Annotated in this window: 34 protein-coding genes (1 of these 34 cut by a window edge); 12 read left to right on the forward strand and 22 right to left on the reverse strand. The window is 49.1% G+C overall.

The genetic code is table 11. The annotated features are described in order from the left end of the window. The 4 genes in view from NZ875_04545 to bgaS are tightly spaced (at most 30 nt apart) and all read left to right on the forward strand, a layout consistent with a single transcriptional unit that may run on beyond the window. On the forward strand, positions 1-66 hold the 3' end of the coding sequence (locus NZ875_04545; protein ID MCS7175008.1) for a DMT family transporter. It extends 765 nt beyond the left edge of the window; the window shows 66 of its 831 coding nt (coding positions 766-831); its start codon lies beyond the left edge, outside the window; the stop codon is at positions 64-66. Between the two features lie 30 nt (positions 67-96). Then, a complete protein-coding gene (locus NZ875_04550) occupies positions 97-2,040 on the forward strand; it encodes a transporter substrate-binding domain-containing protein (protein MCS7175009.1) in 1,944 nt (647 codons plus the stop codon). 22 nt (positions 2,041-2,062) lie between these two features. Beyond that, entirely contained in the window at positions 2,063-3,334 is a 1,272-nt protein-coding gene (locus tag NZ875_04555; GenBank protein ID MCS7175010.1) for an MFS transporter, read from the forward strand. Between the two features lie 12 nt (positions 3,335-3,346). Next, positions 3,347-4,825: a beta-galactosidase BgaS gene (gene bgaS, locus NZ875_04560; protein MCS7175011.1), complete on the forward strand. Its 1,479-nt coding sequence runs from the start codon at positions 3,347-3,349 to the stop codon at positions 4,823-4,825. Here the strand turns inward: bgaS and NZ875_04565 are convergent. From NZ875_04565 to NZ875_04615, 11 genes are all read right to left on the reverse strand, one after another. Continuing rightward, complete coding sequence (locus tag NZ875_04565; GenBank protein MCS7175012.1) at positions 4,776-6,677, reverse strand: heavy metal translocating P-type ATPase; 1,902 nt, start codon at positions 6,675-6,677, stop codon at positions 4,776-4,778. The genes bgaS and NZ875_04565 overlap by 50 nt on opposite strands. Before the next feature lie 6 nt (positions 6,678-6,683). Beyond that, entirely contained in the window at positions 6,684-7,031 is a 348-nt protein-coding gene (locus tag NZ875_04570; GenBank protein ID MCS7175013.1) for a metalloregulator ArsR/SmtB family transcription factor, read from the reverse strand. A gap of 88 nt (positions 7,032-7,119) precedes the next feature. Then, on the reverse strand, positions 7,120-9,570 hold the full coding sequence (locus tag NZ875_04575; protein ID MCS7175014.1) for a hypothetical protein: 2,451 nt from the start codon (positions 9,568-9,570) through the stop codon (positions 7,120-7,122). A 6-nt stretch (positions 9,571-9,576) separates the two neighbouring features. Further along, complete coding sequence (locus tag NZ875_04580) at positions 9,577-10,818, reverse strand: CehA/McbA family metallohydrolase (protein ID MCS7175015.1); 1,242 nt, start codon at positions 10,816-10,818, stop codon at positions 9,577-9,579. Between the two features lie 136 nt (positions 10,819-10,954). Then, entirely contained in the window at positions 10,955-12,973 is a 2,019-nt protein-coding gene (locus tag NZ875_04585; protein ID MCS7175016.1) for an alpha-glucuronidase, read from the reverse strand. A 32-nt stretch (positions 12,974-13,005) separates the two neighbouring features. Further along, positions 13,006-15,033, reverse strand: a complete 2,028-nt coding sequence (locus tag NZ875_04590; protein MCS7175017.1) for a beta-galactosidase — start codon at positions 15,031-15,033, stop codon at positions 13,006-13,008. A gap of 74 nt (positions 15,034-15,107) precedes the next feature. Continuing rightward, positions 15,108-17,069 carry an ABC transporter substrate-binding protein gene (locus NZ875_04595; protein MCS7175018.1) on the reverse strand — a complete coding sequence of 654 codons (1,962 nt, stop codon included), beginning with the start codon at positions 17,067-17,069 and terminating at the stop codon, positions 15,108-15,110. 16 nt (positions 17,070-17,085) lie between these two features. Continuing rightward, positions 17,086-18,111 carry a dipeptide ABC transporter ATP-binding protein gene (locus NZ875_04600; protein MCS7175019.1) on the reverse strand — a complete coding sequence of 342 codons (1,026 nt, stop codon included), beginning with the start codon at positions 18,109-18,111 and terminating at the stop codon, positions 17,086-17,088. Between the two features lies 1 nt (position 18,112). After that, a complete protein-coding gene (locus tag NZ875_04605) occupies positions 18,113-19,102 on the reverse strand; it encodes an ABC transporter ATP-binding protein (protein ID MCS7175020.1) in 990 nt (329 codons plus the stop codon). Positions 19,103-19,112: 10 nt separating this feature from the next. Then, a complete protein-coding gene (locus tag NZ875_04610; GenBank protein MCS7175021.1) occupies positions 19,113-20,222 on the reverse strand; it encodes an ABC transporter permease in 1,110 nt (369 codons plus the stop codon). Between the two features lie 10 nt (positions 20,223-20,232). Continuing rightward, complete coding sequence (locus tag NZ875_04615; protein ID MCS7175022.1) at positions 20,233-21,216, reverse strand: ABC transporter permease; 984 nt, start codon at positions 21,214-21,216, stop codon at positions 20,233-20,235. 267 nt (positions 21,217-21,483) lie between these two features. On the opposite strand from NZ875_04615, the gene NZ875_04620 reads away from it, so the two are divergent. After that, complete coding sequence (locus NZ875_04620) at positions 21,484-23,481, forward strand: endo-1,4-beta-xylanase (protein MCS7175023.1); 1,998 nt, start codon at positions 21,484-21,486, stop codon at positions 23,479-23,481. 7 nt (positions 23,482-23,488) lie between these two features. On the opposite strand, the gene NZ875_04625 is transcribed toward NZ875_04620, so the two are convergent. From NZ875_04625 to NZ875_04670, 10 genes are read right to left on the reverse strand one after another with little or no spacing between them, the layout of a single operon-like run. Continuing rightward, positions 23,489-23,908, reverse strand: a complete 420-nt coding sequence (locus NZ875_04625) for a hypothetical protein (GenBank protein ID MCS7175024.1) — start codon at positions 23,906-23,908, stop codon at positions 23,489-23,491. 1 nt (position 23,909) lies between these two features. Next, positions 23,910-25,391: a xylulokinase gene (gene xylB / locus NZ875_04630; GenBank protein ID MCS7175025.1), complete on the reverse strand. Its 1,482-nt coding sequence runs from the start codon at positions 25,389-25,391 to the stop codon at positions 23,910-23,912. A gap of 10 nt (positions 25,392-25,401) precedes the next feature. Further along, positions 25,402-26,538 (reverse strand): ROK family transcriptional regulator, encoded by a 1,137-nt coding sequence (locus NZ875_04635; GenBank protein MCS7175026.1) that lies wholly within the window; start codon positions 26,536-26,538, stop codon positions 25,402-25,404. A gap of 3 nt (positions 26,539-26,541) precedes the next feature. Then, on the reverse strand, positions 26,542-27,522 hold the full coding sequence (locus NZ875_04640) for an acetylxylan esterase (protein ID MCS7175027.1): 981 nt from the start codon (positions 27,520-27,522) through the stop codon (positions 26,542-26,544). Continuing rightward, on the reverse strand, positions 27,523-29,835 hold the full coding sequence (locus NZ875_04645; protein MCS7175028.1) for a glycoside hydrolase family 3 C-terminal domain-containing protein: 2,313 nt from the start codon (positions 29,833-29,835) through the stop codon (positions 27,523-27,525). It abuts the gene before it with no gap. A gap of 15 nt (positions 29,836-29,850) precedes the next feature. Continuing rightward, positions 29,851-30,810 carry an ABC transporter ATP-binding protein gene (locus tag NZ875_04650; protein MCS7175029.1) on the reverse strand — a complete coding sequence of 320 codons (960 nt, stop codon included), beginning with the start codon at positions 30,808-30,810 and terminating at the stop codon, positions 29,851-29,853. Further along, positions 30,811-31,797 (reverse strand): ABC transporter ATP-binding protein, encoded by a 987-nt coding sequence (locus NZ875_04655; protein MCS7175030.1) that lies wholly within the window; start codon positions 31,795-31,797, stop codon positions 30,811-30,813. It abuts the gene before it with no gap. 10 nt (positions 31,798-31,807) lie between these two features. Further along, the gene (locus NZ875_04660; GenBank protein ID MCS7175031.1) at positions 31,808-32,662 is read right to left on the reverse strand and encodes an ABC transporter permease; all 855 of its coding nucleotides are present in this window, start codon (positions 32,660-32,662) and stop codon (positions 31,808-31,810) included. Between the two features lie 13 nt (positions 32,663-32,675). Further along, the gene (locus NZ875_04665) at positions 32,676-33,683 is read right to left on the reverse strand and encodes an ABC transporter permease (GenBank protein ID MCS7175032.1); all 1,008 of its coding nucleotides are present in this window, start codon (positions 33,681-33,683) and stop codon (positions 32,676-32,678) included. Between the two features lie 53 nt (positions 33,684-33,736). Then, on the reverse strand, positions 33,737-35,614 hold the full coding sequence (locus NZ875_04670; protein MCS7175033.1) for an ABC transporter substrate-binding protein: 1,878 nt from the start codon (positions 35,612-35,614) through the stop codon (positions 33,737-33,739). 218 nt (positions 35,615-35,832) lie between these two features. On the opposite strand from NZ875_04670, the gene rgy reads away from it, so the two are divergent. Genes rgy through NZ875_04690 form a run of 4 tightly spaced genes read left to right on the forward strand, consistent with a single transcriptional unit; the run spans position 35,833 to position 43,071 of the window. Beyond that, positions 35,833-39,168 (forward strand): reverse gyrase, encoded by a 3,336-nt coding sequence (rgy, locus tag NZ875_04675; GenBank protein MCS7175034.1) that lies wholly within the window; start codon positions 35,833-35,835, stop codon positions 39,166-39,168. A gap of 54 nt (positions 39,169-39,222) precedes the next feature. Beyond that, a complete protein-coding gene (locus NZ875_04680) occupies positions 39,223-40,152 on the forward strand; it encodes an anion permease (GenBank protein MCS7175035.1) in 930 nt (309 codons plus the stop codon). Positions 40,153-40,205: 53 nt separating this feature from the next. After that, positions 40,206-41,168 (forward strand): TAXI family TRAP transporter solute-binding subunit, encoded by a 963-nt coding sequence (locus NZ875_04685; protein ID MCS7175036.1) that lies wholly within the window; start codon positions 40,206-40,208, stop codon positions 41,166-41,168. A gap of 49 nt (positions 41,169-41,217) precedes the next feature. Continuing rightward, the gene (locus tag NZ875_04690) at positions 41,218-43,071 is read left to right on the forward strand and encodes a TRAP transporter permease (GenBank protein MCS7175037.1); all 1,854 of its coding nucleotides are present in this window, start codon (positions 41,218-41,220) and stop codon (positions 43,069-43,071) included. 47 nt (positions 43,072-43,118) lie between these two features. Here NZ875_04690 and NZ875_04695 read toward each other — a convergent pair whose 3' ends face one another. Next, positions 43,119-43,919 (reverse strand): sugar phosphate isomerase/epimerase, encoded by an 801-nt coding sequence (locus NZ875_04695; GenBank protein MCS7175038.1) that lies wholly within the window; start codon positions 43,917-43,919, stop codon positions 43,119-43,121. A gap of 77 nt (positions 43,920-43,996) precedes the next feature. Between NZ875_04695 and NZ875_04700 the strand changes: the two genes are divergently transcribed. From NZ875_04700 to NZ875_04710, 3 genes are all read left to right on the forward strand, one after another. Further along, positions 43,997-45,259 (forward strand): exopolysaccharide biosynthesis polyprenyl glycosylphosphotransferase, encoded by a 1,263-nt coding sequence (locus NZ875_04700; GenBank protein ID MCS7175039.1) that lies wholly within the window; start codon positions 43,997-43,999, stop codon positions 45,257-45,259. 44 nt (positions 45,260-45,303) lie between these two features. Next, a complete protein-coding gene (locus NZ875_04705; GenBank protein ID MCS7175040.1) occupies positions 45,304-46,281 on the forward strand; it encodes a mannose-1-phosphate guanylyltransferase in 978 nt (325 codons plus the stop codon). 24 nt (positions 46,282-46,305) lie between these two features. Further along, positions 46,306-46,496: hypothetical protein (locus tag NZ875_04710; protein ID MCS7175041.1), on the forward strand; the 191-nt coding region annotated here is incomplete at its 3' end.

Consider the following 46,496-nt stretch of genomic DNA (forward strand, 5'->3'; position numbering starts at 1 on the left):
GAAACCATCAGCGCACAGAAAGTCCTTGGCACGATCATCGTGGTGCTGTCACTCTTTTTGAGATGATAATTTGGTATCATTGAATTGGGTTGAAGAATGAAACTGTTGCTCATCATCGCTTTGATGATCTGTTCTTTCTCTTTCTCGATCACCGTCAGGGTGGGAATCTATGACAATCCACCCCAAGTGTTTCTGTCGAATGGACGTCCAGCTGGCTTGTACATAGAACTGCTCGAGAAGATCGCCAAAGAGAACGGCTGGAAACTGAATTATGTTTTTTCTACTTTTTCCGAGCAACTAGAAAATCTGAAGAACGCAAAGATAGACGTTTTGGTCTCCATAGCCTACACGCCTGAACGTGCTCAGATCTACGATTACAACAACGAAACTCTTCTGCTCAACTGGGGTGTACTCTGCGTCGATGAAAAGTTTCCTTACAGGGACATAACCGATCTAGCCGGTAAAACGATAGCCATCTCCAGAAGTGATGTTTACGGTCAGGCTTTCATCAAAGAACTACGACGCTACTCCGTGGTGGTCGAACTGCTCGAAGTTTCAGACTATCCAGACGTTTTACGAGCCATCAGAGAGAAACGTGCAGTCGGAGGGATCGTCAGCAGGATATACGCTGCACAGAACTATGAAAAGTTCAACGTGAAGATCACGGGAACGATTTTTTCACCGGTCGAACTGAGATTCGCTTTTCCAAAAGGTTCACCTTTGAACGAAACGTTGATACCTGCCATCGACGAATCTTTAAAGGCTCTCAAATCGGATGTAAAGTCTTACTCGGCTCTGCTCGCACGCTATCTTGGAATGGAAAAACAAGTTGTTCCAAGATGGTTGGCCACCGCTTTTTTGATCTTCGGTATTTCCGCAGTTGGTTTTGCATCCTGGACGATGAGCCTTAGAACGTTGGTGAGATTGCGCACAAAGCAATTGACGAAAGCTAACGAGGAATTACAGCAACTTCATGAAGAAACTTTGGCGCAAAATCAAGAAATTTCTGCGTTGAACGAACAACTCCAAAGTACCTTCACTCAACTTGAAGACGCCGTGAAGAGGTTCACGGACATGATCTGGTTACTCTCCAACGTTTCTGCCGATGCAACGCGTGAAGAGTTCTATGAAAAGTTCCTCTCGGCTACTCAAAAGCTCTGTCCGAACGGCCGTGTGGTGTTGTTGCAAGGTGATGTTTGTCTTTCAGTGAAAGATGATTCTATCGAGAAGGTTTCACTGAGTAGATCCGTCAACGTTCCTGAGGGAATCAGCCAAGTTCCTGAAGAATTCAGCCGAATCGCTGAGAAGCATTTTGGCAGAGCATTTTGTATCAACATCGACGATGAAACGAAATTGGTTTTTCTGTACGCAGATAAGCTTCAAATGGAACCTGACCTCGCGAGAGGTCTAGCTTCCATTCTGAGTCTCTATACGAGATTGAAAAAACACGAAGAAATGCTCGTTTCTTTGAGTGAAGGAATCGCTCAAGCTTTCCTGACAGCGCTGGAATTCCACGAACAGTACACCGCAAAACATTCCGAAACTGTGAAAAATTACGCTTCCAAAATGGCGAGGAAGTTGAACTTGGACGAGAACGAAACGAGATTGATCACCTGTGCCGCGATGATCCACGATCTGGGTAAGTTGGCGATACCAAAGACCATTTTGAACAAACCGGATAGGCTCTCAGCGGAAGAGTTCGAGCTGGTGAAACAACATCCCGTCGTTGCCGCAGAGATCGTGAAACACATCAAAGGTCTTGAAGATCTAGCCACCATCATACGCCACCATCACGAAAGGTGGGACGGAACAGGTTATCCCGATGGCCTTGCTGGAGAAGACATACCTTTAGGTTCAAGGATCATATGTATAGTCGACGCGTTCGAAGCCATGACCTCGGATAGACCATACAGAAAAGCGATGAAGATCGAAGAAGCTATTTCTGAACTTTTGAGGAACGCTGGAAAGCAGTTCGATCCGCAGCTGGTCAAGATCTTTTTAGAAATACTCTCAGAGGAGAGGGGGGTTGTCTTTGATTAAGAAGAACCAAACTCTCTCGTCCATGCTTTTCATCGTGCTGCTCATAGTTCTTCTCAACGCGGATCAGATGGTGATGTCTCCGAACATTGGTGCGATCGAAAAAGATTTCAACGTGGACGACGCACAGATAGGTCTGGTCGGAGCTGTCTTCACGGTGGTTGGAGCTGTCGTGAGCTTGGCTTGGGGTTATTTCGCAGATAAATACAGCAGGAAGCGTCTGCTCATCTATTCGATACTCGTCGGTGAGATTCCATGTTTCATGACGGCTTTTTCAACCAGCTTTTCCCAGCTTTTCTTCTGGAGGGTTTTGACCGGAATCGGTGTTGGTGCTTCATTCCCGATCGTATTTTCGCTCATCGGCGACATGTTCGATGAAGTGAACAGGGCGAAGGTCGCCGCGCTCATGGGTGCGGCGATCAGTGTGGGAAACATCCTTGGCATGATCGTCGGCGGTTTCGTCGGTCCGAGCTTCGGTTGGCGTTTGCCGTTCGTTTTGGTGTCCCTACCGAACGTGGTGTTGGCTTTCATCGCCCTGTTCGTGATCAAAGAACCTCCCAGGGGTGCCTTCGAAAAAGGCATAGGGGAGCTCGTCAGGGCTGGCTACGCTTATCCTAAAGCGCCGAGGCTCGAAGACTACGCGAAACTCGTGAGCGTGAAGACGAACCTGTTGTTGTTCCTTCAAGGTATAGCGGGCACGATCCCTTGGGGTGCGATACCGTACTTTCTGGTCGAGTTCTTCAGGAGGGAACGTGGTCTTTCGGTCGAAACTGCCACGATCATCTTCCTCGTTTTCGGTGTTGGAAACATCCTCGGCACGATCGTTGGTGGCTGGCTCGGTGCGCTTTTGTACAAAAGGTCTAAGCCTCTGGTGCCGATATTCTGCAGTCTCACAACGGCTTTGGGTGTTTGGCTCACCGTGTTGACGTTCGACTATTCGAACGTGGCCAACTCTGGACTCTACGTGTTGATGGTTCTGGGCTTGCTCGCCTCGCTCACCGACAGTCTCACCGGACCGAACGTGAAGATGATGCTTTTGAACGTGAACGAACCTCAGGACCGTGGAAGGATCTTTTCGATCTTCAATTTGACCGATTCTCTAGGAACAGGCATCGGCAGATGGATCGGAGGATTGTTTTCTGTGAGTCTCGGTTCACTCGCAGCGGCGATGAAGGTTTCTGCGTATTTTTGGTTGATCTGCTCACTGTTCCTTTTCTTACTCACCTTCAAGTTCTCCAGGGATGTCGATTCGCTCGAGTCTCGCATGATCGCTCTCGCTCAAAAGTTGAACAAGTGAGGGGGTGTTTGGATGTTTCCTAAAGATTTTCTTTTCGGTGCTTCCATGTCTGGTTTTCAAGTCGAGATGGGCTACGGTAAGAGCGATGTGGATCCCAACACGGATTGGTTCGTCTGGGTTCGAGAGCCGGAGAATTTGATCAACGGTGTGGTGAGTGGACACCTTCCAGAGTACGGAGCAGGTTATTGGTACAACTTTCCGACCATCCACAAGCTCGCGGCAGATTTCGGCATGAACGTGCTTCGAACGAACGTTGAGTGGTCTAGGATCTTTCCAAAACCCACCTTCGATGTGCCAGTGAAGGTGGTACAGGACGAGAGTGGCATCAAGTCGGTACAGATCGACGAGAAGACATTAAGATCTCTCGATGAACTTTCGAACAAGGAAGCTGTGGAGCACTATCGAGAGATCTTTTCCGACATGAGAAAAAGGGGTTTAAAGGTGTTTCTGAACTTAACACATTTCACGTTGCCCATTTGGTTGCACGATCCGATCGCTGTTCATAAGAGGCAGGAAACGGAAAAGCTCGGCTGGGCAACTGAGAGGAGTATCGTTGAGTTTGCAAAATTCGCAGCTTACGTGGTTTGGAAGTTCGACGATCTGATAGACATGTACAGCACCATGAACGAACCGAACATCGTCAGCCAGATGGGTTACGTGATGAGCGTGTCTGGATTTCCCCCAGCGCGTTTTGAGCCAGAGATGTTCTTCAAAAGTTTGCTCAACCAAATAGTCGCACACGCGAGAGCTTACGATGTCATGAAGGCGTTGACTAAAAAACCGATCGGTTTGATCTATTCCGCTTCGGTGTACGAATCGATCGATAAAGACGAAGAACTCGAACAGAGCGCGACGAATTTCATGAATTACATGTTTTTGGATGCCTTGACGAGCGGGATGTTGCTGTTTCAAACCAGAGAAGATCTGGCTGGAAGGCTCGATTTTCTCGGAATCAACTATTACACGCGCACCGTCATTCAAAAGATCGCTCCGATGCAGTTGGGTGTCGCGACTATAGATTGGATGATCTGTCCGGGCTATGGACATTCGTGCCAACCTGGCGGTTTTTCCAAAGACGGCAGACCTGTGAGCGATTTCGGTTGGGAAACTTATCCTGAAGGTTTGCTCAAACTCTTACGTGCCATGAACGATAGGTACGGTCTCACCATGTACGTGACCGAGAACGGCGTGGCGGACGGTCGAGATTGGCTCAGACCTTATCACCTGGTTGGGCACATGTACGCTGTGGAGAGAGCGATCGAAGAGGGAGTGAAGGTGAAAGGTTATCTGCATTGGAGCATCATCGATAACTTCGAATGGGCGAAGGGTTACCACATGCGTTTCGGTTTGGCCGAGACGGACTATCAAGCCAAGAGTTATTCGCCACGACCGTCGATGTACATCTTCAGAGAGATCGTGAAAGATTCTTCCACGGAGAAGTTCAAATATTATTTGCGCTCGCCTTACGAGATCTGGAGGACGAAAACTTAACACCCTGAGCGAACAATCGGAACGAATTGAGCGCACACAACACCATCACACCGGTGTCTGCGAAGACGCCTTGCCACATGGTTGACTTACCCATCATCGCTAAAACGATGAAGAACACTTTCACACCGATCGCCAGAACGATGTTCTGAAGCACGATTTTCCTTGTATTTCTACCGATGGAAATCAGTTGCCAAACTTGTGCAGGTTCACCGCTCATCACGACGGCGTCGGCCACTTCGAGCGCCGCATCGTTTCCCAACGAGTTCATCGCGACACCAACGTCCGCTCTCGACAGAGCGGGTGTGTCGTTCACACCATCCCCAACGAACATCGTCGTTCCTTCCTCCAAGATCTTCTCTTCCAACAGCGTGAGCTTGTCCTCAGGCTTCAGTTCAGCAAAGTAGGAAACTCCTCCGAGTTTCATCGAAGTCTCTTGAACCGCACTCTTCGAATCACCACTCATGATGTAAACTTTCAAGCCCGCCCTTTTCAGCCTTTCGACGGTCTCCAAGGCGCTGTCTTTCAATTTCTCTTTGAAAGTGAGTGTACCAGCGTACAGTCTGTCGACAGAAACGTGTACCGCCTTAGTGTCGAGCTTGCACACACTCTCTGGATGCTCTATGTTTTCTTCGTGCAGGAATCTGTCGTTGCCCAGATGGACCAACCTGTCCTTTACGAACACCTTCACTCCCAAACCAACGAATTCCTTCGGCTCTCTCAACAGTGTATGGTTAGTCTTGAAGGAGTCCGAGATGGTCCTGGCCAACGGATGGTTCGAACTGAGTCCTGCGTGCGCTGCGAAGAAAAGAACCTCGTCTTTCGAAAAACCGTTGTGAGGCTCGATGGAAGCGAGTTCCAGCTTTGGCTGAGTCAAGGTGGCGGTTTTATCGAACACCACATTTTTAACGTTCGCAACCGCATCGAGATATTCTGCACCTTTAACGAATATGCCGTTCTTCGAAGCCTTCCCGAGCCCAGCGACGTAAGTGAGAGGTACACTGAGCACCAGGGCGCACGGACAGGAAATGACCAACAAGATCAGTGCCCTGTAGAGTGAGGCCGAAAAGCTCAGTTTGAAAACTGTGGGCAAGATGAAGAGCAAGAGGGCGGCCGTCAAAACGACGATCGGTGTGTAGTACTTCGCGAACAATGTGATGAACCTTTCGGCTTTCGCCTTCCTAGCTTTGGCATTTTCGATCAACTGAGCCAATCTCGCCATCGAAGATTCTTCAAAGCTTTTCGATATTCGAACCTTCACATTTCCGTTGATCACGATCGAACCTGCGTAAACTTCGTCCATCACCGTCACAGTCTTTGGAAAAGATTCTCCAGTCAGGTGCGATAGGTCCACCTCCGCTACGCCTTCCACGACGATCCCATCGCTCGGGACCTTCTCACCGACCCTAACGAAAACCACATCTTCAACCTTCAATTCGTTCACGTGAACCTTTTTGAGCTCGTTGCCTTCGATCTTCCAAGCGTAACGTGGTGATTCGAAGAGCAACTTCTTCATTTCCTTGCCGGACCTATCCACCACGTAACGTTCGAGTAGCTCTCCGAATCTGTAAAGGACCATCACGACGGCGGCTTCTGGAAATTCTCTGAGAAAGAGTGCACCAACGGTTGCGATGCTCATCAAACTGTACTCGTTGAAGAATCTCAACTTGGCGAAATTTTTGAAAGTCTTTTTCAGCACTTCAAAACCTGAAAGAGCGTAAGCGATCAAAGCCAGTTCGAAAATCTTGGTCAGCAGAGAGATGAAAATCACACTCGAAGAAACGATCAGCAGAACGAGCTGTCTTGTGTACTTCCCGCTCGACTTTTGAGCTTTGCACCTTTCACAGTCTTTCAAGCGACATCACTCCTTGGCATGCTCGAGTGCGGAAGAGATCAGATCGAGTACGTGTTTGTCTTTGAGCTTGTGTACGACCTGCTTTCCTACCCTGATCGAATCGACGAGATTGGAAAGCTTCAACACCCTCAGCTGGTGAGACACGGCTGACGGTGAGAGCGATAGGATCTGAGATAGATCGCACGTGCACAGATCGGATTTCGAAAGCGCTATGAGTATCTTCAACCTCGTTTCGTTTGCGCACGCACGTAAAAGTTGAACCATCCTCTCAACAACTTGCTTAGACTCAAGCTGTGAACTGACCTTCGCCACAAGATCACCGTGCTCGTGCTTCTCACCACACACGTTCTCCACAGGATCACCCCAATATTTGAACAACTGCTCAATTGTTCAATAGTATTATAACACGTACCGTCCGACACATCAAGACACCGTAGATTTTTCAAAAGATCAGCCAACTTCGAACGCTCTTCACTTTGGTCTTCTCGCCGATGGGATCTTCCTTCATATCGACTTCGACGAATTCTCGGTCCGTGCGAACTTCGGCGGTCGATCTGTCTGGACAGAAAACTCGCAGAATGACACCTTTCTCCTCTGCAGGTTTGAAGGCAGAGACGAAACCGTTCTTGATCTCAACGTTCAGTTTGGGTAGTTTTTCGAATATCCCTTGAACCGCGACAGGTGGAACCTGATACGCCCGAACCGATTCGTAGATTTTGTTCAGTTCGTACTCGTCGTGCAGGATGATCGAAAAGCTCGCCCTATGTTCACCCAACCCTTGAGCCTCTGGAGTTTCAAAACCAGGTCCTGCATGACCAGGTCGAGTGACGAGATCGTTTCGAGAAAGCCAACCGACACTCCTGAGTATCGTCACGTGCAGGCCAGATTCATCCACAAAGATTTCTCTCAATCCTTTGGTGGTTATCGTGAATCTGTACTCAGGTACGCTGACGAACCAGTACATCGGAAATTGGTTGTCAGGCAGCTCCGACCAGCTGGAGTAATCTCCTTCGAGTCGTTCGATCTTTCTTTCCACCGGTCCGTAATAACCGTCCGTGACGATCTCAGTTACATTTCGAAGCGGGAAAACGACGCTGAGTCTGTGATCTTTAGCGACGTTTTTGAAGAACATATCCACATCGACGCGTTTTTCATCTTTATAAAAGGTGTAGATGCACCTGAAAGGTATCTCAACCAACCGTTTCGATCTGGTCTTTCTATCCTCAGAGATCCTTTCTGGAACGTTCAAAGAAAAACTCACTTCGATTCGTTTCAAAAAAGTCGAGTCGATGAGCGTTTTCACTTCAGCTCTGCATCCTTTCGAATCGTACTTTTCCCTGCACGCGTGACTGTAGTTGTACTCGTCCCCCACATCTTCAACGTCTTCGACGTAGCACAGATTCTCTAACACTTCACCGTTCCAGTTCAATCTCAAAGCACCGTTCTTCTGCACATCGAAAACAGGTTGAAAACTTCCAGTTTTTTTCGTCTTTCCTCTGACGAACTTCAACCTCTTGAAAGACATCCCAGCCACGTTCGTTTTCATCAAACATCTGTACCGCTGACCCTCTTCACTGAACGCACTGTTCGTAGAGCGGTGAGAATAAAAATCGATCAAAAAGCCAAGATCCTGCACAAATTCGCGATCCAGAGGAATGAGAATGAAATCCACCTCTTCACCGTTCTCATCGATCAACTTCCAATCACCGTCAGGCAAACGGACGTTCAGTTCCACCAAGCCTTCATATTTTCTCTCCAGCGGATTGAAAACGGTCACACCCAATTCATCAACGATCTTGCCACACACGTTCAGCAGAGCTCGAGCCATGAGTGATTTTCCATGGTTCAAAGCCCTTCTCAATCTGTCTTGAACGTTTCTATGCACTTCATCGATGCTGCAACCACACAAGCTATCGTGTGGATGACACTGCAAGATCAACTTCCAACCGTACCAGAGGCTTTCTTGCGAAAGTGATTCTCCGTATAAACGCGCCATCGCCATGAGTGGCTCAACGTAGTACAGATACATCCGCTCCGCTTCGTACTGCATTATCTTTTCCCAAATCCTAGCGGAAAGTACGTCCTTCAAAATGGGTGCATGTTTTGAACTTCTCAGTTCCCCAACACACTCTTCTTTCGGTTTCTTCAACTGCGAAACGTAATCTTCCAACGAAGAATGAACGAACTCGAACCCTTTCCCATTCAGTTGCTGAAGTATTTTCCCAACGTCGGGTCTCGGTATTTCGTGGTCCGTACCGTTCATGAGTAGAGGAGGGTTCTCTGGATCCATCTGGCTCAACTTCTCGGCCTCCAGCGACAAGTGGGATTTGAACCTTTCTTCTTCCCAATCCCAGTGCGCGGCGTTGGAATAACTGTGCGCCAGATACACCGTGTTCACCTCTTCGCCGGACAACGAGCGCCACACGAAACTGGTGCCTTTCACGTTCTCAACGCCACGCCACACCACGGCCCAATCCAAACCCAGTCCCTTCAGGATCGTCGGTGTGTAAGCGTTGTGGCCGAACATGTCGGGTAGATAGGCAACTTTAGATAGAGGTAAATCGAATTTTTTGGCCAACTTTCGGCTGTACAGAAAGTTTCTGATCCACGATTCACCGCTTATCAAAAATTCGTCGGGAAGCACGTACCAAGGTCCGATCGCGATCTTTCCATTCCTGATGAGCTCGAAGAGCTTTTCGTTGATCCCATCGTTTTCAACGAAATCTTCTATCACCACAGTTTGGCCGTCCAGATGGAAATGCTTGAAAGAATCCTCAGATTCGAAGATGGATACGAGTTGGTTCAAAAGGATCGATAACCTCTGTCTATAGACCTCGAAGCTGGTGTACCATTCTCTGTCCCAGTGCGTGTGGGTCACGACGAACGCTTTCATCCCCGCTCACCTCTTGTAAAGAAAAATGGGATTGGTCAAAAACAGGGGTCTAGCTCTGTCATCGAACGCGAGTAAGATCAAAAAGTCTTCTTTTTCATCCAGTTGGAGTTTCTTTTCAAATCCCCCACTCACATCGAAGCTCTGTGCATCTTTTTTCGTCACAACTACAAGGTTCACCCTCGATAAACCATCGATCCTGAGCGATACGGTCCCATCGTGGAAAACAGTTTCTCCCACTTTCTTGTCGAGGACCGAAACGTCTAGCTCACCCATCGAGGACAAATAAACTCTGCCGAACTTCATAGACCACAGCACTTCAGACATCTCCAACCCTCTGGCCACAACGTACGTCGCCATCCAGTTCGATTCGTCCGGTCTGTGTAAGTCCCTGCCCGCCACAGCCACGGCTTTTCCACCATTTCTGATGCTCCTTATCCAACCACCTATCGATTCGTAGTTCAACTCCAACCTGGTCAGATCCGCATTCCACACCTCGACGAAATCCGCACCGAAAGGATCAAAATTGTGAGTCCATCTGCATCCCACGCAAGCTGGCTCTCCCATGGCGAACGGATGGGCCACACCGATCAGCGCACCTTGACAGTGTGCTTCACGAACTATCTCGTGGAAGCTCTTTTCTTCACCATTCTCGTCCTTCCAATCGACGAAACTTTTTCCACCAAGCACCAGCGCGTGACCTTTGAACGTGTTCAGTTCTTGTCCGGGGAAACCCACGGCACCGTCGAGCCTTTCAAGATCTCTCCAACCGGAGACGTTGCTGTGATCGGTCAAGAAGAAAAAATCAAAGCCTTTCTTCTTCAAAAAGATTGAAAGCTCATTCACACTCAAAGCTCCGTCGCTGTGACGAGAATGTGTGTGAATCTCACCTTTGAACGTCTTGAACGTTTCTTCACCTTCACAAATTATCTGAAGTCTGTAGCGTACGTTGCTGAACAAATAATGATTCTCAAAAAACACAGTCCAAGTTCCCGGCAGAGGTTTCGTTCTCACGGCAGATTCAGTCGCATCGAGGCCGACGACGAAACTTTCTGTATTTCTGTCGTACCTTCCCATGAACCTACCCAGCGAATCGTAGAAGAGGAGGTTCACATGGTTCTGCACTGGACCGAGCGAAGTGGGAGAGTATTCGAAACTGACGGTGAGCTTGCTCGCACCATGTGGCACTTCGAAGTGCAATTTTTTAACCGTTTTGCATTCATCGATCTTTATCTCACCTTCGAAAATCATTCTTCATCTCTCCTGCGTATGCGAACGCCGTTCCCATCGAAAACGTGCAGTTTGCTTCTTTTGAATTTCACGAATATTCTATCACCGCTTTTGAAAGGTGCATTCCTGTGAAAAGAATCGGTGCGGAACGATCGATTCAAGGATGAATCTTTCGGCCTTTTTCGTCGGGCACGTTCGTTTTTCTGAAGAAGTACGTGTTGATCACGTCCCTCCATTCTTTGGCGTGCTCAAGTTGCATCAACAATCTTTCGTGCACCCTTTTGTACTTTTCAGAATCTATTCTGTCTTTGATCTCTTCCCACTTTCTCAGAAACTCTTCGACCTCTTCGACGCCTTCGAAGTGAAGATCGTACATGCTCTGCAACAGAGTTTTCCCCGATCTCATTCTATGATCGTAGCGCACCCTGTGGAAGAACAGTAGCAGATCTTCAGGACAGCTATCGATGCTGTCGAAAATTTCTCTCCAGGGTGAATGGTATTGAAGCGTGAAACCTGTCCCTCTGGAAGATCTGTCCACACCTATGGCTTGGCAGTTGGCTCTATGGTAAGTTCCCCATTTGGAGTATTCGTAGCCTTCGGGGTTGGGACCGTAATGATGGCCAGGATTCACCATCCATCCGAGGCCGAAGGGGGTGGTGTACTTCTCATAAGCCCTGTGAGATTTCATGAGCATGTATTTGATGTTTTCCTTGACTTTCTCATCTTTTCCAAAGGTGAGAGTGATCCAATCTTCGACTATGCGTTCCACACTCTCGTCTGGATTGTGAGCGAGCCTTCCAAAGGTGTACAAATTCGCCTGTGCGAGATCGTGCCCAGTCCAGTTGGGATCGTCCCCAACGTTCGAAACACCCGCGATACCACAGTTCTTTCTTTCGAAAACGGTTCCATCGATGATCCTTTTGACGAAAGAACCTGGACCTTTGGCGAAGGTGTCGAAATCCAGAATTTCTTTCCAAAACGTTCCAAGGTAACACAGATGTATCTGCTGACCGGTGTATTCCTGAGTTATCTGAAGTTCGAGGATCTGGTTCGTCTTTTCGAGGGCTCCGAACAGTGGCGATACGGGCTCTCTCACCTGAAAGTCCATCGGTCCAAACTTGGTCTGCAAGATCACGTTCTCTCTGAACTGCCCATCGAGTGGTTTGAAATTTTCGTAAGCTGCTTTCGCTCTGTCTGTGCTGTAGTCTCGCCAATCTTGAAGACAGTTGTAAACGAAAGTGCGCCAGATGACGAAACCATCGAAAGGTTCCAAAGCTTGAGCCAGCATGTTTGCACCTTCAGCGTGCGTCCTTCCGAAGTAGTGAGGGCCTGGGTTGAACTCAGAATCTGCCTTGACGAGGAAACCTCCAAAGTCTGGAATGAATTGGTACAGCTTTTTCACCTGTCGTTTCCACCAGTTCTTCACACCTTCATCCAGTGGGTCTGCGGTGTTCAAACGGCCTATGTGGATGGGAGAAGCGAAGTTCACACTCAAGTATATCTTTATAGCGTACTTTCTGAAAATTTCAGCCAGTCTAGCCAGTTCCTTCAAATAGGCATCGTGATCGATGAGTAGCACGGCACGGTCTTTCACGTTGACGTTGTTCAGAACCACACCGTTGATCCCGATCGAGGCGAGGAGTCTTGCATAATCTTCGGTCCTTCGATTGATAATTATCCTGTTGGCTTTGAAGAATATCGATCTACCGGCGTATCCCCTCTCGACAGATCCATCCAGGTTGTCCCAGTGATTCAGCATTCTGAACTTCACAGCTGGTGCTTGAGTTATGTTCATCCCTTCGAACTTTTCACCTAGCCTTACACACTCGATGAGTTTGAACGCGCCGTAGATCAAGCCAGACCTATCTTTCGCTGTGAGGATCAAAAGGTCTTTATCTTGGAACTTTCTGTGCACCAAGGCGAAAGAACCTGCCTTGTCCAGCTTTGGTGTGTCGATGAACTTGCAAATTCGATCAACTTCACCGATGACGATGAGTTTTTTCCTGTTGATCGATTCTTTTTCGATGAGCACGTTCATGCCCAAACAATCCTTGGCGAACCGTTCGATCTCGCTGGAAACCGCCCGTTCATCGGTGAAGAGGCTGACCTTCCTGAACCATTCTCTGTAGTAAGAGATTTCTTCATCGTTCAGTTTTTCATAGTTCAACCAACACATTTCGTAGTTTTTCGGCACGTTCAAACCCCCATTCAGTCAGATTCTTCCAACACCAAAACATCTTCCGGTCCGATGGATATTTCGCCTCGAAAGATCTTCCCACTCAAAAGATCTCTCCAACTTCCACCACCAATGTCCACTCTCTTGCCGACTTTGTCGAAATTGAGTATGAACAAAAGCTTTCCTCCGGTGTTTTTCTCTTTCTGCACGATTTCGATGCCATCGATGGGTTCTCTGCAAAATCTTTCAAGGTCGTGTTTTGAGACCAAATAGGCCACAAAATCGTTCGCCAGCTGTTGCGATGCGCACGCTCCAACGTAGTACGCGACACCTTTGGCGTACTTGTTTGAAGTGATGCAGGCTCGATTCGTGTACAGACCATCGACGTACCAACCCAACGTTTCTGCCTTTTCGACCTTCACGAGCGCTTCCAAAAGTTTGACGCTGTATTTTTTGTTCAAAAATTCTACCGTCCTTTCTTCGTTTGGAGGAAACGCATCGAACTCTTCTATTCGAACACCAAAAACTTCGTTCAAACCAGCCAGATACCCACCGAGCCACACCAAATTGTCCTCGTCGCTGATCCCACTCATCGTCGTGGCGACGAAAACTCCACCGGATCTTACGTAACTTTCTATCTTCTCAGCCGTCTTTTTATCCACCATGAAGAGCGCTGGGCCGAAGATAACTTTGTATTTATTGAAATCTTCTTCAACGCTCACAACGTCCACTCCCACACCCCACCTCAACAGCGCTCTGTAGTACTTCTCGAGCTCCTGTAGATAGGTGAAATCGATGTTTGGACCTGGACTGTCTTCCAAAGCCCACCAGCTGTTCCAATCGAACAGTACAGCGACTCGCGACAGAACTCGTGTGTTCAAGACTCTATCTTGCAACTTCTTCAACTCTTCCCCCACGCGTTTCACCGCGCCGAACACTCGCGTTTCGTTGCTATCTGCGTGGGTTATCACCGCTCCGTGGAAGCGTTCGCACCCACCGCGCGATTGCCTTATCTGGAAATAGAGTGCAGCTTCCGCACCGTGCGCCAAGGACTGAAACGTGTGCAACCTGAGAGCCTCTTCGGATTTTTGATGGTTGTACCATTTCCATATCGCCTGTGAAGGGGATTGTTCCATCAGAACGAAGGCTCTTCCACCGGCCAAACCCCTCACGAGCGCGTGCCTCATGGAAACCTTGGCGTGGTCTTCACCGTAATCTGGATAGCTGTCCCAAGAGACTATGTCCATACGCTTGGCCCATTCGAAATAATCGAGGGGCTTGAAAGTCGCCATGATGTTCGTCGTTACAGGCACGTTCGGTGTGTGCTTCTTGATGGCCAGATATTCAAGTTGAAAACATTCAAGGAGGCTTTCGTTCATGAACCTTCTGTAATCTTGGTACGCGGCAGGATTCGTCGATTGAAACCTGTCTTTTCTGAACATGAGAAAGTTGCGCGTCGTTGGGATCGGTATTTCCTGCCAATCGTACACTCTCTGACCCCAAAAATCTGCATACCAAGCTTGGTTGAACTCTTCCAAGGTCTTGTATCTGCTTTTCAACCATTCTCTGAACTTTTCCGCGCACGTTTCACAGTAACAATAGTTCGAATATTCGTTGTTCACGTGCCAGAGCACCAAGGGCTTGTAATCTTTGTATCTCTCGGCGAGTTTTTCAGCTATCTTCACCGAGAATTCTCTGTATTTTTCACTGTTTGGGCAAAAGTTTGCCCTGCCACCGGGCGTTTTTCTGTGCCCGTTCATATCGACGGCCAAAATGTCTGGATACTTTCGCACCATCCACAACGGCGGTGCGGCGGTCGGTGTCGCTAAACACACGTAAAAACCTTCTTTCTCAAAGATCTCGAGTGTTCTGTCCAAATAGGTGAAATCGTAACGATCTTCTTCCGGTTGGATCAAAGACCAGCAGAACACGCCGACCGTGACGATGTCCATTCTGGCTTGCTTCATCCATTCCAGATCTTTCTTGAACGTCTCTTCGTCCCACTGCTCTGGATAGTATTCCCCACCGTACCAAACGACCTTCTGTCTCGGATCGATCATGCTACCATTCCTCCAGAAAGATTTTTAAAAAGGGCCTACCCGAAGGTAGGCCCCAAACGTGCCGAGCTCGTGATTCACTTCTGTTTGAAGAAGAACTGCATGGGCATGGCGTTGAGAGGACTTCTCAGAACATCGTCGGTGACGATCTTGGCTGGGACGTTCTTGAAGTTGTTCTTCACCACGGCTGGTGATAGGTCTTCACCGACAGTTCCGATCATCCACAGATTCTCTCTGTGGATCTTGGTGACTTCTCTCATGTACTGCTTGATCTCCTCGTCGCTGGTTGCGGTCTGTATCTTGAGCCACAGATCGACCAACCTCACCACTTCCGCCGGTGGCACTTCAGCATCTGCAGGTGGTTTTTCACCCCTCAGATAGTACTGGATCCAAGTGGTCCAGGGAGCGTACCACCAATCAGAGTACACGGTTACACCTGGGAAGACGAGCATCGGAGAAGCCAGAGGCTGAGCAGCCCTATCGAACGCCCAGACCGCGGCATCGTATTCACCGGTGCCCATCCTGGTTTCCAGGAGCGATCTTTCTATGTTGTTGACCTCGATCCAAACTCCTATCTTCTTCCAATGTTCCTTGACCATCGTCCAGATGTCTGCGTGCATCTGTCCTGTGACTTCGACGGTGAACCTCAGAGGTCTACCGTCCGGTAGCAATCTGTACTGACGTTTTGCATCCCACTTGAGTCCCATCTCGTCGAGCAGTTTGTTGGCAAGATCTGGATTGTAATCGGCGTAAGCCTTTTCCCATTCTGGATCGTAGTAAGCTGATCCGCTCACGAAGGAGGCCTGTCTCGGCTTGGCCATGCCGTTGAACAGAACTTCGCTGATTTCCTGTCTGTTGATGCCGAGCGAAAGCGCCCTTCTGAATCTCACGTCGTTGAAGACTTGCCTCAAAACAGGATCACGGTGTGCTGGGTTCAGAGATATCCTGCTGACAGAACCGTTCGCCGCGATCCAGTTGAAAACTCTGTAATCTCCTTTCTTTTCGTTCTCCTTGAGCAACGTGTAGTTACCGGCACCGGCTGCGAGGCCTCCTATGTGCCTCCACTGCATATCGATCATGCCGGAGATCGCTCTCAAGAGGATGATCTCGTTGTCCGTCACGTACTCGTGTCTGATGTAATCGATGTACGGAAGCTGGTTACCTTCGATGTCGACCGCCCAGAAGTACGGGTTCCTCTCAAGGACGTAGAACGGTTCGGACGGATCGGTGATGGCCTTCCAGGTTCCAAGCACCGGCAGTTCCACGTTCCTGACGATGTTGTTCTTGATGTTGAAAAGATCGACCCACGTGTTGACGCCTGTGACCTTCTTCATCTCTTCTTGGATTTTTTCCATGGGTGTGTACTTCGGATGGAACCGTTTCAGATAGTGCTTAGGAGCACCCGTGAACCCCGTGCTGTAAGCCACTTGGAGCATGAACAATGAATAAGGCTTGGCGAATTCGAACTTGATCGTATAATCGTCGATCTTCGTGACCTTGGTGGTTTGACCTCCCACTCTGAACCATTCAGGTTTTGTGGGTGTAAGATCGTTGTTCCCGACGATGTCTTCGACCCAGAAGAGGATGTCATCGACCGTGTAGGGATTACCGTCTGACCATTTGACACCTTTTCTCAGATAGAATATGTACACTCTACCGTTCTCAAGTATGTCCCAAGCCTTCGCGAGTCCCGGCAGGAACGAACCACCTTCCATGTCCCAATACACCAAGTGTGGCTCGACGATCTTGTAGATTCCCCACTGATCGCCCAAACCCTTCCAAACTCTCCTCCAAGTACCACCGAATTGACCTACCTCTTCGTGCGGTATGACGACCAACGGTTCTTCAGGCAAGCGCTGTTCCACTGGAGGTAGTTTACCCTGCTTCACAAGCTCGGTGAGCATCGGAGATTCTTTGTATCGTGTGATCTTCTTACCCGTAAGCTTTTCCATCTCGGCCGGCGTGGCATAAACACCCCATGCGAGGACAAAGGTCACGAACAGAACCAAAACGACAGCGATCAAGAAACGCACCCTCATGAACATACCCCCTTTCTCAAAGTTGTTTTACACCTTTCAAACTCAGCTTCTCTGCGAAGTGACAGGCCACATAGTGTGGTCTTTCTTGATCGGCTAAGTTTCGAAGTTCCGGATAAACCTTTCTGCAAATCTCTTCAGCGTACTGACACCTGGGATGGAAATGGCAACCAGCCGGTGGATTCACAGGACTTGGAACTTCCCCTTCGACGGGTTTGAATTCACCGGCAGCGTTTGGATCCGGTTTGGGTACTGAAAGCAACAGAGATTCCGTGTAAGGATGTTTCGGTGACACGAACAGCTCTTCAGTATCGCTCAGTTCGACTATCTTCCCAAGGTACATGACGGCCACCCTGTCGCTCACGTGTTGAACGACGCTCAGGTCGTGCGAAATGAAGATGTAAGTCAGTTTGAATTTTTCTTGAAGTTCCATCAGCAAATTCAAAATCTGTGCACGTATGGAAACGTCCAGCGCCGCCACGGGCTCGTCGCATATCACCAGCTTCGGTCTCAAAGCCAACGCTCTTGCGATGACGATCCTTTGTCTTTGACCACCGCTGAACGCGTGGGGATATCTGACCATGTACTCTGGTCTCAACCCGACGGCCTCCAACAGCTCTGCAACCTTCTGCTCTAGCTCCTTCCCACTGGCGATCTTGTTCACCAGCAACGGTTCTCCAACGATCTCTTTGACTTTCAAACGTGGATTCAAAGACGTGTATGGGTTTTGAAAGATCAACTGCATATAACTTCTGAGTGGTTTGAGCTCTTTTCTGCTCAGCTTGGCTACATCCACGACTTTCCCATTGACGTTCAAAAGTATCTGACCTTCCGTGGGGTCTATCGCACGCAGTATGCAACGGGCCGTCGTCGTTTTACCACAACCGGACTCACCCACGAGCGCCAGCGTTTCACCTTCGTAGAGATCGAAGCTTATACCGTCGACCGCTTTAACGTACCCCAAGACCCTCCTGAACAGACCTTTCTCGATGGCAAAATATTTCTTCAATCCCTTAACTTCCAACAGCTTGCGTTTGTCCGTCAACTCACTTACCTCCATAGAGAAAGCATTTCACTCTGTGATCTTGACCAACTTCCACCTCTGAAGGTTCCTCTCTGTCACACAAACCTTTCATGAAACTGTCGCACCTGTTGTGATATCTGCATCCCGTGGGCAAGTTGTACGGGTCTGGAACAACGCCTTTGATCGCTTCGAGTTTCGTCTTTCTCCGTGCAAGTCTCGGGATCGATCTCAACAGTGCGCGCGTGTAAGGATGTTTGGGATCTTCAAAGAGATCTTTCACCCTCGCCGTCTCCACGATGTGTCCTAAGTACATCACCGCCACCCTGTCTGAAACCTGTGCGATGACACCCATATCGTGCGTGATCCAGATGATCGAGGAGTTGTATTCTTTTTGAAGCTGCTTCACCAAATAGAGTATCTGCGCCTGAATCGTCACATCGAGCGCCGTGGTCGGTTCGTCGGCTATCAACACCTTTGGATTCAACGACAGTGCCATCGCGATCATACACCTTTGGAGCATCCCACCTGAAAGTTGGAAAGAATATCTGTCCAGAACGCTCTCAGGGTTCGGTATTTTGACCTTATCGAGCATCTCCACGGCCAACTTCCTAGCTTCCTGTTTTGAAACATCTTCGTGCAGAACTATCGCTTCTATCATCTGTTCTCCCACTGTGTAAACTGGTGAAAAACAGGCGGCAGGTTCTTGAAAGATCATGGAGATGTCTTTACCTCTGATCTTTCTCATCTCCTCGCCGTTCGCATCCAACTTCGCCAGATCCAGAACGTTCCCTTCATTTCTGAACAGGATCTGTCCATCGCATATCCGTGCAGACTTCGGCAGTATGCGCATGATCGACAGCGCCGTGACACTCTTGCCGCAACCAGACTCTCCAACTATGCCTAGAACCTCGCCTTTTCTCAATTGGAAATTGATCCCATCTACGGCCTTCACCGTACCTTCTGCCAGTTCGAAATAAGTTCTGAGTCCCTTCACTTCCAAAACGTTCTCCATGGATCTCCCCTCAGCTCTTGTAAGGATCCGCCGCGTCCCTCAAACCGTCCCCGACGAAGTTGAAACACAACACGGTCGTGATGACGAAGAATGCGGGAGCGAGCAACCAAGGATACAGAGCCACCGTTCTTATGTTCTGCGCCTCTTGCAAGAGCACACCCCAACTTATGGCGGGTGACCTCAAACCCAAACCTAGAAAGCTCAGACCAGTCTCGCCGAGTATCATGCCCGGGATCGCGAGCGTCACGGACGCGATCATGTGACTGGTGAGCGCCGGAAGCATGTGCTTGAATATCACCCTGAACTCGCTCGCTCCGGCGAGCCTCGCCGCGATGACGTAGTCTTCCTCTTTCAAAGCCAAAAACTTACTCCTAACGACCCTCGCAAGACCAGTCCAACCGACCAAAGAGAGTATCACCGTGATGCCGAAATACACCCTCACCTGTGACCAGTATCTGGGCAGTGCTGCTGCCAACGCCATCCACAACGGAATCGTGGGTATACTCCTGATGAACTCGATGGCCCTCTGTACGAAGTTGTCCACCCATCCTCCGTAATAACCCGAGATGCCACCGATGAGTATGCCGAGGACCATGCTTATGAAGACGCCCACCAAACCTATCGTTGTGGATATGCGTGCCCCGTAGAGAACGCGTGACAATACGTCCCGACCCATGCGGTCTGTACCGAGCAGGAACATCGTTCCTCTTTCCACACCCAGGAAGCGAACGTTGGCCCGCCATATACCCCAGAGCTTGTATTCATCACCCTTCACGAAGAACTTGATCGGATACACCTTCGTTGGATCTTCTTTGTAAATCTTTCTGAGTGTTTGAGGATCGCGCTCGATTTTGTAGCCGTAAACGAAAGGCCTTGTGAGTTTCCCATCTTTGAAGAAATGGATCCTTTGAGGTGGTGCATAGACGTAGAGCGAATAGATCCTTTCGGGATTGTAGGGTGCGAAGAATTCACAGAAGATGCCGACCACGTACAGGACAAACAGCACGACTAGACCTATGATCGCAAGCTTGTTCTTTTTGAAACGCCACCACATCAATTTCCATTCGGACGCCAAATAGATCTCTTCAGCCTTTTCGGTCAACTTCTTTTTGGAAAACATCCACAACACCTCATTCGAACCGTATTCTCGGATCGAGCCAAGCGAGGATGATATCGGAGATGATCGTTCCTATGATGGTGAAGATGCTCAGAAACATGACCAAACTCCCTGCGAGGTACATATCTTGTGATTTCAAAGCGTCCAACAGGATGACTCCGACCGTGGGCAAGTTCAAAACGATCCCCGTGACGACAGCACCAGAAACGATCTCGGGTAGGACCCATCCGGCCGTACTGGCGAACGGTATCACCGCGACGCGGAGTGGATATTTCCAATAGAGTTTCTTTTCTGGAACTCCCCTCGCTTTCGCGGCCGTCACGTAAGGCTTTTCGAGCTCGTCCAACAGGTTGGCTCGCAGTATCCTTATCAAACCGGCCATGCTACTTCCACCTATGACGATCACTGGAAGCCAGATGTGCTTGAGCAGATCGATGAACTTCGCCCAACTCCACGGAGCGTTGGCATATTCTGGAGAGAACAGTCCACCCAGACTGACACCGAATATCACGAAGACCGCCCAGAGAAGGATCAGAGCCATCAGAAAGTTCGGTGTTGCCAAACCGACGTAACCGAGCACGGTGAAAACGTAATCACCGACTGAATATTGGCGAATGCCCGAGTACACTCCGATGAGGAAACCGAAGGTCCATGCGAAGGCCGTGGCGAGCACGGAGATGAGCACCGTGTACCACAGCCTCGGGCCTATCAACTCACTCACGGGCTTTTCCCACATGAAGGAATATCCAAAATCACCTCTGAGTACTCCACCGAGCCATATGAAGAACCTGGTGAACAAAGGTTTATCCAAACCGTACCGAGCTCTCAGCACCTCGAGCGCGGCTTGGTCTATCTGTTCTCCACTCTGTTTTAGGTTCATCACATAAACGGTCAGATAGTCTCCAGGTGGAAGTTCTATGATGATGAAAGAGACCACGGCTATGAGGAAGAGCAGTGGGATGGCGAACAACAACCTTCTGAGTATGTAAGTCAGCACGGCACCACCTCATTTTTTCTTTATTTACCAGCAGAAATAATTTTGACATGAACGTCAAGAATATGTCAAGAGTAAAAACCGAAGATTATGACGGATATTTCAAAGCTTATCGGTGATTTCTCCTTTTTTCTCACGGTTACTCATTCTAGTTTCTTCTTTCATTTTCTTTGACCGCTTTTTGCATCAAATCGGACACGATACAATATCGTACGGTGAACACGTTTTTTCATTACTGTCTGGTTGAAACTGAAAAACGGGGGGATCTCCATGAAGTTAATCTTCGTTCTTTCGATCCTGATCGGCTTGACGTTGAGCGTTCAAGCTGACAGTTTGAACCTTTCTTTTGAATCGAACATCGAGCCTTTCTCGAGGTTCGGTGTGGCGAACGTTGAACTGTCGAAATCCGTAGTGTTCCACGGTCAAAGTTCGTTGAAAGTTGCGGACCGTCGTTCGACTTGGGACGGTTGTCAGCTCGATCTGACACAATTTTTCCAGCAGTTCAAGAAAATAGACCACGAGATATCGATGTACATCTTCCATCGATCCAGCAACCCAGAACTGTTCAGAATCATCGCTGTCTTGCAAGTGGACAAAACGTCCCAGCGGATCACTCTCATGGAGAAGGTGGTCATGCCGAACACTTGGAAGAAAATCAGCGCACGTTTCACCACGACCGAAGGACCGTTCGAGAACGTTTCGCTGTTGATACTTTCACCGAGCAACCACGAACATGATTATTACGTTGATCTTTTGAGCGTCGTTCCAACCGAGAAAGTGTTACATCCTGGAACGGTCCTCTACAGCTCCTTCGATGGTTCTCTCGACGGTTGGCAACCTCGAGGTGCGGATGTCAATTTGGCCATCGATGGTACCACCGCGAAGTCTGGCTCGGGCTCCCTCAAGGTGCGAGGCAGAACTAAGAATTGGCACGGAGCCCAGATCGATGTGAAGAACGTCCTTCAGTCTGGAAAATCTTACGAATTCACAGTTTGGGTTTATCAGAACAGTGGTGAAGATCAGCGCATCACACTCACCATGCAAAGAAAATACGCAGGCGATGAAGAGACCAACTACGATACCATCGTGTGGCAGAGGCTCGTTCCAACTGGGAAATGGACGGAGATCAAGGGTACTTATTCTGTGAGATTGAACGCGATCGTTGAGGAACTTACGTTCTACGTTGAATCACCGAACCCCACGCTGGAATACAACATAGACGAGGTGATGATCGTGGATAGAAGTGTGATGCTCGTTGAACCAGAGTGGGAAATTCCTTCGCTGAAGGAAGTGTTCAAAGACCATTTCAGAATGGGTGTGGCCTTGCCATACAAGGTGTTGATGAACCCAATGGAAAGAAAACTCGTCGTCAAGCATTTCAACAGCATAACCGCCGAGAACGAGATGAAACCAGAAAGTTTACTCGTCTCGATCGGCAAATACAGCTTCCTCAGGGCGGACGAGTACATACGCTTCGCTGAAGAGAACGGCATGGTCGTTCGTGGCCACACGCTCGTCTGGCACAGCCAAACTCCAGAGTGGTTCTTCAGAGACGAGACTGGTAAATTCCTCTCTAAAGAAGCCATGATAGAAAGGATGAGGCAATACATACACGACGTGGTGGGACATTTCAAGGGGAAGATCTACGCTTGGGACGTCGTGAACGAGGCGATCGATCCGAGTCAACCTGACGGTTATAGAAGATCTCTATGGTATCAGATCATCGGTCCAGAATACATAGAGTTGGCCTTCCGGTTCGCGCACGAAGCCGATCCAAACGCGTTGCTCTTCTACAACGACTACAACACCTTCGAGCCGAGGAAACGTGAGTTCATCTACAAACTCGTCAAGGGCTTGAAAGAAAAAGGAGTACCCATACACGGTATAGGTATGCAACAACACGTTTGCATATTCGACAGCATCGCGGAGATAGATAAAACGATACAACTTTTCAAATCGATACCAGGCATCAAGATCCACGTCACAGAACTCGATGTGAGTGTCTATAGAGACCAAACTTCGAACTATCCTAGCCTGTCGTACGAGCTGGCCATTGAACAGGCACATTTCTACAGAAGATTGTTCGATGTGTACAAGAAGCATTCGGATGCGATAGAGAACGTGACCTTCTGGGGATTGAAAGACGATTATTCTTGGAAGAGTCAAAGGAGAAACGATTGGCCTTTGCTGTTCGACAGGAACTACCAAGCCAAGTACGCTTACTGGGCCATCGTCGATCCGCACGTGCTCCCCACACCGCAGAAGTGATCTGGTTTCATTGACCGTGGGGATGCTCGTGGAGTTTCAAAGAGACGAATACTAAAGTTGAGCCGAGTATCGGCTTGAAGAGGTATTTGAACAACTCTACAGAGCCCATTCTGTAACCTAAGGTGAAGAAGAACGGCGCTTGGAACGCTGCGAGGAGTAACAGTTGAAAACCAGAAAAGACGAAGAAATACCTCAGTGCTTCCGTTGGCTTTTCTTTTTTCCTGTAACGGCTTTCGAAGAACACTATGAGGCCCAAAGTCAACAGTCCAAACACTATCGCGAAGATCTTCGAAGTTAGGTTCACCATGTCAAAACTCATTCCGATCAAGGCGGAGATGTTGTAGAAGAACTTCTGCGCCTCGAAGAACGTGTGGAAGGCGAGCAGTATGTTCACCAACAGGAAGATGTAAGACAATAGGCTCTTCAATCTATCCCTCCTTGAAGGTGTCTTTCAACACGGCGTACAATTTTTTGAACTTCGCATAGACTAGCTCATAATTTTGTTGATTTTCTGATGAAGGTTGCGTGGTGGCTTTGAGTTTGTACCAACTTTTGGATATCTTCTCCAGCGGTAGTTTCGTATAACCAGAGCATGCCAACATGGCTGCACCGTACGAAGCTCCCTCATCCACCGCGGGTTTTTCGATCTGAAAGCCGAGCATGTCTGCGAGCATCTGGTTCCAAACCTTGCTCTTCGAACCTCCCCCCGTGATCCTGATGCGCTCCACCCTATCGCCCAACTCTTTCAGAATATCGAAAGAATCCTTGATGCCGAACGCCACACCTTCGAATATCGCCCGAACGACGTCCCATTTCGAGTGGAACGAGGAAAGGCCGAAGAACACTCCGCGTGCGTGTGGATCTCTGTGCGGAGTTCTTTCACCGTTCAAGTACGGCAAGAACAACACTCCGTTCGAACCTACAGGTATCTTCGCCACTTCTTCGTTTATTTTTTCGTAATCTTCGTTGAGGAAACGTTCTTTGAACCACTCTAAAGAGTACGTGGCGGTGAGCATGACCCCCATGTGGTACTTCACACCGAACACCGTGTGCGCGAAGAAATGGACCCTCCCTTTTGGATCGGAAGATCCGTTCACAACCGGAGCAACAACGGTCCCGGAGGTTCCAAGGCTCACCATCACATCCCCCGGTTCTATCACACCTATTCCCAGCGCGGCGCAGGCGTTGTCCGCTCCACCGGCAACCACGAAGACTTCCCCTTTTAGTCCCAGCTCTCCGGCCAAGTTTTTCTTCACCTTCCCAACGATCTGGTCTGATCTTGAAAGAGTCGGAAGCCAACTTTTTTGTATCTCGAAAGTTTCGAGCACCTCTTCGCACCAATCCAGCTTGGACACATCGTAGAGCATCGTGCCAGACGCGTCGGAATGTTCCGTGGCGAACTCGCCGGTGAGCATGAAGTTGGTGAAATCTTTCGGCAGCATGATCTTTCTGATCCTTTTAAACAGCTCAGGTTGGTGTTTCTTCAACCACAGTATCTTCGGCAACGTGAAGCCAGGCAAGATGGGATTTCCGACCAAGCTGAGCACTCTCTTTTCTCCACCGAGTTTTTCGGTCGCTTCCTCGCACTCCGTGTGGGTGCGCTGGTCGCACCAGAGGATCGCGTTGTGTATGGGTTTGTCAGATTCATCCAGAGCGACCAAACTGTGCATCTGTCCGCTGGTGGATATGGAAACGATCTTCCCCGAAAGCTGTTCGGCACGCTCGGCCAGCTTCCTCAAAACCTTCTTGACCGCCAGCCACCAATCTTCGGGCCTTTGCTCCGCCCAGCCAGGCTTCGGGGTGAGCATGCTCAACTTTTCGTTCTCTATGGCTCGAACGTTCCCAAACGCATCCACCAAGATCCCCTTCACTCCCGTGGTACCCACGTCCAATCCCACGAACAGCTCCACGCAGATCACCTCAAACGACTTTCTCTATGATGTCCTCAACGGCGAGCACGGCCGCCCCGACCAAGTTCGAACTTATCGTGCCGAACACGGATGGCCTGATCCTCAGGTCCTTCACCGCATCCCTCAACGCTCTCTTTTTGACCTCTTCCTCTACGATCTTGTAGAAATACTCACCAAGGTCTTGCACCTCTCCACCCAAGATCACCAACTTCGGATTGAGAATGTTGACGATGTTCACGATACCGACGGCTATGTTTTCGGCGAGCCTTTCGAAGACTCTGCGACTGTCACTCTTCTTCTTCAAAGCCGAGAACTTCTCGATGGCGTTCTTGCCTTCGAGCTGACCTTCGTAGTGTTCTATGGCCCAGTTTATCGACGAGTACAATTCCCAGCAACCCGTGTTGGAACAATGACAGTGCCTGTCGGAATGTATATCGATCGTCATGTGGCCCGCCTCACCGGCAGTGTAAGATGGCCCTCTGTACACCTTCCCATCGAGCAGAACGCCAGTTCCCACACCTTCCCTCACCACGATGAACACGGCTTCCCTCACTTCTTTCAAGTCCTCCGAATGGTACTTCTCAGCCATCATGGAGAGGTTCGCTTCGTTGTCGGCGAGTATGGGTACGTCCACTTCGAACAGTGCTGGGATCGAAACGTCCTGCCAACGCAGGTTCGGAGCCATCAATATCCTGTTTTCTTCCATGTTGACCATGCCAGGTATGGAGAAGGAAACACGGTTGATGTTCTTATCCACAGAATATTTGTCGAAGATCTCCCTGACCTTGGCGAAGAACTTGGCGGGATCTTTCGGCGTTTCGAAGGATCCGCCGAGCACCACGGTACCATCGAAATAGCCAAGACCGTACGTCGTGACGTTCACTCCCACGTCGAACACCAAACTCAAAAAGGCATCGTTACGCACATCGAGCAGGATCCGACGCCGGCCAGGTGAATTCTTTCCCACGGTGCCAATTTCGCGCACGTAACCTTCGTCTATCAGCTCTTTCGTTATCCTAGTCACACTGCTCGCCGTCAATCCCGTGATGCTCGATATCTCCGATCGGGAGATCGGACGGTTCTCATGGATCACCTTCAGAATGTTCCGCTTGTTCAGTACCTTGATCCATGGTGAGTTGTACTTCAAGTCTCATTCCTCCTTTTTTGAAACGACTCTTTTTAGAAATTTTAATTTCTTTTGTGCGTGGTGTGAACCCCCTCCTTCGTGTCCCGCGAACGGGTACACCTCGATGTGCTTATCACCGGCGTAATGGTTGTACGCTGCGAACACCGTTGAAGGTGGACATATTTCGTCTTGCAGTGCGACGGAAAACAGTGCAGGAACTTTCGAACGCACAGCGAAATTCACACCATCGAAATACGAAAGCGTTATGAAGACCTGCTCCGCATGGTCTGGATGGATCTTGCAATAGCGTGTTATCTCCGCATAAGGCGTCGTATCGACGAGTCGAACCGCCCTTTCGAAATGGCACAAGAACGGCACATCACAGATGAGTGCTTTGACCTTGTTCGACAGCGCACTCGTGGCCAACGCGATGCCTCCACCTTGACTGGTGCCTGCCACGACGATCCTGGTTGCATCGATTCTTTCGAAATGCACGATCGATTCGACCGCCATCACCGCGTCGGTGAACACCCTTCGATAATAATAATTTTTCGGATCGAGTATCCCCCTAGTTACGAAGCCGGGATACTGTGGTCCAGAGATCGCTTCGTAGTCTGGGGTGTCCCCCTTGAGCCAACCGCTACCTTGCCCGCGCGTGTCCATCACGAAGTGTGCATAACCTGCGCACGCGTAGAACAACCAATCGTGTGGAAAACCTCTACCACCACCGTAACCCACAAATTCCACGACGCACGGTAATTTTTCCGACGCACCTTTCGGTAGGATCAACCACGCCTTGATCTTCTGTCCAAGATAACCGCTGAACGTTACGTCGTAGGTGTCGAGAAGCTTCAGTCCAAAATCCACCGGTTCGAACCGCGGTGGCTCGAAGAACCTCTTGGTCTCCTCGATCGTTTTCTTCCAAAATTCGTCGAAGTCTGGCTCTTCGTGCCTCTTTGGAAGATACTTCTTCAGCTCTTCCAGTGGAAGATCGTACTGTGCCACTCAGAAGACCTCCACTTCGCTGAAGAATTTCCTGTACGTCGGCACTCTCCTCTCCTCACCCACCAGTTCGGCCTGTGCCGTGAACTTGATATCGTTCGAAGAAGAGCCGACCATGAATCTGTAAACGCCCGGCTCCACGACCAACTCCATGTACCTGTTGTAGTAAGCGAGAACGTCCGTATCTATCTTGAACGTCACGGTTTTTTCCTCACCAGGTTCGAGATGTACCCTCACAAACCCCTTCAACTCCTTCACAGGTCTGGTGACGGAGGCATGCTCCCTTCCGACGTAGAGCTGAACGATCTCATCGCCTTCCCTATCTCCAACGTTCTTCACGTTCAATTTCAAAACGACCTTACCTCCCGTGGCGACCTGCGGTGTTTGTAGCTCGAAGTTGGTGTATTCAAACTTCGTGTAAGATAAACCATGTCCGAACGCGAACAACGGCTCTACAGATTCATCGACGTAATCTTTGTGCCAGTGGGACCTTCCGCCCGAAGGCTTCACGTAATGGAAAACTGGCAATTGTCCCGCACTCCTTGGAAAACTGATGGGCAATTTCCCAGAAGGATTCACCTTACCCAAAAGCACATCGACTATCGCTTCGGCTCCAGCCTCTCCCAACAACCAAGCTTCGACGATGGCGTTGATTCTGTCCGCGATGTTGCCCAACGCGTAAGGTCTACCCGTGACGAGCACCAACACTGTGGGTTTTTTGGTCTTCAAAAGTTCCATCAAGAGTTTTTCTTGCAACCCTGGTAGTTTCAAATTCGCACTGTCTCTCGATTCACCGGAAGTACAATCTTTCGTTAGACCGGATCTGTCACCCAAAACGGCCACGATCACATCGCACTTCTCCGCGATCTTCACAGCTTTTTCGATCTGCTCTTCTGCTTCGAGTACACCACAACCTTCCACCCACTCAACTTCGACTCCCTGCGATTTGAAGGCATCGTAAACGCTCTTGAAACTCTTCAGCTCTTTTTCAACGATTTCTTCCACCTTCTTCAAGTTGAACTTCGGCGCGTTGATCGCTCCAACGTTTGCCGTGTCGAGTAGAGCTTTTATGTGCGTGTAGTAAGAATAATCGCCGAACATGTTGCGCACATTTTTAGAGTTGGGACCGACGAGTGCGATCTTCAACCCCCTCTTCAAAGGTAATATCCCATCGTTCTTCAACACCACGATGGATTTTCTGGCCACTTCCAGAGCCAGCTCGTAGTGTCTCGAGAGGGACTTCACTTCGTCCACGTAAGGTTGGTCGAACAGACCGAGTCTGAATTTCATCATCAACACGCGCAGGACAGCTTCGTCGAGCAAGCTTTCAGACAGTATGCCATTCTGTACGAGGTACTTCAGTTCCCCGTAGCAGTCTATCTTCGGAAGCTCTATGTCTATTCCAGCTTCCAGCGCGTACATCGCCGCTTGAGCCTTGTTCTTGGCGAGTCTATGGTACTGGCACAACATGTCGATGGCGAAATAGTCCGAAACCACGATCCCTCTGAAACCCCATTCCTTTCTGAGCACGTTCGTCAAAAGTTCTTTCGAAGAGGCACACGGTACACCGTCGATCTCACTGTAAGAATTCATGATGGAAAGAACGTTGGCCTGTTTCACCGCAGCTTCGAACGGCAACATGAACACTTCGCGCAGTTCTCTGGGAGCTATGTTCGTCGGAGCCCAGTTCTTTCCACCTTCAGAAGCGCTGTAACCCACATAGTGCTTCGCCGTGGCAACGACACCGCTCTTTTGAAGACCTTCGATGTAAGCAACCCCCATGCGCGCCACGAGGTAAGGCGATTCACCGAAGCTCTCTTCGGTCCTTCCCCACCTCGGATCCCTCACCACGTCGAGCACCGGTGCCAAACCTTGATGGGCTCCAACCTTCTTTACGTCCTCACCGATGGCCTGCGCGACTCTTTGAACCAACGAAGGCTCCCACGTGCTCGCCATCGCTATAGCTTGTGGAAAGTTCGTCGCACCCAGGCCCATGTAACCTGCCAAGCACTCTTCGTGCACCATCGCTGGTATTCCCAGTCTGGTTTGTTCCAAAAGATACTTTTGAATTTGATTGACGAACTTCACTACCTCCGCCGGCTCGAAGTTCGTCGCCCCACCAGGCCTCGTGATCTGCCCCACGCCGTGCTTCAACAACTCTTTCGCCTTCTCTTTCGAAAAGTTTCCCTCTTCATCCAACAATTCATAACCCCAGATCGAACCGAGCTGTGCCACCTTTTCATCCAGGTTCATCCTCGAAAGCAAATCTTTCGCCCTCAACTCGATGGGTGCATCCTTTTTTCTGTAAAGTTCCATCATTCTACCTCCCTTTCATCTGTACAAAAAACACTTCACGATCACGTTCTCGACTTCGAAATGATTGGGAGATTCTCTCTTGCAGATGTCCATCACCTTCGGACATCTTCCAGCGAACTTACAACCCACCTTCAGATACTCTTCGTGGTCCAACTCTGCGAGCCTCACCTTCGACGTCCATCTTTTCGATGGATCGGGTTCCGGTACGGAATCTCTCAACAGCTGCGTGTAGGGATGTTTTGGCCTTTGAAGCACGCTGTCCGCTGGTCCAAGCTCGACGATCTCTCCACGGAACATGATCGCCATCCTATCGCTCACGTAGTAAGCCGTGGCGAGATCGTGTGTGATGTAGAGCACGCTCAAACCGAGTTTGTCGCGCAGATCTTTGAACAAGTTCACTATCGACATCCTCAAAGATGCGTCCACCATCGAAACGGGTTCATCGGCGATGAGGAGGCTGGGGTTGGTGAGCAACGCGCGAGCGATGGAGATCCTTTGAAGTTGTCCACCAGAAAATTCGCTCGGATATTTCTCACAGAACTCGTCGTACGACACGCCCACAGCTTCCAATTTTTCCTTCACGATCTTCACCGCTTCATTTTTGTCCTGCGTGATGTCGAAGTTTTCGATCAATTCGAAGAAGTATCTATCGACCTTCCTGAGGGGATTGAAGGTGGAAAAGGGGTTCTGAAAGACTGCCTGTATCTCCTTCCTCAGCTTGAAACGTTCTTTCGGTTTAACGTTATCTATCCTTCTACCTCTGTATTCGATCGTTCCAGAAGTTGGGTGCTCAAAACCGAGTAAGATCTTCGCGATCGTTGTTTTTCCACAACCACTCTCTCCAGCGAGCGTGAAGATCTCAGAGTTTCCTATCGTGAAAGATACGTTGTTGACAGCGACGATCTTCGCTCTGGAAAAGATGCTACCTATGGTGAAAATCTTCGTCAGATTGTTGATCTTCAAAATGTCAGACAATCACGATCCCTCCAAGAGCCAGCAAGCAACTTTATGAGAAGCGTTCAAACTCACAAGGACTGGTTCTTCAAGCTCACACTTTTTCATCTTGAAAGGACATCTGGGATGAAAGGTGCAACCTGCAGGCAGGTTCAAAAGCGACGGGGGACTTCCAGGCAGACCTTCCCTTTTGGATTTGTCGCCGAACCTGGGGAGTGATCCGATCAAATACTTCGTGTATGGATGCTTCGGTTCGTTGAACAACTCTTCCGTGGGAGCTTCTTCTATCAACTTGCCAGCGTACATGATGCTCATCCTATCGGACACGTTCGCGTGCACACCCATATCGTGCGTCACGAGCACCAGAGAACTACCGTAGAGAGTCTGTATTTCTTTCAAAAGCTGAATCACACCGCGCTGTGTGACGACATCCAGAGCGGTGGTCGGTTCGTCTGCGATGATGACCTTAGGCTTCAAAACGGTGGCGAGCGCTATGGTCACCCTCTGTCTCATACCGCCAGAAAGCTGGTGTGGATAGGCGTTGAGTATCTTCAAAGGAAGGCCGAGTTCTTTCAAATGCTCTTTGGCCATCTCGTAAGCGTCAGATTTACTCTTTCCTTTCAAATGGCTGAAGATGAAATCTTTGAAGGTGTCTTTTATTTTCAGAACGGGATTCAGCACGCTCATCGAACCTTGAGGAACGTAAGAAGCGAACGACCATCTCAACCTTTTTCTCTCGCTCTCTTCGATCGAATATATATCGATCGCACCTTCGCCGTCTGCATAGTAAACCTTTCCTCCCATCAACCTGAGCGGTGGTTCGACTGCGGCGAACAGGACTTTGAGCAGGGTCGTTTTTCCACAACCACTTTCACCGGCTATACCGTGCACCAAGCCTTCGGAAACGCTCAAGTCGACCCCATCGACGGCCTTGATGGTCCTTCTTTCTCCAAAGATTTCGAGTACATAATAGGCCTTGATGTTTTCAGCTTTGATCAACGTTTTCATGCACAACACCTCAAGCTCTACCGATCCTTTGAATCCTCATTCTCGGATCGAGATATTCGCTGACGCTCACAGACATCAAATACAGTGCGATGAACAGAAAAACACTGACCGTCACGGGTGTGAGTATCCACCACCAATAGCCCAGCAGGATCGATTGATAGTTAATCGCCCAATAGAGCATCGTTCCGATCAGAGGCACTTCCAAATTCAAAACGCCCAAGATGGCCAGGACGATCTCCATGCCTATCGCCCAGGACATGTTCCCTATGAGCGTGGCGAAGATCAAAGGTATCAAGAAAGGCATGTACTCTTTGAAGACTATCGCGAATGTCGATGAACCTGAGAGTATCGCCGTGTAGGTGAAATCCCTTTCACGCAGACTCAAAACTTGAGACCTGATCACCCTCGCATCCCACGCCCAACCGAACACACCGAGCAACAATCCCAAGCTGGCGAGGTTCATCCTTCCCTTCACCATGACGGCGAACATCAGGATGATCAGGAGCAGGGGGATTATCAAAAAAGAATCGCTCAGGAACATCAACACCCTGTCGGTTTTACCACCCTTGTGCCCCGCAGTCAACCCTATGATTATGGCTATGATGCGCGACACCGTGCTGGCGATCAGAGACATCGTGAGTGAGTTCCTCACGGCGAACGTGAGGAGCCAAAACACGTCCTGTCCAGTGGAAGTGGTGCCGAGTATGTGTGGCCAGTGTGGAGGTAAATCCCTCGGAACCACTCTCCATCTGTAGGGGTTGTAAGGTGAAAAGAAAGAGAGTATGGAGAGCGTTAAGAGCACGAGGCAAACGATGAAAGCGAATCTGAACCTAACATCTTTGAGTAGATCTTTCAACACCCTCATTCGGCTCAACCCCTCATCTGTATCTGACTCTTGGGTCGAACACGGGATAGAGCATATCTATCACGAAGATGCTCGTGGTGATGACGAATATCGACATCGTCATGATGCCCATCAGCAGATTGTAATCGCCCGTGAAGATCGCGTTGTAGAGGAGCGTTCCTAAACCAGGATAAGAGAACACGATTTCGGTGATCAGAGCGCCACTGAATATCTGTCCCAGGGAGAGGGCCAGACCTGTGATCTGTGGTAACATCGCGTTCCTCATGACGTACCTGCCCACGATCTTGGACTGGCTCAACCCACCGAGTTTCGCGTACATCACGAAATCTTCGTTCTTGACGCTCTGCACCACGAGTTTCATGGCTTGAAACCACAGAAACACACCTATGAGTATCAGAGACAGAGCCGGTAAAAAGGCGTATCTGAGCAGTATGAGGATACTTTTCAGATCGAAGCTGATCCTACCGCCTATCAAGAACCCCCCACCGAGCGGAAAGATCGGTATCAAATAAGCGAACAACAAAAGCAGACTGAGCGCCAGCACATAGTAAGGCATCGGTCTTATCACCATCGATACCGCATCCAAAGTCTTAGCCCATCTTTTTTGTGGAAAATATCCCGCCAACGCTCCGAGCACGTTCCCAACCAGCCACGAAATCAACGTGGTCGTTAAAAGTAGTCCGAGCGTCCAAGGCAGAGATTGTCTTATCAGAGAAATGACGGGTACAGGGAATTGATAGTAAGAAGGGCCGAAATCTCCCTTCAAAAGTCTTCTCCAAAAACCGACGTACTGTTCCCACAACGTTCCTTTCAAACCGTACAGTTCTTTGAGCGTTTCGATCATGTAGTTGAGCGTCTTTGGATCCAGATACGCTCCAGCGGACGTGATCTGTCCTATCATCTGTTGAATGGGATCGATCGGTAGAAGCCTTGGGATGATGAAAACTACGGTCACACCCACCAAGATGACTAGAAAATAGATGATGATCCTTGGAAGAAGATAACTTTTGAGAAATCTCAAGACTTCGACCTCCTTTTGAAAGAGCTGGGGCGCGCACGCCCCAGCCGTTTTCGTCACTTCCTACCGGTTGGTTTCAAGAATGGGAGCATGTACTTGAAGTTTGGCCAGTGATGGTAAGGCTGACAGTACATGTTCTCAGCTCCAGGATAGTTCGTCCAGTAGTATTCGTCCCACGCGATGACGCCAGGATAGTTGAACGTTGGAATTCCAGGCATCTCCTTCACCAGTAGCTTGAGGCCTTCAAGACCGATTTGAATGATCTTTTCGGTGTCGTTCCAATCTGTGTCCCTCAACTTCGCGATGATTTTGTCCATCTCGGGGTTGGTCCACCTTCCATAGTTCCCCCAAGGTGCGTTCTCCCCGATGGGTACCAAATACTCAGAGTTGTAAGGATCGAACACTCTGTACAGGTCTGGATGACCCCCCCACGGCTCTGCTGCGGGCCAGTCCGTCGTGATCTCGAACTCGCCCCTCTGACCCAGCGTTGCCAGCGCGTCGGTGGTCATGACCGTCACATCGATACCGAACTTCTTCCATTCCTGCGAAACTGCGAAACCGTTCCTGTAGCTCGGGTGCGCCGGGTTCGTCGTCGTGAGGATCGTTATCGTCCAAGGTTTACCGTCGGGTAGCAACCATTTACCGGTCTTTGGATCTCGTTTGAATCCGTTCTTGATCAAGAGCTTTTCTGCAACGTCTGGAGCGTACTTGTACCAGCCTGGACCGAAGATCTTCTTGATCTCCTCTGGGTTGGTGGGAACGTTGTAACCTCTCTTCCTAGCGTACTCGGCGAGTCTCAGACTGGCCGTCGGATCGTACGGTTTGAACTTCTGACCACCACCGATATCGAGCTCGAAGTTCTTCAACCACTCTTCCATCTTCGTGAAATACCAATTATAGTAGGCGCTCGTGAGCGGTATGTGGATCGGGCTCAGCGTGACCGCACCGTCGAACGCGTTCGCAGCGTACTCGACTATGTCTATGGCCAACAACAGCGCCCACCTGACTTCTGGGTTTTTGAAAGGTTCCACGGCGTTGTTGAAGTGCAGACCCGTCACGCACGGATCGATGTTCACAGACCATGGAAATTCCCTTCTCCAAGCCCTAGCCGTGCTGACTCTCTGTAGCACGGCCCTCAAACCTTCCATCGTCAAGTCTGCCGCGTCCAGCTCGTGTCTCGCCATGGCGAGCACCTGTTGTTCTGCCGTACCGAAGGTCTGTATCAAGACGTACTTCGGCGCAGGTTTACCGTACAGCATACCAGTGGGTGTTCTCTGCCAATCTTCCCTCAGCTCCCACAGCGTCCAGTATCCACCTGGATCGTAAGCTTTCAACACGTATGGACCAGTTCCTACTGGTGGGTTGAATTCGAAGGTCATCGGGTCTTGAACCTTTTCGAACACGTGTTTCGGCAAAATCCTGAGCGCACCCCACCTGTCCAAAAGGTACGCATGGAACCTGGAGTTCGGTGAAGTCAATTTCAGCACAACCGTGTAATCGTCGATCTTCTTCACCTCAGCCACAGACTGCATCTGCGCATTGTAGCTCATACCCGGCGTCTTTTTGATCAGCTCGATCGTGTAGACCACGTCGTCCGCCGTGAACGGAACACCGTCGCTCCAGTAGACGCCTTTGCGTAGCTTGATCGTCAGTTCTGTGAAGTTTTTGTTGTATATGGGTGGTTCTGCCGCCAGAGCGTTGATGATCTGACCAGTCGCGTACTCAACACACCACAGCGGTTCCAAAAGCAAGTTCTGAATGCCTCTGTCTTGCCAGCGCCATCCAGCCCACAAGTTGAAGTTGCCCGGTGTTCCAACACGACCGGTCAGCTGGTTCGCGATGAACGTCTCATGCCTCGGCACACCTGCGGCGAGTTGCGAGAAAGCAAGGCAAGTCAAGCTCAAAAGAGCGAGCGTCAAGAGCACTTTCCTCATGAATACACCCCCTCGTTTTTTTACTTGCTGAAAAAATTATAATTCCAACGTATCACTTTACCAAACTCTATTTTCATCTATGTACGGCGAGTATGACCAATGATCAGCGAAATTGGTGATTTATTTGTCGATTTCGTTTGAATTCTTTTATTTTCTTGCAAAATCTGTTTCGAACGCATTTAATATTAAAATGCAGTTACTGAGCGGGGTGATGGAAGATGGCTTTGGCTCTGTTCGAAGCGTTATGTCCAAACTGTGGTGGAAGGATCGATACAGACAGACTCGAAAAGGGGTTGGCTTGTGAGAGGTGCCTTCCCCATCCAGCCGAAGGGCATCTGTGTGAACTTTTGGAGCAAAAACTCCAATACACACAGGTTTGTGAACTTCTAGATCGAGAAAAAAAGTTCATAAAGTTCTTCACCGAGAAGATGAACAATCCACCTTGGTCTTTGCAGAAACTGTGGGCGAAGAGGATCTTTCAAGGACAAAGTTTTGCGATAGTCGCTCCGACTGGTGTTGGCAAAACCACTTTCGGTGCCACGATGGCGTGCTTTTTGGAAGGTAAATCTTACATCATCGTACCAACGCGTACTTTGCTCGATCAGGTCAAGAGACAATGCAAAAGTTTTTCAGAAAAGAGAATCGTAGCCTACAGCGGGAAGAAGGGCGAGAAGGACAGTATAAAACGGGGTGATTTCGATATTTTGATCACGACCAATGCGTTCTTATCCCACAACTTTGAACTTCTTCAAGACAAAGTCTTCGATTTCATCTTCATCGATGATACCGATTCGTTCTTGAAATCAGGTAAGAACATCGACAAGGTGTTTCTTTTGCTCGGTTTTACGCATCAACAACTCGAGTCGATCATGAAGGGACAAATCCAAGAGCCGTTCAAACCCAAGGGGGTCTTGGTCGTTTCTTCCGCCACGCTCAAACCCAAGACGAACCGAGCGATTCTTTTCAGAAAAGCTCTCGGCTTTGAAGTTTCTCCAGTGCGTGTTTCACTCAGAAACGTTTTGGACTGTTTCCAGATAGTGAAAGACGAAGAGGAAGCCTTGCAGCAGCTTCCAAATTGGATCGAGCGTTTCGGAAAGGGTGGGCTCGTTTATGTGAGTCTGGAGTTCGGCAGAAGAGGTGTGAAGAGCATCGTAGACGGATTGAGAGAGTGTGGTTTGAAGGTCGTGAGCTACGAAGATTTCAACGCTGAGGAATTCCGAAAAGGTGGTTTCGATGTTGCGGTTGGTATCTCCGTATCGAACAACAGTTTGGTTCGAGGAATCGATCTACCCGACGTCATCAGGTACGCCATCTTTTTGGATGTACCTCACATCTCTTTTCCTTTGAAGTTGGACAGCCCCAGCGTTCAAAGATCTCTGTTACTCGCTTTGAGGGAGTTCGTTGAGGATGAACGTGTTGATAAATATTTGACGATTTTGCATTCTCAGCGCAAACCAAGCACGGCTTTTTCACAGGAAATTTCAAGTTTTCTGAGAAAGTATCTCGCCGACCCTTCAATTTTCGAAAGATTGAAAAGCAGTGAAACTCTATTGTTAGAAGATCGGGAAGGTGAATCGTTCATACGTCTGGCAGATCCGGCAACGTACCTACAGGCCTCGGGGAGAACTTCTCGAATGTTCGCAGGTGGTGTGAGCAGGGGCATAAGTCTTGTGGTATGCTGGAACGAAAGGCTTCTGAACAACCTCAAGAAGAGATTGAGGCTGTTTTTCGAAGACTTAGATTTCGTTGACGCGAAAGAAGTAGATTGGCAAAGAGAGCTAAAGAGAGTGGACGAAGATAGGCTCACTGTGAAGAAATTGTCGGCGGAAGGATCGCACTCGCAACCGAATGTGAGATCGACACTCATCGTCGTGGAATCACCGAACAAAGCCAGAACGATCGCGCGCTTTTTTGGAACGCCACAGGTGAGGCTCGTTGAGAATTTAGTCGTGTGGGAAACGACCACGGGAGATCGCCTGATCGCCATCACCGCATCCTTGGGTCACGTGTTCGATTTGGTGGAAGATGAAGGTCTCTACGGAGTTTTAGAACTGGATGATCTTTATCTTCCTGTATATTCAAGTATCAAGGTCTGTGAGGAGTGCGGTGAACAGACAACCAATCGAGTTTGTTCGAAGAAACACGCTCAGATCTCGGACAAATTGGACTTCGTTCGAGCGCTCAGGAAACTTTCAATTCAATTCGATGAAGTTTTGATCGCGACGGACCCAGACGCTGAAGGTGAAAAGATCGCTTACGATCTAACGTTAGCTTTGAAACCTTTCAACGCCAACGTCAAACGTTCGGAGTTCCACGAAGTCACGAAGATAGCATTCAAAAAGGCGATCGATTCACCAAGGATGCTCAACGATAATCTCGTCAAAGCCCAGATAGCACGCAGGGTACTCGACAGGTGGGTGGGTTTCTCCCTCTCCAGCGAGCTTTGGAGAGTTTTTCGAAGGTACGATCTTTCAGCTGGTAGGGTCCAAACACCTGTTCTGGGATGGATCATAGAAAGAACAGAAAATTTCAAACAGAAAAAAGCTCTGTTGCGCTTGCTCGCCAAGGACGAAAAAGGGAACAGTCTGTGGCTCGATTTGCAGATCGATGATCCATCTTCCGCCAGAAAAATGGCCGATCGAATTCTGAAAAGAAAGCTGAAAGTGAAGGAACGTTTCGAAGAAATCCTCCAACCGCCTTCGCCCCACAACACCGCCACCGTTCTGAGTGAGCTCGGAACGAAGTTCAACACTTCCGATTTGATGGAAACTCTCCAACAGCTCTTCGAACAGGGTTTGATCACTTACCATCGCACTGACAGCTTCACAGTTTCCGAAACGGGTGTGAAACTCGCAGAACAGATCATCTTGGAAAAGTTCAGCAGAGACCTTTTCCATCCCAGGCGATATCCCTCAACTGGCGCCCATGAATGTATCAGGATCGTCAAGAACCTGACGCCCAAAGAGCTGAAACTATGGATAGAGCTCGGAAAGGTGGATTTCTCACGTCCAAACCTCGCGATGACTTTGTATTCTACCATTTATGAAAGGTTCATCGCCTCCCAGATGAAACCTGTTAAGGTGCTGAAGAAAAAGCTGCAACTTGAACTCGACTCCAACCATTACGAGTGGGTGATCATCGATAGCGTGATCGAACACGGCTTCGATCTGGTCTTACCTATCAAAACACAGCGTGTGGGGGACGAACCTTTCATAGCTTTCTTCAAAATCGATCTGATGCCCAAAGTTTTCCCCTTCACACAGGGTAGTCTCATCGAGCAGATGCGACAGAGAGGTCTCGGCAGACCATCCACTTACGCCAAGATCGTTCAGAACTTGCTCGAGCGCGGTTACGTTGTCCAAAAAGGTGGGTATCTGTTCGCCACGGAACTTGGAAGAAAGGTCTTTGAGTGGTTGAGCGAGCACTATCTGTATTTCGTCAGTGAATCGCTAACGCGAGAGCTTGAGGAAAAATCGGATGAAATAGAGCGTGGATCGTTGAACCATTTGGATTTACTGAAGTCTTTGAGAAAAAACCTTCCGTTCACCAGTTGACGTCTCGGTGCTACAATATACTCCACATAACTTTGCACCTAGAGGTGGTAACACATGTGGTACGTGCTTTCGTCCATCTTTTTAGGCTGGACATTGGGCGCGAACAACACGGCCTCGATCTTTGGACCAGGCATCGTGGCTGGCACCTTCCACCACAGAAAGATCCTGCTGGTTGGCTCGATCTTCGTCGTGCTCGGTGCTTTGCTCAACGGTCAGGAAGGTTTGAAGAACGTTTCCTCGCTCGCCTCCGCACACCCTCACGATGGTATGCTGGTTTTGATCTGCGCGGCACTCACGATGCTTACACTCACAAAACTCGGCTTTCCGGCATCCGCCACGCAGACGGTCTTCGGTGGCATGGTCGGTGTCGGTTTGGTGAGGATGGGTGTAGCGAGCATGAGATGGTCAACGATAGCCAAATTCTTGACCTTCTGGCTCATCACACCACTCTTCGCCGTCATGGTCGCCTTCTTCGCTTTCCACATCCTCGCCTTTTTCTTCAGAAAGATCAGAAAGACCCAGTTTCAGGATGCTTTCATCTACATTTCATCTTGGCTCACAGCACTCTACGATGCTTACGCACTCGGTGCGAACAACGTGGCGAACGTCACAGGACCTGTGCTGAATCAACTTCCTTCGATACGTTTCGCCACACTGCTTGGAGGTTTCGCCATCGCTCTTGGAGTTGTGACGAGTAGCAAGAAGGTCATAGACACCGTAGGAAAGCAGATCGTTCTTTTGGACCACTTCTCTTCGCTCGTCGCCATGTTGGCTCAAGCAATCAGCCTTTGGACTTTCAGTTTGATCGGTGTTCCCGTCGCGGCATCGCAAGCGATAGTCGGTGGGATCATCGGTGTTGGTTTGGCTCGAGGCGTGAAGCTTTCCAGTAAAAAGACCGTGCTCGAAATGGTGGGAGCTTGGCTCCTATCACCGCTCGTTTCCGCCGTGTTCACAGCGCTCATTTGTAGGTTGGTTTTGGTATAGTTATAATATGTTGAGAATTATATTGAGAACTTAATCTTCAAGGAGGTGAAATTGTGAAGAAGTTGCTGGTTGTACTTTTGTTGGTTGGACTTTTGAGCGTTTCGATGGCTCAGAAATGGCCCGCACAGCTCAGGTTCGTTTCTGGTCCATCTGGAGGAACTTGGTTCGCGCTCGGTGGTACGCTCGCAGGCATGTGGTCTGAAACGGTCATACCCATGACCAGCGGAACCGGTGGAGGTACCGCCAACATCCTCACCATCTCGAGGGCTCAAGCGGACATAGGCCTGACGACCCTTTCTGTTTTCAACGCGGCCGTTAAAGGGATCGATCCGTTCAAAGAACCAGTGAAGGGTACCGTGCTGTTCGCCAACCTCTACAGACAATACGCTTACTTCATCATGAGGAAAGACTACGCCACGAAGAACGGTATCAAGACTTTGGGCGATGTCATCAAAAAGAGACTGCCCATCAGGTTCGCAACGCTCACGCCTGGGACTGCTTCAGAGTTCGTCATCAGGTTGCTCTTCGAAAAAGGTTACGGTGTGAGCTGGTCGGACATCAAGTCTTGGGGTGGTAGAGTCGAGTTCGCTTCTTACACGGACGGAGCCAACTTGCTGTGCGACAACCATCTGGACATGTTCGCGTTCCAGATAAGCAGGGTGGCGTCGGTCATCATGGACATAGAGAGCAGGATCGAAGTGGTCATTCTCCCAGTGGACGATGAAGCCATCCAGAAACTGGCAGAATATCTCGGAACGACGAAGTTCTTCATCGAACCCGGCATTTACAAGAGCGTCACTCAACCTGTTCAAACCGTCGGTGACTACACATGTCTGGTGATAAGACAGGACCTACCGGAAGATCTCGTGTACAAACTTGCCGAAGCGCTTTGGAACAGAAAAGAACAGATCGCGAAGGCTTTCACCGACATGGCCGAGCTCAACCCGAAGGAAGCCATCAGTGAAGGAGTCCCCGCACATCCCGGTGCTGTGAGCTTCTGGTCGAAACAGAAATGATCCGTGGGGGGTTTAAACCCCCCACGAACTTTTTTACGAGGTGATTCAGATGCGAAAACTCAAGGGAGCAACGTACTATTTCGCGTTCTTTTCACTCATCGCCATGGGCATATTCCACCTCTACACCGCCATCTTCGGAACGTTCGAAGCTTACTTACAGAGGAACATCCACTTGATCTTCGCCTTACCACTCGCGTTCATCTTCTATCCAGCAACGCAGAAGAGTCCCAAAGACAGAGTGCCTTGGTACGATTGGCTGTTGTTGATTTTGGCCGTTCTGCCGTGTTTGTATGCGATCGTCAACTATGAAACGATCATCTACCGCATGGTTCAAGTGGAGGAAGTCACCCCAGCCCAGATCTTGCTCGGCACCCTTTTGATAATCCTCATCCTCGAAGCTACAAGAAGGATCGTCGGACTGGCGCTCGCCATTCTGGCCGCAGCCTCGGTCCTCTACATGTACGTAGGCCATCTTCTACCAGGTCAGTTCAAAGGCATGTACGTCACGTACGACAGGATCGTCGAACATTTGTATCTAACTGGTGAGGGGATCTTCTCCACACCGCTTGGAGTTTCCGCCACCTACGTGATGATCTTCCTCATCCTTGGAGGATTCCTCGAACACAGCGGCGTCGGAGAGTACTTCATGGATCTGTCAAAGTCGTTCGCCGGTAAGGCCACGGGTGGTCCTGCGAAGATCGCCGTGGTGGGTTCGGCACTCTTTGGGAGTATTTCAGGTTCCGCCGTCGCGAACGTCTATGCGACAGGTACCTTCACCATACCGATGATGAAACAACTTGGCTTTTCACCAATCTTCGCCGGTGCGGTCGAAGCGGTGGCGAGCAGTGGTGGTCAGATCATGCCACCGATCATGGGTGCAGCCGCGTTCATCATGGCTTCGTTTTTGGGAATCCCTTACAAACAAGTGATGATCGCCGCACTCGTTCCAGCGATACTCTATTATTTCTACGTCTTCATGTCCGTCCACGCACGCGCAGTGAAACTCGGCTTGAGAGGATTACCAGACGAGATGATCCCTTCCATCAAGCAGGTGCTGAAAAAGCTCTACGTGCTCGCACCGATAGTCGTTCTGGTCGTCATGATCATGCAGGGTTATACCCCCATGAGCGCCGCCATGGCTGGCATAATCGTGAGCTGGTTCGTTTCACTTTTGGATAAAAAACACCGCATGGGACCAAAAGGCATTCTGGACGCCATCTACGACGGTTCGAAGAACGTCTTCGTCGTCGCCATAGCTTGCGCCGCGGCAGGTATCGTCGTTGGAGCCGTGACGCTCACAGGTATCGGTTTCAAACTGGTGAGCTTCATCTTCTCACTGGCGCAGAACATACCGTTCCTAGCACTCTTCATGGTCATGCTCATGGCCATCGTGCTGGGTATGGGTCTTCCCACGACGGCCGCTTACATAGTCGCTTCGGCGCTCGCAGTACCCGCGCTGATACGACTAGGCTTTCAAGCGATGCCGGCACACATGTTCGTCTTTTACTACGCAGTCTTTTCCGCCATCACTCCGCCCGTCGCACTCGCCGCCTACGCCGCAAGCTCCATCTCTGGCGCCAAGCCTGCAGAGACGGGTTATCAAGCCTTCAGACTCGGTCTACTGGCCATGATCATACCCTTCGCCTTCATGTACGATCCAGGCTTCCTGCTACAGGCCAATTGGACCAAGAACATAGTCGCACTCGTGGCTGGTATCGTTTCGGCGATGGCACTCAGCTACGCTCTGGAAGGTTTCTTCAAAACCAAACTGAACATCCTCACAAGAACCTTGTTCGCTCTCATCGGTGTGTTGGTACTGTTTCCAAACACTCTACTGAGAATTTTTTCTATACTCGCCTTCATCGCTTTGTACGTCAGTTTATATCTGAAAAAGTCAACTTGAAAGGCGCCCGAGTGGCGCCTTTTTTCACAAGCTTTACTCAATGAAGCTCACACAAAAGCTTTCAACTTTTCAAACGCCACCTTCGCCGTTTCACACGCTGGTTTTTTCCAATAATCTTCGTTGAACAACTCCACACTCACCGCACCATCGTAACCGATCCTCTTCAGCGTGGCGAAGAAATCCTTCAAAGGCAAAATTCCATCGCCTGGCATCACCCTGTCTGAATCTTTCACATCTTTCAGCTTGGGTAGATCGTTGACGTGCACGATCAAAATCTTTTTGGGATCTATCTTTTCAAGCTGTTCCAACCTCGAACCACCCGCGAAGAAATGGCACGTATCGACGATAACACCAACGTTTTCTTCATTCACCTTCTGAACTATCTTCCAAGCCGAATCGATCTTGTTCACAGAACAGTTTGGAAAGCCGAGAAACTCAAAACCAAGTTTCACAGAAAACTTCTTCGCAACGTCCGCCATCTTCTTCAACATCTTCACAGACTCATCTTCGATCGTTTTCTCATCCACAAAACCTTTCAAAAACCCTGGAACCACGACTATACCTTCCACACCGAGCTCCTTCGCCAACTTGCACAACTGCTCACACTCTTTCAACTTCTCCTGCTCATTTTCAAAAAACGTGATCTGTTCGATCGAGTTGATGGTCACCGGCTTGAGCCTGTGTCTTTCGAACAAGCTTTTCACATTCTCAACGCCATCTTTTTTGAGCATGTTTAAAAGCTTACTCTTCCAAATCTCGATCAGTTCAAAACCAGCCTTTTTTGCACACTCAACGTCTTCCACCAACCCCGCCTCGATCGTAGTTGCACCGTTGAAAGCCAACTTCAAAAGGTTCACCTCCCAATCTATGATACAGCTCGGTGATAAAATACTATCGTCGATGATTCGAAGGGGAGGAAGAGGTTTTGAGGTACAACCGTTTCATTCTCGTTCTCATCGATTATGCGATCGTGTCGATTTTCTATTGGATCTTCAGTGGTTCTATTCCTGCTTCGATCTTGTTACCCATCGTGATCTTCATAGCGCTGTTTTCGTTTAGAAGTTACGAAAAAGAACATCTTTCAGACTTCAACGAATCTTTGGTGAGAGCTTTCGTTTCGCTCATATTCGGCAATCTCATCAACTACGTTTTGCTGAGATTGATCTATCTTTCACTCATGGAAACTCCAGGTAGAGTGAGACTAACTGGACTAGTTCTGCACACGATCTTTACCGCTCCTTCTTTGACGTTGATCAACTTTTTCCTGTTCAAAGCATTGAAGAAGAACGTTGCTCCAGCACGGTTCGCCGTCGTTGGGAAAAAAGAAGAATTCGAACAGCTCTTCAAAGAGATAGAGCAAAAAAGTGAAGATTATTGTTTTGTTGACTACATCAGCGATGAAGAACACTTAAAGAGATTGAACAGCGATCTTTCAGGCATCGTCATAGCAGATTACGAAATCTTTCAATCTTTGAAGCACAAGCTAGCGAACAACCATTTGCAGTTGATCTTTCTTCCACACATCGCCGAAACTGTTTTGAAAAGAATTCCACTCATTTTGATAGACAAATTCAACAGCTACTACGAAACTTCTTTCAACAAAATTTTGGAAACTGTCTTGAAGAGGATCTTGGATATAGTTCTTTCCACCATTCTGCTCGTTTTGACGAGTCCTGCCATGCTCTTCGTATCCTTGGCGATCTATCTGGAAGATGGCCGACCCATCATTTACAGGCAAAAGAGAGTTGGGAAAAACGGTGAAGAGTTCGAGTTCATAAAGTTCCGTTCGCTCAAACAAGAAGGTTTCGATCCAAAAGATCCCAGCAGAAACATAGAACAGAGGCTTTTGAAGATAGGAAAATTCATCCGCAAATACAGACTCGATGAACTACCCCAGCTCTGGTTGGTCTTGAAAGGCACCATGAGCTTGGTCGGCCCAAGACCCGAGATGGTGGAATATCATTTAAAATACTGCAAGCAAATTCCATACTACGACTATCGGCTGAAAGTCAAACCTGGACTGACGGGCTGGGCACAGATCATGTACAAATACGCTTCGAACTTGGAAGAAACCAAAGTGAAGTTGCAGTACGATCTGTACTATGTGAAAAACTGTTCATTCTTGCTCGATCTGAAGATCATCATGCAGACTTTAGAAACGGTGCTTTGGAGACGTGGTGCAAGATGACATGGATCTCTTCGAGATCGACGCTGGTTTGAAGGTGGGATGGGATGAAGTGCGTCATCTTGGCAGGCGGTAGCGGGGAACGTTTCTGGCCACTCTCGACCAAAGAAACTCCCAAACAATTTTTAAAGCTCTTCTCGGACAAAACCTTGCTCAGAGAAACTTTCGAAAGGATCGCTTTCAAACTCTCTCCGAAAGATATATACATCGTCACGAACAGAGCCTACGCCGAAACGACGTACAAAGAACTGCCTGAAATTCCAAGACAAAACGTCCTGTTAGAACCTGCCAAAAAGAACACGGCGCCTGCTTGCTCGCTGGCATCGCTGAACTTTGAAGACGGTGAGACCATATTCGTCGTACCGTCAGATCATTACATTCCTGAAACCGAGAAATTTTGGCATCATGTGCAAATTGCAGAAGATTTCCTCAAAGACCACGAAGGCATAATCACTTTTGGAATAACTCCCACGAGGGTCGAAACTGGTTACGGCTACATAGAATCTGGTGAGCAGCTTCAAGAAAACGTGTTCAAAGTCAAAAAATTCCACGAAAAGCCAGACGTTCAAACAGCTACATTCTATCTGAGCCAAGGCAACTACTTTTGGAACAGCGGTATGTTCATGTGGAAAAAATCGTATTTTGTAGAGCAAATGAAAAAACACGCTCCCGAAGTCATCGCACCGTTCCTTGAAAATCTCGACATCGAAAAGGTGTACGAAAAGGTTCCATCGATAAGTATCGATTATGCACTGATGGAAAAAGCAGACGCGGTGTACATGGTCAAAGCGAGCTTCATTTGGTCGGACGTTGGAAATTTCAACTCATTGAAAGAAATGGGTTTGAAAAATTCAGAACATTGTATCATAGAATCCAGTGAAAATGTGTTCGTGAGGACAACGAAACCAACGATCGTGATCGGTGTAGACAACACAGTGGTGGTTGAAACCGAAAATGGACTGTTGGTGTGCAACACTTCGATGCTGGATAGAATAAAAGAAGCCATAAAAAAGTTGCCTCACTGAAGATGATAAGGAGTGCATCTTTTTATGATCTTGATCGTCAACAAGATGTATCCACCAGAAATCGGCGGTGTTGAAGTTGTGACAAAGACGATCGCTGAAATTCTGGCAGAAAAGTACGATGTGACAGTTTTGACGTTCAACAAAGAAAACAAGTTTAAAAATGAAAAAGTGAAAAACATTGAAATACTGAGATTGCCAAGCTTTTTTACAAAAGA

It is taken from the genome of Pseudothermotoga sp., from assembly GCA_025060105.1.
Lineage (GTDB): Bacteria > Thermotogota > Thermotogae > Thermotogales > DSM-5069 > Pseudothermotoga_A.

Bases quoted from the DNA above. Each gene is read 5' to 3' on its own strand.
- NZ875_04555 (MCS7175010.1), top strand. From the start codon at position 2,063: ATGCTTTTCATCGTGCTGCTCATAGTTCTTCTCAACGCGGATCAGATG.
- rgy (MCS7175034.1), top strand. From the start codon at position 35,833: ATGGCTTTGGCTCTGTTCGAAGCGTTATGTCCAAACTGTGGTGGAAGG.
- NZ875_04580 (MCS7175015.1), bottom strand. From the start codon at position 10,818: ATGATTTTCGAAGGTGAGATAAAGATCGATGAATGCAAAACGGTTAAA.
- NZ875_04590 (MCS7175017.1), bottom strand. From the start codon at position 15,033: ATGATCGATCCGAGACAGAAGGTCGTTTGGTACGGTGGGGAATACTAT.
- NZ875_04655 (MCS7175030.1), bottom strand. From the start codon at position 31,797: ATGAAAACGTTGATCAAAGCTGAAAACATCAAGGCCTATTATGTACTC.
- NZ875_04595 (MCS7175018.1), bottom strand. From the start codon at position 17,069: ATGAGGGTGCGTTTCTTGATCGCTGTCGTTTTGGTTCTGTTCGTGACC.
- NZ875_04680 (MCS7175035.1), top strand. From the start codon at position 39,223: ATGTGGTACGTGCTTTCGTCCATCTTTTTAGGCTGGACATTGGGCGCG.
- NZ875_04610 (MCS7175021.1), bottom strand. From the start codon at position 20,222: ATGTTTTCCAAAAAGAAGTTGACCGAAAAGGCTGAAGAGATCTATTTG.
- NZ875_04705 (MCS7175040.1), top strand. From the start codon at position 45,304: ATGAAGTGCGTCATCTTGGCAGGCGGTAGCGGGGAACGTTTCTGGCCA.
- NZ875_04605 (MCS7175020.1), bottom strand. From the start codon at position 19,102: ATGGAGAACGTTTTGGAAGTGAAGGGACTCAGAACTTATTTCGAACTG.
- NZ875_04690 (MCS7175037.1), top strand. From the start codon at position 41,218: ATGCGAAAACTCAAGGGAGCAACGTACTATTTCGCGTTCTTTTCACTC.
- NZ875_04670 (MCS7175033.1), bottom strand. From the start codon at position 35,614: ATGAGGAAAGTGCTCTTGACGCTCGCTCTTTTGAGCTTGACTTGCCTT.
- NZ875_04575 (MCS7175014.1), bottom strand. From the start codon at position 9,570: ATGAAAGCGTTCGTCGTGACCCACACGCACTGGGACAGAGAATGGTAC.
- NZ875_04660 (MCS7175031.1), bottom strand. From the start codon at position 32,662: ATGAGGGTGTTGAAAGATCTACTCAAAGATGTTAGGTTCAGATTCGCT.
- bgaS (MCS7175011.1), top strand. From the start codon at position 3,347: ATGTTTCCTAAAGATTTTCTTTTCGGTGCTTCCATGTCTGGTTTTCAA.
- NZ875_04550 (MCS7175009.1), top strand. From the start codon at position 97: ATGAAACTGTTGCTCATCATCGCTTTGATGATCTGTTCTTTCTCTTTC.
- NZ875_04645 (MCS7175028.1), bottom strand. From the start codon at position 29,835: ATGGAACTTTACAGAAAAAAGGATGCACCCATCGAGTTGAGGGCGAAA.
- NZ875_04620 (MCS7175023.1), top strand. From the start codon at position 21,484: ATGAAGTTAATCTTCGTTCTTTCGATCCTGATCGGCTTGACGTTGAGC.
- NZ875_04585 (MCS7175016.1), bottom strand. From the start codon at position 12,973: ATGTGTTGGTTGAACTATGAAAAACTGAACGATGAAGAAATCTCTTAC.